54 protein-coding genes (2 of these 54 cut by a window edge) are annotated in these 55,832 nt (G+C 71.9%); 17 read left to right on the plus strand and 37 right to left on the minus strand.

The genetic code is table 11. From position 1 onward, the window contains the following. Positions 1–2,035: the 3' portion of a choice-of-anchor J domain-containing protein gene (locus tag ACIBKY_RS14915; RefSeq protein ID WP_397097201.1), read on the plus strand. It extends 125 nt beyond the left edge of the window; 2,035 of the gene's 2,160 nt are visible here — the last part of the coding sequence; its start codon lies beyond the left edge, outside the window; the stop codon is at positions 2,033–2,035. Positions 2,036–2,091: 56 nt separating this feature from the next. Here ACIBKY_RS14915 and ACIBKY_RS14920 read toward each other — a convergent pair whose 3' ends face one another. From ACIBKY_RS14920 to ACIBKY_RS14930, 3 genes are read right to left on the minus strand one after another with little or no spacing between them, the layout of a single operon-like run. Next, positions 2,092–2,817 (minus strand): SRPBCC family protein, encoded by a 726-nt coding sequence (locus ACIBKY_RS14920; RefSeq protein ID WP_397097202.1) that lies wholly within the window; start codon positions 2,815–2,817, stop codon positions 2,092–2,094. A gap of 39 nt (positions 2,818–2,856) precedes the next feature. Further along, positions 2,857–4,026 (minus strand): acetyl-CoA acetyltransferase, encoded by a 1,170-nt coding sequence (locus ACIBKY_RS14925; protein WP_397097203.1) that lies wholly within the window; start codon positions 4,024–4,026, stop codon positions 2,857–2,859. Further along, positions 4,023–5,594 carry a class I adenylate-forming enzyme family protein gene (locus ACIBKY_RS14930; protein ID WP_397097204.1) on the minus strand — a complete coding sequence of 524 codons (1,572 nt, stop codon included), beginning with the start codon at positions 5,592–5,594 and terminating at the stop codon, positions 4,023–4,025. Before ACIBKY_RS14930 ends, ACIBKY_RS14925 begins: the two co-directional genes overlap by 4 nt. Positions 5,595–5,699: 105 nt before the next feature. Here ACIBKY_RS14930 and ACIBKY_RS14935 point away from each other — a divergent pair, with 105 nt between their 5' ends. The 3 genes from ACIBKY_RS14935 (at position 5,700) to ACIBKY_RS14945 (ending at position 9,414) form a co-directional block, all read left to right on the plus strand. Then, complete coding sequence (locus tag ACIBKY_RS14935; protein ID WP_397097205.1) at positions 5,700–7,139, plus strand: carotenoid oxygenase family protein; 1,440 nt, start codon at positions 5,700–5,702, stop codon at positions 7,137–7,139. Continuing rightward, entirely contained in the window at positions 7,136–8,272 is a 1,137-nt protein-coding gene (locus tag ACIBKY_RS14940) for an acetyl-CoA C-acyltransferase (protein ID WP_397097206.1), read from the plus strand. Before ACIBKY_RS14935 ends, ACIBKY_RS14940 begins: the two co-directional genes overlap by 4 nt. A 182-nt stretch (positions 8,273–8,454) precedes the next feature. Next, positions 8,455–9,414, plus strand: a complete 960-nt coding sequence (locus ACIBKY_RS14945; RefSeq protein WP_397097207.1) for an LLM class F420-dependent oxidoreductase — start codon at positions 8,455–8,457, stop codon at positions 9,412–9,414. 98 nt (positions 9,415–9,512) lie between these two features. On the opposite strand, the gene ACIBKY_RS14950 is transcribed toward ACIBKY_RS14945, so the two are convergent. The 6 genes from ACIBKY_RS14950 to ACIBKY_RS14975 form a co-directional block, all read right to left on the minus strand. Then, positions 9,513–10,220: a copper resistance protein CopC gene (locus ACIBKY_RS14950; RefSeq protein WP_397097208.1), complete on the minus strand. Its 708-nt coding sequence runs from the start codon at positions 10,218–10,220 to the stop codon at positions 9,513–9,515. Between the two features lie 86 nt (positions 10,221–10,306). Next, entirely contained in the window at positions 10,307–10,858 is a 552-nt protein-coding gene (locus tag ACIBKY_RS14955) for an MFS transporter (RefSeq protein WP_397097209.1), read from the minus strand. A 13-nt stretch (positions 10,859–10,871) separates the two neighbouring features. Beyond that, a complete protein-coding gene (locus tag ACIBKY_RS14960; RefSeq protein WP_397097210.1) occupies positions 10,872–12,257 on the minus strand; it encodes a PepSY-associated TM helix domain-containing protein in 1,386 nt (461 codons plus the stop codon). Between the two features lie 174 nt (positions 12,258–12,431). Continuing rightward, positions 12,432–13,010 (minus strand): hypothetical protein, encoded by a 579-nt coding sequence (locus tag ACIBKY_RS14965; protein WP_397097211.1) that lies wholly within the window; start codon positions 13,008–13,010, stop codon positions 12,432–12,434. Between the two features lie 31 nt (positions 13,011–13,041). Further along, positions 13,042–13,980 (minus strand): winged helix-turn-helix transcriptional regulator, encoded by a 939-nt coding sequence (locus tag ACIBKY_RS14970; RefSeq protein WP_397097212.1) that lies wholly within the window; start codon positions 13,978–13,980, stop codon positions 13,042–13,044. Positions 13,981–14,365: 385 nt separating this feature from the next. Further along, positions 14,366–15,934, minus strand: a complete 1,569-nt coding sequence (locus tag ACIBKY_RS14975; protein ID WP_397097213.1) for an ABC-F family ATP-binding cassette domain-containing protein — start codon at positions 15,932–15,934, stop codon at positions 14,366–14,368. A 53-nt stretch (positions 15,935–15,987) separates the two neighbouring features. Here ACIBKY_RS14975 and ACIBKY_RS14980 point away from each other — a divergent pair, with 53 nt between their 5' ends. Beyond that, positions 15,988–16,644, plus strand: a complete 657-nt coding sequence (locus ACIBKY_RS14980) for a TetR/AcrR family transcriptional regulator (RefSeq protein ID WP_397097214.1) — start codon at positions 15,988–15,990, stop codon at positions 16,642–16,644. On the opposite strand, the gene ACIBKY_RS14985 is transcribed toward ACIBKY_RS14980, so the two are convergent. Genes ACIBKY_RS14985 through ACIBKY_RS15015 form a run of 7 tightly spaced genes read right to left on the minus strand, consistent with a single transcriptional unit; the run spans position 16,563 to position 23,355 of the window. Continuing rightward, positions 16,563–16,754, minus strand: a complete 192-nt coding sequence (locus tag ACIBKY_RS14985; protein WP_397097215.1) for a ferredoxin — start codon at positions 16,752–16,754, stop codon at positions 16,563–16,565. The genes ACIBKY_RS14980 and ACIBKY_RS14985 overlap by 82 nt on opposite strands. Next, on the minus strand, positions 16,748–17,899 hold the full coding sequence (locus ACIBKY_RS14990) for a cytochrome P450 (RefSeq protein ID WP_397097216.1): 1,152 nt from the start codon (positions 17,897–17,899) through the stop codon (positions 16,748–16,750). The genes ACIBKY_RS14985 and ACIBKY_RS14990 overlap by 7 nt, the downstream gene beginning before the upstream one ends. Before the next feature lie 3 nt (positions 17,900–17,902). Beyond that, a complete protein-coding gene (locus ACIBKY_RS14995) occupies positions 17,903–20,941 on the minus strand; it encodes a BTAD domain-containing putative transcriptional regulator (RefSeq protein WP_397097217.1) in 3,039 nt (1,012 codons plus the stop codon). Between the two features lie 37 nt (positions 20,942–20,978). Then, complete coding sequence (locus ACIBKY_RS15000; protein ID WP_397097218.1) at positions 20,979–21,710, minus strand: class I SAM-dependent methyltransferase; 732 nt, start codon at positions 21,708–21,710, stop codon at positions 20,979–20,981. Beyond that, positions 21,703–22,209, minus strand: coding sequence for a GNAT family N-acetyltransferase (locus ACIBKY_RS15005; RefSeq protein WP_397097219.1), 507 nt, complete (start codon positions 22,207–22,209; stop codon positions 21,703–21,705). The genes ACIBKY_RS15000 and ACIBKY_RS15005 overlap by 8 nt, the downstream gene beginning before the upstream one ends. Positions 22,210–22,219: 10 nt before the next feature. Further along, positions 22,220–23,179, minus strand: coding sequence for an alpha/beta fold hydrolase (locus ACIBKY_RS15010; protein WP_397097220.1), 960 nt, complete (start codon positions 23,177–23,179; stop codon positions 22,220–22,222). Between the two features lie 11 nt (positions 23,180–23,190). Next, positions 23,191–23,355: a hypothetical protein gene (locus ACIBKY_RS15015; protein WP_397097221.1), complete on the minus strand. Its 165-nt coding sequence runs from the start codon at positions 23,353–23,355 to the stop codon at positions 23,191–23,193. Between the two features lie 323 nt (positions 23,356–23,678). Between ACIBKY_RS15015 and ACIBKY_RS15020 the strand changes: the two genes are divergently transcribed. The 3 genes from ACIBKY_RS15020 to ACIBKY_RS15030 are packed head-to-tail and all read left to right on the plus strand — an operon-like array spanning position 23,679 to position 26,217. After that, entirely contained in the window at positions 23,679–25,133 is a 1,455-nt protein-coding gene (locus ACIBKY_RS15020; protein WP_397097222.1) for an ankyrin repeat domain-containing protein, read from the plus strand. A 30-nt stretch (positions 25,134–25,163) separates the two neighbouring features. Then, entirely contained in the window at positions 25,164–25,841 is a 678-nt protein-coding gene (locus tag ACIBKY_RS15025; RefSeq protein WP_397097223.1) for a hypothetical protein, read from the plus strand. Positions 25,842–25,878: 37 nt separating this feature from the next. After that, positions 25,879–26,217, plus strand: a complete 339-nt coding sequence (locus ACIBKY_RS15030; RefSeq protein ID WP_397097224.1) for a hypothetical protein — start codon at positions 25,879–25,881, stop codon at positions 26,215–26,217. A 252-nt stretch (positions 26,218–26,469) separates the two neighbouring features. On the opposite strand, the gene ACIBKY_RS15035 is transcribed toward ACIBKY_RS15030, so the two are convergent. Beyond that, positions 26,470–27,615, minus strand: a complete 1,146-nt coding sequence (locus ACIBKY_RS15035) for a hypothetical protein (RefSeq protein ID WP_397097225.1) — start codon at positions 27,613–27,615, stop codon at positions 26,470–26,472. Between the two features lie 613 nt (positions 27,616–28,228). Here ACIBKY_RS15035 and ACIBKY_RS15040 point away from each other — a divergent pair. Next, entirely contained in the window at positions 28,229–29,272 is a 1,044-nt protein-coding gene (locus ACIBKY_RS15040) for a sulfite oxidase (RefSeq protein ID WP_397097226.1), read from the plus strand. A gap of 134 nt (positions 29,273–29,406) precedes the next feature. Next, positions 29,407–30,882 carry a wax ester/triacylglycerol synthase family O-acyltransferase gene (locus ACIBKY_RS15045; RefSeq protein WP_397097227.1) on the plus strand — a complete coding sequence of 492 codons (1,476 nt, stop codon included), beginning with the start codon at positions 29,407–29,409 and terminating at the stop codon, positions 30,880–30,882. On the opposite strand, the gene ACIBKY_RS15050 is transcribed toward ACIBKY_RS15045, so the two are convergent. Further along, positions 30,820–31,365, minus strand: coding sequence for a TetR/AcrR family transcriptional regulator (locus tag ACIBKY_RS15050; RefSeq protein WP_397097228.1), 546 nt, complete (start codon positions 31,363–31,365; stop codon positions 30,820–30,822). The genes ACIBKY_RS15045 and ACIBKY_RS15050 overlap by 63 nt on opposite strands. A 126-nt stretch (positions 31,366–31,491) precedes the next feature. On the opposite strand from ACIBKY_RS15050, the gene ACIBKY_RS15055 reads away from it, so the two are divergent. Beyond that, entirely contained in the window at positions 31,492–32,052 is a 561-nt protein-coding gene (locus ACIBKY_RS15055; RefSeq protein WP_397097229.1) for a TetR/AcrR family transcriptional regulator, read from the plus strand. Further along, positions 32,049–33,554, plus strand: a complete 1,506-nt coding sequence (locus ACIBKY_RS15060; RefSeq protein ID WP_397097230.1) for an MFS transporter — start codon at positions 32,049–32,051, stop codon at positions 33,552–33,554. Before ACIBKY_RS15055 ends, ACIBKY_RS15060 begins: the two co-directional genes overlap by 4 nt. Here the strand turns inward: ACIBKY_RS15060 and ACIBKY_RS15065 are convergent. Next, complete coding sequence (locus ACIBKY_RS15065) at positions 33,548–34,498, minus strand: alpha/beta hydrolase (RefSeq protein ID WP_397097231.1); 951 nt, start codon at positions 34,496–34,498, stop codon at positions 33,548–33,550. The two genes, ACIBKY_RS15060 and ACIBKY_RS15065, sit on opposite strands and share 7 nt — an antisense overlap. A gap of 68 nt (positions 34,499–34,566) precedes the next feature. Here ACIBKY_RS15065 and ACIBKY_RS15070 point away from each other — a divergent pair, with 68 nt between their 5' ends. Beyond that, positions 34,567–35,496 carry an aldo/keto reductase gene (locus ACIBKY_RS15070; protein ID WP_397097232.1) on the plus strand — a complete coding sequence of 310 codons (930 nt, stop codon included), beginning with the start codon at positions 34,567–34,569 and terminating at the stop codon, positions 35,494–35,496. On the opposite strand, the gene ACIBKY_RS15075 is transcribed toward ACIBKY_RS15070, so the two are convergent. Next, the gene (locus tag ACIBKY_RS15075; protein ID WP_379633318.1) at positions 35,485–36,387 is read right to left on the minus strand and encodes an SMP-30/gluconolactonase/LRE family protein; all 903 of its coding nucleotides are present in this window, start codon (positions 36,385–36,387) and stop codon (positions 35,485–35,487) included. The genes ACIBKY_RS15070 and ACIBKY_RS15075 overlap by 12 nt on opposite strands. Positions 36,388–36,418: 31 nt before the next feature. On the opposite strand from ACIBKY_RS15075, the gene ACIBKY_RS15080 reads away from it, so the two are divergent. Then, the gene (locus ACIBKY_RS15080; RefSeq protein ID WP_397097233.1) at positions 36,419–37,684 is read left to right on the plus strand and encodes an MFS transporter; all 1,266 of its coding nucleotides are present in this window, start codon (positions 36,419–36,421) and stop codon (positions 37,682–37,684) included. Positions 37,685–37,998: 314 nt separating this feature from the next. Here the strand turns inward: ACIBKY_RS15080 and ACIBKY_RS15085 are convergent, their stop codons facing one another. The 7 genes from ACIBKY_RS15085 to ACIBKY_RS15115 form a co-directional block, all read right to left on the minus strand. Next, the gene (locus ACIBKY_RS15085) at positions 37,999–38,370 is read right to left on the minus strand and encodes a DUF1801 domain-containing protein (protein WP_397097234.1); all 372 of its coding nucleotides are present in this window, start codon (positions 38,368–38,370) and stop codon (positions 37,999–38,001) included. A gap of 66 nt (positions 38,371–38,436) precedes the next feature. Beyond that, positions 38,437–40,038 carry a cation acetate symporter gene (locus tag ACIBKY_RS15090; RefSeq protein ID WP_397097235.1) on the minus strand — a complete coding sequence of 534 codons (1,602 nt, stop codon included), beginning with the start codon at positions 40,036–40,038 and terminating at the stop codon, positions 38,437–38,439. Further along, entirely contained in the window at positions 40,035–40,367 is a 333-nt protein-coding gene (locus ACIBKY_RS15095; RefSeq protein ID WP_397097236.1) for a DUF485 domain-containing protein, read from the minus strand. Before ACIBKY_RS15095 ends, ACIBKY_RS15090 begins: the two co-directional genes overlap by 4 nt. Positions 40,368–40,664: 297 nt before the next feature. Continuing rightward, on the minus strand, positions 40,665–41,483 hold the full coding sequence (locus ACIBKY_RS15100) for a carbohydrate ABC transporter permease (protein WP_397097237.1): 819 nt from the start codon (positions 41,481–41,483) through the stop codon (positions 40,665–40,667). Next, on the minus strand, positions 41,464–42,363 hold the full coding sequence (locus tag ACIBKY_RS15105; protein WP_221340486.1) for a carbohydrate ABC transporter permease: 900 nt from the start codon (positions 42,361–42,363) through the stop codon (positions 41,464–41,466). Before ACIBKY_RS15105 ends, ACIBKY_RS15100 begins: the two co-directional genes overlap by 20 nt. After that, on the minus strand, positions 42,360–43,613 hold the full coding sequence (locus ACIBKY_RS15110) for an ABC transporter substrate-binding protein (protein WP_397097238.1): 1,254 nt from the start codon (positions 43,611–43,613) through the stop codon (positions 42,360–42,362). The genes ACIBKY_RS15105 and ACIBKY_RS15110 overlap by 4 nt, the downstream gene beginning before the upstream one ends. Positions 43,614–43,644: 31 nt before the next feature. After that, positions 43,645–44,808, minus strand: coding sequence for a trans-sulfuration enzyme family protein (locus ACIBKY_RS15115; RefSeq protein ID WP_397097239.1), 1,164 nt, complete (start codon positions 44,806–44,808; stop codon positions 43,645–43,647). Positions 44,809–44,819: 11 nt separating this feature from the next. Between ACIBKY_RS15115 and ACIBKY_RS15120 the strand changes: the two genes are divergently transcribed. Continuing rightward, positions 44,820–45,794, plus strand: a complete 975-nt coding sequence (locus tag ACIBKY_RS15120; RefSeq protein WP_397097240.1) for a LacI family DNA-binding transcriptional regulator — start codon at positions 44,820–44,822, stop codon at positions 45,792–45,794. On the opposite strand, the gene ACIBKY_RS15125 is transcribed toward ACIBKY_RS15120, so the two are convergent. The 10 genes from ACIBKY_RS15125 to ACIBKY_RS15170 all read right to left on the minus strand — a co-directional run bounded on the left by ACIBKY_RS15125 (position 45,791) and on the right by ACIBKY_RS15170 (position 52,456). Then, a complete protein-coding gene (locus ACIBKY_RS15125; RefSeq protein WP_397097241.1) occupies positions 45,791–47,275 on the minus strand; it encodes a cation acetate symporter in 1,485 nt (494 codons plus the stop codon). The two genes, ACIBKY_RS15120 and ACIBKY_RS15125, sit on opposite strands and share 4 nt — an antisense overlap. A 66-nt stretch (positions 47,276–47,341) precedes the next feature. Beyond that, entirely contained in the window at positions 47,342–47,707 is a 366-nt protein-coding gene (locus ACIBKY_RS15130) for a hypothetical protein (protein ID WP_397097242.1), read from the minus strand. Further along, complete coding sequence (locus ACIBKY_RS15135) at positions 47,704–48,441, minus strand: LytR/AlgR family response regulator transcription factor (RefSeq protein ID WP_397097243.1); 738 nt, start codon at positions 48,439–48,441, stop codon at positions 47,704–47,706. Before ACIBKY_RS15135 ends, ACIBKY_RS15130 begins: the two co-directional genes overlap by 4 nt. Before the next feature lie 78 nt (positions 48,442–48,519). Beyond that, positions 48,520–49,698, minus strand: coding sequence for a sensor histidine kinase (locus tag ACIBKY_RS15140; protein WP_379613306.1), 1,179 nt, complete (start codon positions 49,696–49,698; stop codon positions 48,520–48,522). Further along, the gene (locus ACIBKY_RS15145) at positions 49,677–50,096 is read right to left on the minus strand and encodes an HIT family protein (RefSeq protein WP_397097244.1); all 420 of its coding nucleotides are present in this window, start codon (positions 50,094–50,096) and stop codon (positions 49,677–49,679) included. The genes ACIBKY_RS15140 and ACIBKY_RS15145 overlap by 22 nt, the downstream gene beginning before the upstream one ends. Continuing rightward, positions 50,093–50,800 carry a DUF1838 family protein gene (locus ACIBKY_RS15150; protein WP_397097245.1) on the minus strand — a complete coding sequence of 236 codons (708 nt, stop codon included), beginning with the start codon at positions 50,798–50,800 and terminating at the stop codon, positions 50,093–50,095. The genes ACIBKY_RS15145 and ACIBKY_RS15150 overlap by 4 nt, the downstream gene beginning before the upstream one ends. A gap of 51 nt (positions 50,801–50,851) precedes the next feature. Next, positions 50,852–51,277: a protease inhibitor I42 family protein gene (locus ACIBKY_RS15155; RefSeq protein ID WP_397097246.1), complete on the minus strand. Its 426-nt coding sequence runs from the start codon at positions 51,275–51,277 to the stop codon at positions 50,852–50,854. Between the two features lie 44 nt (positions 51,278–51,321). Further along, the gene (locus ACIBKY_RS15160) at positions 51,322–51,771 is read right to left on the minus strand and encodes a hypothetical protein (protein ID WP_397097247.1); all 450 of its coding nucleotides are present in this window, start codon (positions 51,769–51,771) and stop codon (positions 51,322–51,324) included. Positions 51,772–51,874: 103 nt separating this feature from the next. After that, positions 51,875–52,213, minus strand: a complete 339-nt coding sequence (locus tag ACIBKY_RS15165; RefSeq protein ID WP_397097248.1) for a hypothetical protein — start codon at positions 52,211–52,213, stop codon at positions 51,875–51,877. 81 nt (positions 52,214–52,294) lie between these two features. After that, a complete protein-coding gene (locus ACIBKY_RS15170; RefSeq protein WP_397097249.1) occupies positions 52,295–52,456 on the minus strand; it encodes a hypothetical protein in 162 nt (53 codons plus the stop codon). A gap of 113 nt (positions 52,457–52,569) precedes the next feature. On the opposite strand from ACIBKY_RS15170, the gene ACIBKY_RS15175 reads away from it, so the two are divergent. Together ACIBKY_RS15175 and ACIBKY_RS15180 are read left to right on the plus strand one after the other, a co-directional pair. Continuing rightward, a complete protein-coding gene (locus ACIBKY_RS15175) occupies positions 52,570–55,641 on the plus strand; it encodes an SNF2-related protein (RefSeq protein WP_397097250.1) in 3,072 nt (1,023 codons plus the stop codon). A gap of 2 nt (positions 55,642–55,643) precedes the next feature. Continuing rightward, positions 55,644–55,832 carry the beginning of an SWIM zinc finger family protein gene (locus ACIBKY_RS15180; protein ID WP_397097251.1) on the plus strand. It continues 621 nt past the right edge of the window, so the window shows 189 of its 810 coding nt (coding positions 1–189); its start codon is at positions 55,644–55,646; the stop codon falls past the right edge of the window.

A 55,832-nucleotide genomic window follows, 5' to 3' on the forward strand; every position in this document is an offset into this window, starting at 1 on the left:
CGCCAAGACCAGCTCCCGGATGGTGGTCGGCGGCACCACCTACGAGATGCCGGCCACCTACACGCCGAAGGCTGCGGCGAAGGCGCGTTCCGCCGCCCCCACGCCGCCCGTCGGAACGGTCCGGCAGTGGTTCGCCAGCGACGACAACACCGGCTGGTACCTGAAGGACTTCACGCTGCGCGGGGTCGGCGACAAGATCGAGGTGTGGGTCGCCAACGACCTCGCCTTCCCCGCGGGCGACTGCCGCCCGGCCAGTTCCGTCGCGATCACCGACGCCAACGTGGCCCGGATGATCAGCGAGTTCGACACCAACATGTACCCGAAGGAGACGGCCGCCTTCAGCACCCCGCCGGACCGCGACGGCACCTCCTCCCAGGTGCCCAGGGACTTCACCGGCGACGGCGACAACACCGTCGCCCTGGTCGACAACGTGCGCGACGCGAACTTCTACGACTTCCCCGCGAACACCACCTACACGGCGGGATTCTTCTCCGGCGCGCTCAACGAGGCCACCGACCGCAACGTCATGACGATCGACGCCTTCGACTGGGCCCACCGCACCGGGGTCAACCCGCCGGACGAGCCCACGTCCGACCCCTGCACCAGCCGCCCGGCCCGCCCCAACTCCTACGAGGGCACGTTCGCGCACGAGTGGCAGCACCTGCAGATGTACTACACGGACTCCTTCGAAGGTAACTGGATCAACGAGGGCCTGTCGGACTACGCCATGTACCTGACCGGGTACTCCGACAGCCTCAAGACCGTGCACGAGAAGGGCTGGGACAGCCACCTGATCTGCCAGCAGGGCTGGGCCACCGTACAGACGCCCGCCAACCCCAACGTGCGCGACTGCGGCGGCCCGGAGAACTCGCTGACGCTGTGGGGCGAGGGCAACACCGGCGGCGACGTGCTGGCCGACTACGGCAACGCCTACGCCTTCATGCTCTACCTGGCCGACCGCTTCGGCGCCGACATCCTCACCAGGCTCCACAACGACGCCAAGCGCGGCCTTCAGAGCGTCACCGCGCAACTCGCCGCCGAGGGACAGAACGACCTCTACCGGGTGATCCACGACTACCAGTCGATGACGCTGCTCGACGGCATCGTGGGCGAGTCCCGTCACGGCGTCGTGATCGGCGTGCCCAAGAAGCGGGTCACCGCGGCGAACCTGCGCTCCAGCGTCAACTTCGCCAACCCCGACTCCCACGCCACCCCCGGCGCGGCGCCCAACGGCGCCGACTACCTCGCCCTGCGCGACGCCGCCGGCAAGGAGCTGCGCGGGCGGGACCTGCGTTCCCTCTCCTTCGAGGGGGTACGGTCGCTGCCGCCGGCGCCGCTGCAGTGGACCGTCGTCGGCGACGACGCCGACCGGCCCGGCAACCCGGTCCTCTGGTCGGGCAACCGCAACAACCTCGACGCCACGGCCGTCGCCAAGGTGACCGTCCCGGCCGCCGATCCCGTGCTGCGCTTCCTGGCCAAGTACGGGGCCGAGACCGGGTACGACTACGCGTACGTGATGGTGTCCACCGACGGCGGGGCCACCTACACCCCGATCGCCGGTGACAAGACCACGCAGGCGCCGCTCGGCCCCGGCCTGAACGGCACCACGACCGGCTTCGAGCCGCACACCTTCGACCTGGCCGCGTACGCCGGGCAGGAGATCCTCGTCAACTTCCGCTACGTCAGCGACGGCGGCGTCAACGAGGGCGGTCTCAAGCTCGACGACATCGCCGTGGGCGGCACCGCGGTGAGCGACGGCTCCAGCCTCGACCCGTTCGACTCGGTCACCGAGGTCAGGCCGATCGCGGTCGACAGCTGGAACGTCCGGCTGATCGGGTACGACGGCAAGCGGTCCGTGGCCCTGTACGCGGAGGTGGACGACAAGTTCGCCTTCGGCCTCAACCGGCTGCAGCTCGCGCTGCTGGCTCCGTTCCCGAAGGTGGCCGCGATCGTGGCGGTCGACGATCCGGGCGAGCAGGTCCAGCAGTACGCGCCCTACACCCTCAAGGTCAACGGCGTGACCCAGCCCGGCTAGAACACGCGAAGGCCCCCTTCCCGCACCGGGAAGGGGGCCGAAGGCGGATGGACGGGCTACAGGCCCGGTTCCGGCGAGCGCGGGTGGCCCGTGCCGGGCGGCCGGTCGCCGGGGTACGGAGTGCCCGGGGTGGCCGGGTTGCCGGGCACGTGCGGGGTTCCCGGAGTGGGCGGGATGCCCGGGTCGTGCGGGTTGCCCGGAGCGGGCGGGTAACCCGGGTCCCGCGGGCTGCCCGGAGCGGGCGGACTGCCCGGTGTCTGCTGACTTCCCGGCGCCTGCGGGCTGCCCGGTGTCTGCTGGCTGCCCGGTGTCTGAGCGTCGGTGCTGTGCGGATACGGCACGTCGCCGCGCCACGCGCCGGTCTCGCCGCCGCGCGCCTCGATGTAGTCCTTGAAGCGCCGCATGTCGCCCTGAACGCGCAGCCGTACGAGCTGCAGCCAGTCGCCGGCGGTCTCGACGAAGCCCTCCGGGTCGTACTCCATCTGCAGCGTGACCCTGGTCGTGGTGTCGTCGAGCCGGTGAAAGGTGACGACGCCGGCCTGGTGCGGCCGGTCGACGGAGCGCCAGGCGATGCGCTCGTCCGGGTGCTGCTCGGTGATCTCGGTCTCGAACTCCCGCTTGACCCCGGCGATCTCCGCCAGCCACGCGTTACGCGTGTCGGTGAGCTGCTTGACCGACTCCACTCCTTCCATGAACTCGGGGAACGTCTCGAACTGCGTCCACTGGTTATAGGCCACCCTGACGGGGACCATGACGTCTACGGAATACTCGATGCTGCTCATGGGTTCGCCACTGCCCTGGGCCGGCGGGCCTTAACGTCTTCAGGCCGTGACCGCGAACAGGGCGACCGTGGTGCAGCTGCCGCCGATGTTGAGGGTGAGCGCGGTGCGCGCGCCCTCCACCTGGCACTCCCCCGCCCCGCCCGACACCTGCCGGGCCGCGTCGTACAGCATGCGCACCCCGGTGGCGCCGACGGGATGGCCGAGCCCGATGAGCCCGCCCGACGGGTTGACCGGCAGCGATCCGCCGAACTCGATCGTCCCTGACTCGACGGCCCGCCACGACTCGCCGGGCGGCGTGAGCCCGAGGTGGTCGAGCGCCACGTACTCGGTGATCGTGAAGCAGTCGTGGGTCTCGATCACGTCCACGTCGGCCGGGCCGCGCAGCCCGGCCCGCCCGTAGGTGTCGAGCACGGCGCGCCGCAGATGGGGGAAGAGGTACGGCTCGCGCGCGGCCAGCTTGTCCTTGAGCGGCATCGGCGCCGTCCTGTGCCCCCAGCCGGAGATGGCGGGGCCCGGCCTGCCGTACCGGTCGGAGGCCAGGATGACGGCGGCGGCGCCGTCGGTGATGCGGCCGCAGTCGTACTTGCGCAGCCGTCCCTCGACCGGCGGGTTGAGCACGTCGTCGGCGCCGAAGCAGCCGTCGGGGAAGGTCCAGGAGCGCGTCTGGGCGAGCGGGTTGCGCAGGGCGTTGCCGTGGTTGATCTCGGCGATGCGGGCGAGGTGCTCGTGGGCGAGCCCGTGGCGGACGTCGACCTCGTCGGCGATCTCGGCGAACAGCGCGGGCCACGGGAAGTCCGCCCCCTGCGCCTCGCGGCCGGCCCACGCCGCGCAGCCGAGGTGCCGCGCGGCCTCCTTGGCGCCGACGTTGCGCATGAGCTCGACGCCGACGACCAGCGCCACGTCGTAGCGGCCCGCCTCCAGGTCGGCCATCGCGGCCAGCACCGCCATCGACCCGGACGCGCACGCGGCCTCGTGGCGGGAGGTGGGCAGCATGGACCAGGCCGGGTCGATGGCGGCGACCATGCCGCCGAGGTGGGCCTGGCCGGCGAACAGCTCTCCGGCCAGGTTGCCGACGTGCGCGACCTCCACCTCCCGTGCCGGAACGCCCGCCGACTCCAGCGCGCCGAGCGAGGCCTCGCGCATCATGTCGTACAGGCTCGCGCCGGAGCGGGCGAAGTCGGTCTGGTAGCCGCCGAGAACGCGGATCACAGCTTCAGCTCCCTCTTGAGTATCTTGCCGACCGGGCTTCTGGGCAGCGCCTCGACGATCTCCAGCCGCTCGGGCAGCTTGTAGGAGGCGATGCCCTTGTCACGCAGGAACGCCACGACCGACTCCAGCGAGATCTCGCCCTTGGCGACGACGACCGCGCAGACCTTCTCCCCGAGCACGTCGTCGGGGTAGCCGGCCACCGCGGCCTCCGCCACCGACGGGTGCCCGGCCAGCAGCCCCTCCAGCTCGGCCGGGGCGATGTTCATGCCGCCGCGGATGATGATGTCCTTGGCCCGGTCGACGTAGCGCAGGTACTGGCCGTGCTCGCCGGCGATCTCGAACAGGTCGCCGGTCCTGAGATAACCGTCCTCGTCGAACGGCTCCGCCACGGCCGTGCCCGGCAGGTAGCCGGCGAAGACGGTGGGGCCGCCGAGCCGCAGCTCCCCGGGCACCCCGGGTTCGGTAACCTCGTGACCGTCGGGGGTGACGAGCTTGGTGCTGACCCGGTCCAGCAGGGCGGGCGCCCCGGGCGCGCCGGGGCGGGGGAAGTAGCGGGCGCGGGTCTCGGGGTCGGGCATGTGGGCGGGGTCCGACAGCAGCGCGACGCCCTCGTTGGAGCCGAAGAAGTTGATGATCGCGATGCCGTGTTTCTCCTGCCAGCCGCGGACCATCGGCGGCGGCAGCGGCGCGGAGCCGGAGCCGATCCTGGTCAGCGAGGAGATGTCGGCCTTGGCCAGGATCGCCTCCTGGTGCAGCAGCAGGGTGAGCAGCGCGGGCGGGGCGAGGGTGTAGGTGACGCGTTCGGCGGCGATCTGGGCCAGGTAGGTGGGCAGGTCGAAGGGATGGTGCTGGACCAGCAGGGCGCCGGAGCGCAGCCAGGGGAGGAAGACGCCGCCGATGCCGGCCATGTTGACCATGGGGAACGGGTTGAGAATCACGTCATCGGCGGTGAGGGCGGGCGCGGCCGTACAGACGGACTCGACCGCGAGCCAGTCGTAGTGGCAGCGCGGCACGCCCTTGGGCGTCGCCTCGGTGCCGGAGGTCCAGCAGATCGTCACCCGCTCGGCCGGGTCGGCCGTGCGCGGCGGCGGCGCGGCGGCGCGCACGCCCTCCAGGTCCGCGGGCCACGACAGCGTGGGGGTGCCGGCGGGCGCGCGCGATTCCCGGCCGGTGACCAGCAGGGACGCGCCGGACAGCGGGAGGAGCTGGGCCAGTTCGTACGCGCGGTACTGGACCGGGAACGGCGTGACGCTCGCGCCGAGCCGGACGACGGCGAGGAAGGTCACCGCCAGCTCGACGCTGTTGGGCAGCTGGACGGCCACCACGTCGCCTGGGCCGATGCCGCGCTCGCGCAGGACGCCGGCGGTCCTGTCCACATCGGTATCGAGTTCCGCCCAGGTCAGGCGCTTGATCGGGCCGTCGAGATGGGCGGCCTTGTCGGGCGGGTCCACGATCGCGAGCACGCCGGGGCGGGCCGCCACGTGGGTGCGGAGGAGCTGGTCAATGGTCTCGTCTGTCCACCAGCCCGCGGCGACGTAGCGGGCGATCCGGTCGGCGGAATGCGTCATCGCGACTCCCCAGGGGTGTGATGGCCGCAACACTACGAAAGCAGAAGTCAGGTCGTCAACGGTCCGGATATTGACGGCTGACTTCGTCTATCGTAGCTTCCAATCATGGCCGAAACTGTCGTGATCATGGACGAGTCAGGCGAGCGGAACCCGTACCTGCTGGGCCTGTACGCGCCGGTCCAGGAAGAGCTCACCACCGGCGACCTGACGGTGATCGGGCGGATCCCCGCCGACCTCAACGGCGTCTACCTGCGCAACGGGCCCAACGCCCGCTTCCCGATGAAGGGCCGCTACCACTGGTTCGACGGGGACGGCATGGTGCACGCCGTACATTTCGAGAACGGCCGCGCCCGCTACCGCAACCGCTGGATCCGCACCCGTGCCTTCGAGGCGGAGTCCGCCGCCGGGCAGGCGCTCTGGACCGGCGTGATGGAGAACCCGAAGGGCAACCCGTTCGGGAACGCGCGCGGGCTGCCGTTCAAGGACACGGCCAACACCGATGTGATCTTCCACCGGGGGCGGGTGCTGGCCTCCTGGTATCTGTGCGGCTCGCCGTACGGTGTGGATCCGCTGTCGCTGGAGACGCTGGGGGCCGACACCTTCCTCGACACGCTCAACGGCGACTTCATGGCGCATCCCAAGGTGGACGAGCGGACCGGGGAGCTGTTCTGGTTCGACTACGGGCCGCGGCCGCCGTACCTGCGCTATGGGGTCGTGGGCGCGTCGGGGCGGGTCGAGCACTGCGTGGAGCTGGACCTGCCGGGCGCGCGGCTGCCGCACGACATGGCCATCACCCAGAACCACGCGATCCTGATGGATCTGCCGCTCTACCAGGACCTCGACGCCGCGCGGCAGGGCCGCTACAAGCTCACCTTCAACCGTGAGCTGCCCTCGCGCTTCGGGGTGATCCCGCGCCGGGGGCAGGCGCATGAGATCCGGTGGTTCGAGGCGAAGCCCTGCTACATCTACCACGTCGTCAACGCGTGGGAGGAAGGCGGGGAGATCGTCATGGACGTCTGCCGGGTCTCGCGGCCCGCGCCGTCCGGGAACGGCTCCGCGCTGTCGCGGATGATCGCCTACCTCAAGCTCGACGCGCGCATGTACCGCTACCGCTTCGACCTGCGCACCGGCGCCACCTCCGAGCACTACGTGGACGCCGACCACAACACCGAGTTCCCCTCGATCGACGCGCGCGCCACCGGCCTGCCGAGCCGCTACGCCTACAACGTCTCGGTCGCCGACGCCGCGACCAACCTGTTCGACGGCCTGGTCCGCTACGACAACGCCACCGGCGCCAAGGAGACCCACACCTACGGCCCCGGCGTCTACGGCAGCGAGGCCCCCTTCGCCCCGCGCGACGGCTCGACCGGCGAGGACGACGGCTACCTGGTCACCTTCGTCACCGACGAGCGCGAAGGCCGCTCCGAGGTGCAGATCCTGGCCGCCTCGCGGATCTCCGAGGGACCGCTCGCCCGCGTGCTGCTGCCGCGACGGGTTCCGCTCGGCTTCCACGCCACCTGGGTGCGGGCGGACCAGCTGCGATGACCGTCTACGTCTACGACTGCGTCAGGACCCCGCGCGGCAAGGCCCGCTCCGGCGGCGGACTGGCCGACGTCACGCCGCTGGCCATGCTCGAAGGGCTGCTGGGCGCGCTCGGCGGGCGTACCGGGATCACACGGGCCGACGACCTGATCGTCGGCTGCGCCACCCAGAACGCCGAGCAGGGCGGCAACCTCGCCCGCACCGCCGCCCTGACCACCGGTTTCGACACACCCGGCATGACGCTCAACCGGTACTGCACCTCCGGCATCGACGCCGTGCGCACCGCCGCCGCCCTCGTCTCCTCGGGAGGCGCCCGGGTCGTCGTCGCGGGCGGGGTGGAGTCCGTCTCGCGCGTGCCGATGTTCTCCGACCGCGGGCCGCTGTGGTCGCTGCCGGTCGGTTCCCTGCACATGGGCGTCGCGGCCGACGTGGTCGCCACCCTGGAGGGCTTCTCACGCGAGGAGCTCGACCGGTACGGCCTGCGCACCCAGACCCTGGCCGCGGAGGCGTGGGCAGGCGGCCGCTACGACCGGTTCCTGGTCCCGGTGAACGACCTCGGCCACGACGAGCACGTACGGCCCGGCCTCACCCAGGCCGCCCTGTCCGCGCTCGAACCCGCCTTCGCCGGCTCCCCCGACCAGGACGCCGTCGCCCTCGCCCACCTGCCCGGACTGGGCCGGGTCCGTCATCTCCACACCCGGGGCACCTCGCCCAGCCTGTGCGACGCCGCCGGGCTGGTGCTCCTCGGGACCGGCCTGGACCTGGAGCCGCTGGCCAGGGTGGCCGGGAGCGCCACCGCCGTCGGCGACCCCGTCACCATGCTCACGGCCGGGCAGGCGGCGGTCGAGAAGGTCCTGGCCCAGGCCGGGCTGAGCGCGGACGACGTGGAGGTCTTCGAGTTCGCCGAGGCGTTCGCCGCGTTGTGCCTGAAGTTCCAGCGCGACCTCAAGGTCGGCGACGACCGCTTCAACGTCAACGGCGGAACCATCGCCATGGGCCACGCCTTCGGCGCCACCGGGGCGCTGCTGGTGGCCGCCTGCGTCGCCGAACTGCACCGCAGGGGTGCGCGCTACGGGGTGGCCGCGGTGAGCGGAGCCGCCGGGTCGGGGTCGGCCGTGTTGCTGGAGCGCGTATGAGCCACAGCGAGCCCCGTGAACCCGGCGAGCCCCTTGGGCCCAGCGGGTCCCTTCGGCAGCCCAGCGGGTCCCTTGGGCAGCCCAGCGGGTCACTTGGGCAGCCCAGCGGGTCACTTGGGCAGCCCAGTGAGTCCCTTGGGCAGCCCAGCGGGTCCCTTGGGTGGCCCGGCGGCGCGCTCGGGTTGAGTCTCAGCGTCTCGCTCGGGTTGTGGCAGGACCGGCCTGCCGAGGAGGCGCTGGCGACCGCGCGGGCGGCCGACGCCCTCGGGTACCCGTCGCTCTGGGTCGGGGAGATGGCCACCTATGACGCGTTCGCGCTGGCCACGGCGATCGGGCTGGCCACCGGCCGGATCGGGCTGACGGTCGGGCCGCTGGCGGTGACCGTACGGGACCCGATGACGATCGCCATGGGCGCCGCCTCCGTGGCCGCGCTCACCGGCAGGCGGGTGGACGTCGCGCTGGGCACCTCGAGCCCGCTCGTCGTCGAGGGCTGGCACGGACGCTCCCGCGCACGCTCGGCCGCCGCGCTGCGGGAGTCGGTCGAGGCTCTGCGGCCGTTGCTGGACGGTGAACGGTCGGCGTTCACCGGCGAGTCGGTGACCAGCAACGGCTACCGGCTGAGGCTGCCGGCGCCGCGCTCACGGCTGACCGTCGCGGCCTTCGGGCCGTCGGCGGTACGCACGGCCGCCCGCGCCGACCGGATGGTGCTCAACCTGGTCACCCCCGCGTCGGCCGGACGGCTGGCCGCCCAGGTACGCGCACTCAACCCCGGGGTCTCGGTGGCCGCCTGGGTGAGCGCGGCCGTGGACCCCGACCGCGAGGCCGTGGACCGCGTCCGCCGCGCCGTCGTCGGCTACCTGCCCGCGCCCGGCTACGGCGAGATGTTCGCCGAGGCCGGGTTCGCGGACGTGGTCGCCTACGCGCGCACCGGCCCGCACCCGCGCGAACTGCTGGCCGCGGTGCCGGACGAGCTGGTCGCCTCGGTGACACTGCTCGGCGACGCGGACAGGGTGGCCGCCCGTCTGTCGGCCTACGCGCGGGCGGGGGTGGACGAGGTGGCGCTGGTGCCGGTCAGCACCGACCGCGACCCCGCCGGCACCGCCACCCTCAAAACCCTCGCCTCCCGCATACCGGCCCCCTGAGCCACCCACAGCCTGTCGTGAGCTCCGGGCATCCCGGCGTTGGTGACGCCCGGGTCACAGAAGCGTCCTGGTCTCTACGCGTCAGGATCGTGAAGGCGTCAGCTGGTCGGGCCACCCCGCTCCGGACCGTCCTCGGCCGGCTGGCCGGATGCCAGGCCGCCGTCGGTCGGCTTGCCGGGTGTGGGGCCGTCGGGGGCGGTGCGGCGGCGGGAGCCCGCGAACCACATGCCCGCACCCAGCACCACCAGCACGGCGGCCACCACCCAGATCCAGCCCGGCAGCCCCTGACCCTCCTGGGCCGCGGCCGCCGCCTGCCCCGGATCGGCGGGCCGTGCGGAAGCGCTCTCCACCGGCGGCGCCGGAGCGGTGGACGTGGCCTCAGCGGGGCCGGACGTCTCGGAGGAGGCGGTGTCGGAGGGAGTGGGGTCGGATGAGGGGGTGGGCGGGGCGGTTACGGTGAAGGGGATCTCCCCCTGGATCGGATGCCCGTCGGAGGAGACCACCCGCCAGCCGATCACGTAGCGCCCGGCGGCCAGCGCCTCGGGCACCTCGGTGGTGACGGTCTTCCCGTCGGCGACGGGCTTGCTCAAGGGAACGAGCTTGTCACCACTGTCCCGCAGCACCACTACGGGCATGCGGATCTTGGCGGTGAACTCCAGCTCGATCTCCTCAAGCGACTTCACCTTGGCGTTCTTGCCCGGCGAGCTCGACTTGAGCGCGTCGTGGGCAAGAGCGGCGGTGGGCAGAAAGATCAGTACAAGACCGCAGATCACCGCGGTCAGGATGGAACGCGGCAGCTTCGCCATCGTCTGAAACTCCATGGAAACGACCCGGCCCGCAGAACCTGCGAAGGCCGGGGACACCGGATGGACGCCTGTGGCGCCGGCGCACGTCAGCCGGCGCGCGACGGCCCCGGGGGTCCGCGCCGGTGCACCACCGCGGCGAGCTCACGCCGCCCGCGGGGTTCCGGTTCACCTTCCGGTACGGCCGGCCGTACCGTGGAAGGCAGCCGCACGGGAGCGGCGGCCAGCAGCCGCGGCAGGCGCGGCGGCGGCGCGGACCACAGGCGCAGCAGGGTCCACACGGAGCTCTCGCCGCGATACAGCCACCACCCGGTGAGCAGCGCGACCGTGAAGTGGGCCACGGCCATGCCGGGGCGCGGATGCCCGTGGTCGGGCACGACGACGTGCGCCGACGTCTGCGCGAACAGCAGGTGCAGCAGCATCTGCGTCCCGGCGGTGGCGGCCAGGACTCCTTCGCGGCTCCGTTCGCGCCCGCCGAGCACCAGGGCGAGCGCAAGGGAGGCGGCGCCGCCGAGGGCGAGCGCCCACGACGCGATGGCGCCGCCTCCGGCCAGCAGGTGTCCTCCCGCGGAGACCACGACGCACGCCATGCCGAACACGGCGGCGCGGATCAGGCGCAGGCTCGGATCCCGAGGGGACACATCCGCCATAGTGTCAGCCGCGCCTGCCCGCGAGAACCCGCCCGAGCACGATGTCGAGCAGCAGGAACGCGCACAGGGAGATACCCAGGAGCGGAAGGAAGTACCCCACACCCACTGCCACCAGCGCAAAGGGGACCAGAACCGCCCAGTGCACGCCGCGCCAGCCGCCGCGCGGATAGCCGCCGAGTTTCGGGCGGCGCGTCCACCACATCCGGTAGCCGAGCACGATCATGGTGATGACGCCCGCCGCGAGCAGCATCAGGACGATCTGGTTGGCCAGGCCGAACAGCAGGCCCTGATGCCCGTCGATGCCCCAGCGGGTGAGCTTGGCGGCGAGGGGGAAGCCGGCGAAGCGCAGTTCGGCGCGCACCTGGCCGGTGGCGGGGTCGACGGCCACCTGGTCCAGGCGTTGCGGCCAGGTCTTGTCGGACTCCTTGACCAGGTACGGCTCGCCGGGCTTGGCCGGCCAGACGATCTCCAGCGGCCCGGACAGCCCCCGGCCCGCCGCGGCCGCCGTGACCCGGTCGGGACCGACGTCGCCGCCGCCATGCTGGTGCCCGCCACCGGCGGAGGGGGCGTGGGCGCCGTGCTCGCCGCCGGTGGCGATGGACGGCGTGGTCCAGCCGAGCGTGGTGCGGAGGCGGTCGACGTTGTCACCGGCGTACTTCGACCAGGTCAGACCCGTGGCCGACAGGAACACCAGGCCCACCACCACCCACAGGCCGATCGAGCCGTGCCAGGACAGGACGCGCCGCCGGCCGGCGACGCCGCGTTCCGGCGTGGTCAGGCGGCGCAGGCGGGTGCCCTTGCGCCGCTTGCGGCCGACCCACAGAAGCAGGCCGCCGAGCGCGACCACCCAGAGCCAGCTGGCCGCGAGCTCGCTGTAGAGGCGGCCGGGCTCGCCCAGGTGCAGGTTGCGGTGGAGATGGGAGATCCAGGCGCGCACCGGCAGCGCGCCGGAACTGCCGTAGCTCTCCAGCGAGCCGCGTACCTGGGCGGTGGACGGGTCCACGAAGACCGCGAGCTGGGTACTGGCCGGCAGGCCGGGCACGTCCAGCAGGACGCGGGTGGTCTCGCCGGGTTCGGCGGCGGGCCGTACCGCGGTGATCGGGGCCCGCGGGTGTGCGGCGCGGGCGGCGGCGATCTGGCGTTCCAGGGGCAGGCTCGGGCCGCCGGGCGGCGCGGTCAGCTCATGCGAGTAGACGATCTTCTCGATCTGGTACGACGCCGCGTACAGCAAGCCGGTGGTGGCCGCGACCAGGAGGAACGGGGCGATGAGGAGCCCGGCGTAGAAGTGCAGGCGCAGCACGAGCGGGCGTAGCGCCGGCCAGCTCGCCGATCGCGCGGGGGGTGGATCGACGCTCTCGGTCCGCTCGATGACGTCGGTGGAGGAGCTCATGGTGGTTTCTCCGTTCGGCCGGTGGCGCGCACAGCGAGGTACGCGCGATCCGGTCAGGGGGTTCGGACGCGGCCCTGATCGAGGAGGACACCCGTGGAGGCCGCGGCTGCCGGAGCACACGGCCTTACGCCCGGGCGCAGACGCCCGGGAGCTCCCGGGCGGGGTTGCCCGGGATCAGTGAACGGAGAGAACGAGCGGCGGTCCGCGCCGGGAGACGATCGTGACGAAGGGCGCACGCGGGGCGAGCGTGCCCTCGTCCTCGACCGGTGCCAGCCCGGTGGAACCGGTCTCCGGCGTGGCGGTCAGCAGGACGAACAGCCGGGCCCACAGACCGCCGACGGAGGCGACGGCCAGATGCGCCAGCAGGGCCAGCGCGCACTCGCCGCGCTCAAGCCACCAGGCGGAGATCACGGCGACGACGGTGTGCATGAGGAACATGCCCAGGCCGTTGCCGAGCCCGTCGCCGTGCCCATGGGCGGCCACCGGGGCGGCCACGGGCACGGCACCGGCGGTGAACAGGTGGTGCATGCCGTACTGGGCGGCGAAGCTCGCGGCGAGCAGAAGTTCCCCGCCACGCTGGCGGCGGCCGAGAAGGTAGGCCCCGGCCCAGGTCAGCGCGAGCGCGAGGCCGAGGGTGACGGGCCGTACCTGTGCGCCTCCGGCCAGCATGTGCAGTGTGAGCGAGGCCAGCACGCAGGCCACCGCGAACACGGTGGCGCGCAAAGCGCGCAGAACGGGCCGGCCGACATGCACCCGCACATGATGCCACAGCCCGCCGCGAGCCTCAGGCGGTCCCGGCCAGCGGCAACCGCCGCTCGGGGATCACGAAGTGCACCTCGGTACGGCTCAGCGCCACCCCGCACGACCCGCACCTCAGATACGGCAGAAACGGCCGCCCGCAGGCCCGATGGGTGAACCGCAGATCGGTGTCCGCCGGCCCCTCGTACCACTTTTTCGCCCACTCGACCAGAAACGCGAAGATCCCGAAGAAGCCGAGCCCTTTGCCGGTCAGCCGGTAGCGGGGCCGCGCCCCCGGCTCCTCCACGTCCAGCACGCCCAGTTCAGTGAAGCGCCGCAGCCTGCTGGACAGCACCGACGGCGCCACCCCCAGCTCGGCCTGGAAGTCCGCGAACCGCCGTACCCCCAGAAAGGCGGCGGCCAGAACCACCGTGCTCCACCGATCCCCGAGCAGCTCGAACGTCTCCGGCAAATACGACAGCGGGTCATCGTCCCCGGCGCGCACGATCCTGCGATGATGGCGCGGCACGGTCACCTGGGCGAACGTGGCCGCCCCACGCGACGTCTCGGTGTCGCGCGCGCCGACGGGCGCCGCCCCGCACCCCAGACACCCCAGCTCGACGTCGGTACGGCTCCCGCACACGTCATGCGCCAGCTCCGGCAGCCCATGCCGCCTGGGCACCCAGCGCCGCTCCCACGACCAGATCTCCACCAGCACCGGCCACAGCTCGATGGCCCGCTCGGTCAGCAGATACTCGGTCCGCGTGCGTCCCTGCTCCCGGTAGGGCACCGGCCTGAGCAGGTCGCCCGCCACCATCTCCTTGAGCCGGTTGGACAGCACCGACTCCGACATGCCGAGCTCGTCGCGCCAGTCGGCGAAGCGCCGCAGGCGCAGCAGGAAGGCGCGCTGCAGGATGAGCATCGTCCACTGGTCGCTGACCGCCAGCAGCGCCTGCCCGATCGCGCTGGGCCGCTCCGCTTCCATCCACCCACTCCGCTACACGTTGTCCGCCGCGTCAAACTACCGCTCGACGCTACCGGTGTTACACGCCATCCCCAGCATGCCAGCCCACCCTCCGCCCCTCGCCCGGCCTCCACCCGCCCCTCGCGCCCCTCACGCCCCCCGGCGCCCGAAGCGCCTCGGCACCCGCGTCCCGTTGCCTCCGGTACCCAGGTCACGCCCTCCCGTGATGTGGCCGCGCGGGTGTTCACCCCCTGGAGCGCGGGTGCCGGCCCCCGCGCAGGTCGCCCTGGCGCTCCCGGACCTCCTGAGGCACCCGGAGGTCGCGGGCAGCGCGGGTGTCGGGGTGTCGTGATGTCGGAGGTGCCGTGGTGCCGGGCTTGTCGGGGTGTCGGGGTGTCGGGAGCTGCTAGGAGGTCAGGTCGGGGTTGGGGGAGTCGTGGACGTGGCCGGTGGCGGTGAAGGTGAGGTAGCGGTCGAAGTCGGCGGCGAACCAGCGGTCGTGGGTGACGGCCAGCACGGTGCCCTCGTAGGCCGACAGCCCCCGTTGCAACGCCTCCGCGCTGGCCAGGTCGAGGTTGTCCGTGGGCTCGTCCAGCAGCAGCAACGTCGCCCCCGACAACTCGAGCAGCAGGATCTGCAGCCGCGCCTGCTGCCCGCCCGAGAGCGTCTCGAAGTGCTGGCCGCCCGCCGGAGCCAGCTCGTAGCGGGCCAGCGCGGACATCGCGTCGTTGCGCTCCACGCCGTACGTCGCCATGATCAGCTCGGCGATCGGGCGGCCGTGCAGGTCGGGGCGCAGGTGGGTCTGCGCGAACCATCCTGGCCGCACCCGGGCGCCCAGGGTGAACGCCCCGGTGTGGACGATCGGCTCCCCGGCCAGCAGCCGCAGGAAGTGTGACTTGCCGGTCCCGTTGAGGCCGAGGACGCCGATCCGCTCGCCGTACCAGATCTCGGTGCTGAAGGCGCGCACGAGGCCGGGCAGGGCGAGGTCGCGCACGGTGAGCGCGCGTTTGCCGGTGCGGCCGCCGCGCAGGCGCATGCGGATGTTCTGCTCCTTCGGCGGGCGCTCCGGCGGGCCGGCCTCCTCGTAGCGGGCGAGCCGGGTCACGGCGGACTGGTAGGCCCCGGACAGCGCGTCGTTGCGGGTGGCGCGCTGGCGCAGCGTGTGGACGGCGCCGCGTAGCCTCGCGCGTTCCTCCTCCCAGCGGCGGCGGCGCTCGTCGAGGCGGGCGGCGCGGTCGCGGCGGGCCTGGGGGTAGCCGGTGTAGCCGCCGCCGTGCACCCACACGCCGCGCGCCTCGACGGTGACGATCCGGTCGGCGACCTCGGCCAGCAGCCTGCGGTCGTGCGAGACGAGCAGCACGGTCTTGGCCGAGGCGCGCAGCTCGCCCTCCAGCCATTCCTTGCCGGGTACGTCGAGGTAGTTGTCCGGTTCGTCCAGGAGCAGCACGCCGTCGGGGCCGCGCAGCAGCGCGTGCAGCATCAGGCGTTTCTGCTCGCCGCCCGACAGCGTGCGCACGTCCCGCTCCCGCGCCGACGGGTACGGCAGGCCGAACGCCGCCGTCGTGCACACGTCCCAGACGACCTCCAGCTCGTAGCCTCCGGCGTCGGCGTAGTCGCTGAGCGCCTGGGCATAGGCGAGCTGGCTCGCCTCGTCGTCGCCCAGGGCCGCCTCGGTCCTGCCCACCGACGCGGCGGCGGCGCGGACGGCCGCGGGCGCGACCGACAGCAGCAGATCCCCGACGCTGCCCGCATCGAGGAACTGGCGCATCACCCCGATCCCGCCTCCGGCGCGCACCCGCCCGGAGGTGGGCCGCAGCTCACCGGCGATCAGGCGCAGCAGCGTGGTCTTCCCGCCGCCGTTGGGGCCGGCCAGGGCGGCCTTGGCGCCCTCGCCGACCTTGAACGACACCTCGTTGAGCAGCAGGCGGCCGTCGGGCAGCACGTAGGTCAGGTCGTCGACCTCGATATGGCTCACTGTTCTATTACTAGACCATGGGTCCGGTCGGCGTACAGCGTATTATCGGCCGGGTGAGCGACGAGAACGTGTGGCTGCGGCCCCGCAAACCCGCCCGCCAGGTGCTGACCATCGAGCGGATCGTGGCCGAGGCGCTCGCCCTGCTCGACGAGGAGGGCATCGACCGGCTGACCATGCGGCGGCTGGCCGAACGGCTCGGCACCGGTTCCACCACGCTGTACTGGCACGTGAAGACCAAGGACGACGTCCTCGACCTGGCACTCGACGCGGTGTTCGGCGAGGCCGAGCTGCCCTCCGGCGGCGACTGGCGGGCACGGGCCGAGCGGCTGTGCTCGGCTTGGCGGGCGGCGATGCTGCGCCATCCGTGGTCGATCACGCTGCTCGACCGGCCCATGATGGGGCCGAACGCGCTCGGCCGTACCGACTTCCTCTACCGCACGCTGGAGGAGGCCGGGCTGCCCGACGTGCGGGCGGCCGCGCACAGCCTGTCCACGTTCGTGATCGGCTCGGTCACCCTCCAGGCCCACGACGGCGCCGCCGACCTCACCGAGCACCTGCGCCCCTATCCCACGCTGGCCGCGCACGGCCTGGCCCACGACTGGGCGGCCACCTTCGCCCGCGGCCTCGGCTACCTGCTCGACGGCATGAGCGTGATCGCCCCCGTGGGGCAGCCGGAGACCGCGCGCCGCACCTGCGGGCCGTCGGCCTGAGTGAGCAGGACGATCCGGCCGTCCTCGGGATCCTGGTCGAAGACCTCGGGCGCCCACATCGCGCACTGCCCGGAGGCGGCGCACCGCTCCCGGTCCACGACGATCACCACGTCACCTCCAGCCGGTCCACGCCGTACACGAGCATCCCCACGCGCTTCGGCACCTCCTCCGGCGGTACGGCCAGCCGCAACCCGGGCAGGCGGCGCAGCAACGCGGGGAAGGCGATCTCCAGCTCCATCCTGGCGAGGTTCTGCCCGAGGCACTGGTGCGGGCCGAACCCGAAGGCCAGGTGGTGGGTACGCGGCCGGGTGAGGTCCAGCACGTCGGGGTTCTCGCACAGGGACGGATCCCGGTTGGCCGCGGCCAGCGAGACGGTGAGGAAGTCGCCCTCCGGGATCGTCGTCCCGTCCAGTTCGAGGTCCTGCGAGGCCCGCCGGAACAGGAGCGTGTCGACGACCGACAGGTAACGCAGCAACTCGTCCACCGCGGTCTTGGCGACCTCGGGCTCGTCGCGCAGCAGCGCGAGCTGGTCGGGCCGCTGGAGCAGCAGCAGCGTGCCGACGCCCAGCACGCTGGCGTTGGTCTCGTGCCCGGCGATCAGCAGCAGCACGGCGATCCCGGCCACCTCCTCGTCGGTCAGGTCGGTGCCGGCGAGCAGGTCGTCCAGCAGCCCCTCCCCCGGCCGGGCGCGCTTGGCCGCGACGAGCTCGGTGAGGAAGACCCCGAAGTCCTCCAGCGCCGCCGTGGCCGTCTCGATGTCGAGGTTCGTGTCGAGCAGCCTGACGCTGGCAATCTGGAAGGTCCGGCGGTCGGCGTACGGCACGCCGAGCAGCTCGCAGATCACCAGCGTCGGCACCGGCAGCGCGAAGTGCTCGACCAGGTCAACCGGCCGCGGCTGCCTCTCCACGAGGTCGAGCTGGTCGGCGATGATCTGCTCGATCCTGGGCCGCAGCCGGTTCATGCGCTGGAGGGTGAAGCGGCCGGTGAGCATGCGGCGTATCCGGGTGTGCCCGGGAGGGTCCATCTGGACGAACATCCCCGGCGGCGGCGCGGCCTTGTACAGCGGTACGCCCTGCTGGCCGCCCTCCACCTCGGAGCTGAAGCGGGTGTCGCCGAACAGCCGTCGGACCAGGTCGTGGCTGGTGGCGTACCAGATCTCGTCGCCGGTGTTGAGCCGCACCTTGCCGAACGCCTCGTCGGTGGCCCCGTCCGGCGGGCTGAACGGGCAGGAGCGCGTCATCGGAAGCTGTCTCATGCCTCAACGGTGGGTGGCGGGGCTGACGGCGCCCGCACGCGGCGCTGACATGAGCACGACGATCTCCTCGCGGTCCATCCCGGCGCCCCGCCGGTGGGCCAGCGAGAACGCGGCGTCGCCGAGCACGCGCCTGGTCTCCGCCTCGACGCCGGCGGCGTCGGTACCCGGCAGCCCGCGCAGCGTACCGGCCGCCCCGAGCAGCGTCGCGGCCCGCTCGGCGGCGCCTGCGGCCAGCGCCAGCCCGGCCATGCCCTCGACCGCGCCGGCGGCGGCCGGCACGTCGAGCGTGCGCAGGAGGATGTCGAACGCCTCGCGGAAGAGCCCTTCGTCGCCGGCGACCTGTCCCAGCCCGATGAGGACGCGGGCGCGCAGTTCCTCCTCCCCCACCCAGAGCGTGTGCCCGCAGCCGGTCAGCGCCTCGCGGTAGAGCTCGGCGGCCCGTCCGCCGTCGCCTTCGAGCCTGGCCACCTCGGCCCGCACGTACGTGGCCGCGGCCATCACCTCCGGCCCCTTCCTCGACCTGGCCAGCACGTCGGCCCGCTCCAGGTCGGCCTTGGCGCCGTCGAGGTCGCCCGCCCTGGCCTTGACCGAGCCCCGCAGGGCCAGCACGAACACGGTGTCCTCCGCGTCGCCGAAGACCGAGGTCAGCGCCATGGCCTCCTCGGTCAGGGCCAGCTCGCGCGCGTGTTCGCCCCGCCAGCCGGCGATCTCGGCCATCTGCAGCAGGGCCTGCGCCGCGCCCCAGCCGTCGCCGGCCAGCCGGAAGGCGGTCAGCGCGCTGCTCAGGTGCCCGGAGGCCTGGTTCACCTGGTTGCCGCCGCCCAGCCGTACCTGCGCCAGGAGCAGGTGGGCGAAGCCGCGAGACCACGGCTGCGAGCTCGTGGTGGCCGTCAGGAGCGAGGGCACGATCGCGCCGTAGTCGCTCTCGGCGACGGCGAGATAGGGGCGCACCATCTGGATCAGCGGGTACTCGGGCACCGGCCCCAGCCGCTCGGCCAGCCGCTCGGCCCGCTCCAGCAGCGGGCGGAGCTGGGCGCGCGGACCGGCCGCCGACGCCACCTGCAGCACGGACATCACGTAGTGGGCGCCGCACTCCTCCGCCCGGGGCAGCGCGAGCGCGGCGGAGGTGAGCTGGGCGGCCTCCTGCCCGAGCCCTCGCTGCCACCAGTAGAGCCACAGCCCCGCGGTGATCCGCAGCGCCGTCGCGGGCCGCCCGGCCGCGATCGCCCAGCGCAGCGCCGCGTGCAGGTTGTCGTGCTCGGCCGCGAGCCCGGCCATCGTGCCCGCCTGCCGATGATTGCGCAGGTACGGCTCCGCCCGCACGGCCATGTCGGCGAAGAACTCGGCATGGGCCAGGCGTACGGCGTGGGCGTCGTCTTCCCCCAGATGCTCGGCGCAGAAGGCGCGCACGGTCTCCAGCATCCGGTAGCGCCCTTGATCGGCCTGGACGAGCGACTTGTCCACCAGTGCCGCGAGCAGGCCGGGCGTGGCGCCGCAGACCTGCTCCGCCGCCTTGAGCGAGGCCCCCGACGGGAAGGCCGACAGCCGCGCGGCCAGCCGCTGCTCGTCGGCCGACAGCAGCTCCCAGCTCCACGCCACGACCGCCCGCAGCGTGCGGTGGCGGGCCTGGCCGCCGCGGAGCCCGGCGCCGAACAGGTCGAGCCGGTCGCCGAGCCGCTCCTCCAGCCGCTCGGCCAGGTCCTCGGCCGACAGCGCGCGCAGCCGGGCGGCGGCCAGCTCGATCGCCAGCGGCAGGCCGTCGAGGGCGCGGCAGATCCGCACGACCGCGTCGGTGGCGGCGAAGTGCGGGTCCGCGGCCCGCGCGCGGTCCATGAGCAGGCTCACCGCGGGGCTGTCCAGCGCCTCGGCCAGGTCGGCGCCCTCGGCGGGCAGCGCGAGCGGGCGAAGCGGCAGGCTGACCTCGCCGTCGAGCCCGAGCGGCTCACGGCTGGTGGCCAGCACGCGTACGCCGGGCGCCCCGGCCAGCACCCGGTCGGCCAGGGCGGCGGCCTCGTCGACCAGGTGCTCGCAGTTGTCCAGCACGAGCAGGAGCAGCTCTCCCGACAGGATGGCGACCGGGTCGCCGCCGGGCGTGAACGCGCCGCCCAGGGCGCCGAGTACGGCCTGCCCTACCCCTGCCGCCGGGGCGAGTTCGACGAAGCAGACGCGCTCGGCGAGCGGCCCGCTCACCGCCTCCGCGGCCAGCCGGGTCTTGCCCGAGCCGCCGGGGCCGACGAGCGTCACCAGCCGGTGTTCGCGCAGCAGGTCGCGCAGGTCGGCGAGCTCGCGTTCACGGCCGACGAAGCTGCTCACCTGGCGGCGCGGCCCCGGCATGGCCATCAGCGGGCGCTGGGCGTGCTCGCCGCGCAGCACCGCGACATGCAAGGTTCTGAGCTCCGGCGACGGGCTGGTGCCGAGTTGCCCGGCCAGCAGGCGGCGGTAGTCCTCGTAGCACTCCAGCGCCTCGACCTGCCTGCCGGTCGCGGCCAGGGTGCGGATCAGCAGCTCGCGCGGGCGCTCGCGCAGCGGGTCGGCGGCTACCAGGGTGCGCAGCTCCCCGATCAGGCGGGCGGGCTCGGCCTTCAGCGCGAGCTCGGCCTCGATCCGGTTCTCCAGCGCCTCCGCGCGCAGGCTCGCCAGCCGCTCGCGGTGGCCGTCCAGGCCCGGCAGCCCCGCCAGCGCCTCGCCGCGCCACAGCGCGAGCGCCTCGCCCAGCAGCCGCACCGCCTCCGGTGTACGGCCGGCCCGCCGCCCCTCGGTGACCAGGCGGGCGAAGCGGTGGGCGTCCACGTCGTCGGGGTCCACGCTGACCCGGTAGCCGGGCCCGACCCGCTCGACCGGGACGAACTTCCGCAGGCGGGAGATCTGCGACTGCAGGGCGTTGGGCGCGGCCCCCTCTCCGCCGTAGACGACCTCGCGCAGGCGGTCCGCGGAGACCGGCCGCCCGGGTTCCAGCAGCAGCGCCGCGAGCAGCGCCCGCAGGCCGTCCCCGTTGACCTGCTCGCCGGCCACCTCGGTCGTGCCCAGGATGCGGTAGCGCATACCCCGATTCTGTCCGCCGGCGCGCTCCGGCGCGGGGCTACCCGGCGGCGTCCCGGCGGGCGAACGTGATGATCTCCGGGGCGGTGCCGGTCAGGGGCTCGCGGTTCCAGTCGCCGTACTGGGCCTCGATCTCCAGCCCGGCCTCCGTCAGGAACGCGGCGAGCCCGGCCACGCCGAGGAAGCGCAGGGTGCTCCAGCTGACCTCGGGGCGCTCCCATCCCGGGCTCGTGTAGGTCTGGGTGAAGGTGACGCGCTCCGCCGTCACCTGCCGCACCTCCACGTCCACGCGCACCGGTGTGCCGGAGGCGTCGGTGATCTCGGCGCCCGTCCAGCGTTCCCAGTCACGGGCGAGCGGGTTGCGGGTCTCGAAGACGAAGCGGCCGCCGTCGGCCAGGGCCGCGCGTACGGCGGCCAGGGCGGCGCGCAGCTCGTCATCCTCGACCAGGACCTGGAAGGCGTGGCCGGTCATGACGATCAGGTCGAACGCGCCTCGCCGGCCGAACGTGGACAGGTCGCCGCGCACCCATTCCACGCCCTCACGCCGCCTGGCGACGCCGAGCATGGCCTCGGCGGGGTCGAGGCCGGTCAGGCGGCCGGCGTGGCCGGCGTCCTTGGCGGCGATGAGCAGTTCGCCCGTGCCGCAGCCGACGTCCAGCACCGATCCGGCCTCCATCACCAGCGGGAGGTAGAAGGCGAAGTCGGGGCGTCCCGCGCAGAGCGTGTCGTAGAGCTCGGCCAGGCGGGGTTCCGTGAAAAGGCGGTCAGCCATGCGCGGTCCTCCGGTAGCGGATCATCGGCCCCAGCAGGCCGGGAACCGTCTCGAACGGCGTCATCCCCAGGCGTTCCACCACGGCGATGGAGGCGGTGTTGCCCTCGTCCACCTCGGCCAGGACCTCCGGCAGGCCGGCCGGGCCCAGGGCGTGCTCGACCACCGCGCGGGCCGCCTCCGTGGCGTAGCCGTACCCCCAGAAGGGTGGCGACAGGCTGTAGGTGATCTCCAGGCCGAGATCCTCCAGCGGCCGCAGCCCCGCGGTGCCGGCGAGGGCGCCGGTCGCGCGCTCGCGGATCAGCCACAGACCGCAGGCGGAGGCGGCGAAGTCGCGCTCACTGGCCGCGATGGCCTCGGCCACCTGCCCGGCGGTGAGGACCTCGCCGTCGAACAGGAAGCGCCGCACGCCGGGGTCGGTCCAGTGGGCGAGCAGATCGGCGAGGTCGGCGGCGCCGGCGGGCCGGAGTTCGAGCCGGTCGGTGGTCAGAACGTGCTGCATCCGGCAAAGACTACGAGCCGGACCCCGCCCAGCGCGCGACGGTTTCCGCGTACGCGCCGGGTACCTCCAGCGGGAACACGTGCCCGGTGTCCGGGAGGGTGTGCTGTGTCCAGTCGGGGCGGCGGACGTTCAGGTCCTCGCGGGCGCCGTCGATGACGATGTTGTCCGTCTCGCCCCACAGGACCAGGGTGGGGGCGCTCACCCGGGAGAGGGCCGCGCGGACGGGCTCGGGGTCGACGAAGATCGCCCGCATGATCGAGGTCATCGCGGTGACGGTGTCGCCCAGCCTGGCCGGGTCCGCCGTGCGCAGTTCCTCGCCGATCAGCGCGGTCATCTCCGGCGACAGGCGGGTCAGGTCTCCGCCGACCAGCTTCTCGCCGCCGGTCAGCGTGTCACGGTCCGCGTACGTCCTGATCTTCATCTCCAGGAGGGGACGCGCGCCGGCGCGCAGGACCGTGCGGGCCAGCGGCTGCGCGGCCGACAGGCACGCGCGGCCGATCGTGCGCCACCACCGCGCCTCCTTCTCCGGCAGCCGGGCGGGCAGGGCAGGGGTGGCGAGCACCAGGCGGCCGACCCGATCCGGCGCGAGGCCGGCGAACATCGCCGCCACCAGCCCGCCCATCGACCAGCCGTGGACGGTCACCTTCTCCAGCCCGAGCGTGCCGGTGAAGGCGCGCAGGAAACGGACGTTCGGCGCCAGCCTGGCCGCGCGCGGATGTGGCAGCTCGGTGTGGCCGAACAGGGTTCCGGGCAGGTCCGGCACGTAGACGGGGCCGGAGGCGGCCAGGTGGGGAATGAGGTCCATCCACAGCGTCGCGCTGCCGCCCAGCGGATGGACCAGCAGGTGCGCGGGGCCGTCGCGCTCGGATCCGGCCCGGAGATAGTGGACGGCGGCGCCGTGCACGTCGACCGTCTCGCTGCGAATGCCCGCCCAGCGGGCGCTGACCGTACCCCAGTCGGAGTGGCGCATATTTCCCAGTATTAAGTGATGCGCTCGGCTCTGGGCGCGGCGACGAGAACATAGTCCTTCGTGCACAACGCCATCGAGCGATCCAGCCGCGCGGCGTTGAAGTAGATCTCCGGTACGGCCGGCAGCGCCGGATCCACGACCAGCTCGGTGCGCCCTTCCGGGGCGTGGTCGATCAAGCGGTACCCGGCCCCGGCGGCGTCGAGATCGGCGATCAGGCGGCCATACGCGGAGGACCCTACTCCCAGGTCCGGAGCGGCACCTCCCTGATCGGGTGGAGGTCGGCGCCGGTCCTGGCGTGGGAGTTCCGCTGGGCCACACGGGCGCCGGAGCCGGCGCGCGACGGCCACAGGACTGTCCGGATGTATGCTGGACGGGCGCGTCAGGGCGCATCCGGTCCGCGGGAAGGGCGAAGCCCACCTGGTCACGGTGTGTTGTTAGGCCTGACCTCTTTTCCGGTCTGATCATGCGGACGTCAGACGCATACGGAAGGGAGGCCATCGTGCCCATCTCTCGTCTTCCCGACCATCCCAGCGCCGAGGCGCTGCGCAAACAGGCCAAGACGCTGCTGCGCTACGTACGCGCCGGCGTGCCGGAGGCGCTGGCCATGGTCGAGGAGTTCCATCCCCGGCGACCCGGCGCGCCCAAGCTGGCCGACGCCCAGCTCGTGACTGCCCGCCGCCACGGTTTCCCCAGCTGGGGACGGCTGATGAAGCACCTGGAGACCGTCGGACGCTACACCCGCTCGCCGCACGAGGTACCCGCCGGCGCCGATCCGGCCGACGAGTTTCTGCGCCTGGCCTGCCTCACCTACGGCGACGACTACCCCGGCCGCCTGCGCGAGGCCGACGAGCTGCTCGCCGCCGACCCCGCCCTGGCCACGGCGAACGTCTTCACGATGGCCGCCACCGGCTCCGCGTCCGCGTTGCGCGCCGCGCTGGCCGCCGCGCCGTCGCTCGCCACCGCGGAGGGCGGCCCGTTCGGGTGGGAGCCGCTGCTCTACCTGGCCTACGCGCGGCTCAAGCGGCCCGGCCGGTACGCCGAGGCCGCCCGCGTCCTGCTCGATCACGGCGCCGACCCGGACGCCGGGTTCCTGTGGGACGGGCTGCCGTCGCCGTTCACCGCCCTGACCGGCGCGTTCGGCGGTGGAGAGGGCGACCAGCCGCCGCACCCGAGCGGGCTGGGGCTGGCCCGCGTTCTGCTGGCGGCCGGTGCCGACGCCAACGACGCCCAGACCGTCTACAACCTCGGACTCGGCGGCTCCTGGTCCGACGACACCGCGCATCTGGAGCTGCTGCTGGAGTACGGGCTCGGCCGCGGCGACGGCGGGCCGTGGCGCGAGCGGCTCGGGCACGAGCTGGCCTCGCCGGCCGAACTGCTCGCCGAGGAACTGGCGACGGCCGCGCTGCGTGGCGGTCCGCGCCGGGTCAAGCTTCTGCTGGAGTACGGCGTGCCGGTCGACGGGCCGGGTGCGCATCCGGTGTTCGGCGGGCGGACGCCGTACGAGCTGGCGCTCGTCCACGGCCACCGCGAGGTGGCCGGGCTGCTGGCGGCGGCGGGGGCGCGGCGGCCGGAGCTCGACGAGCTGGAGACGTTCGCGGCGGCGTGCATGAGCGGCGACGCCGGCGCGGTCGCCGCCCTCGGGCCCGAGGTGCTCGCGCGGGCGCTCACCGAGACGCCCGGCCTGATGAACCGGGCGGCCGAGCACGGGCGGCCGGACGTGGTGCGGCTGCTGGCGGGGCTCGGCTTCGACGTCGGGCACCGGGAGCGGAGCACTCCCCTGCACCTGGCGGCCTGGAACGACGACGTGGACACCGTCACGGCGCTGCTCGAACTCGGGGCCGACCCATCGGCGAAGGACGACGAGCACGACTCGACGCCGCTGGGCTGGGCGGAGTACGGGGGCAAGCGGCAGGTGGCCGCATACCTGGGGATGACATACCCCGGGCTGATGTAATCGCGCCCACCACCCGGCAGGCTTGCCTCCATGAGAATCACCATCATCGCGGTGGTCACCGTGCTGGTGCTGGCCGTCGGCGGGGTGGCCTGGGCCTACCCGTCGGTGGCCGCCACCGCCTGTCCTGGCTGCTATGGGCTGAGCTCCGCCGGTGACGACGTCCACGTGGAGGAAGGCGTGCCTGCCGGGCCGGTCCTGGCGACCGTGGCCGCCGCCCGGCGGCTGGTCGGCGACTTCTACGGCGGTCGGGTGAGCACGCCGAGAGTCCTCGCGTGCGGCACCGCCTCCTGCTACGCGGGCATAGGCGGCGGCAAGGAGAAGGGCGTGGCGGTCCTGAACCGCGCGGTGATGCTGTCGCCGGGCGGCCTCGATCCGGTGATCGCCTCCCACGAGATGGCACACGTGGAGCTGCACGCGCGGCTGTCCGGGGAGGTGCCGCAGTGGTTCGACGAGGGCTTGGCGGTGGTGGTCTCCGGCGACCCGCGCTACCTCGGCCCCACCGGCGACCGCTGCCTGGTGGAGCCGTCAGGGGCGCTGCCGGTGACGCTGGCGGAGTGGCTGCGGGCGGCCTCGGCCGATCGGCAGACGTACGCGAAGGCGGCCTGCCGGGTCAGCCGCTGGCTTGCCGCCCATGGCGGCCGGGACGGAGTCCTGCGCCTGATCGGCAGGCTCAACGCCGGCGAGCCGTTCACCACGGCGGCCCGCTGACCCCCCACGACAACCCCCACCAGAAGAAAGGCACGCGATGACCCAGTCCTTCGGCGCCCAGCCCGCATTCCGGCGAACCCCGTTCACCGCGGAGGAAATGGCCAGAAGTGAGGCCAACTTCTCCCCCTTCGTCGCCCAGCAGCTCATCTCCCACGGTCACTTCCGGGTGGCGGCCGACAACCCGGAACTGGTGGAGCTGTTCCAGAACGTGGCCCGCCGGGTGAGCGACATGCTCGGCCAACGCGTGGTCAGCTACTCCAACGGCCGATACCTCATCATCACCTTCGCCGACCAGCCCCCTCCGGCCACACCCGAAGCCCCGCCCCAGCCCCCTCCGGCCACACCCGATGCCCCGCCCCGGGACCCCCGGCCCTGACCCGCTCACCCGCCCCGTCCGTGACTTCACCCGCGCGGGCCGGGTTGGTGACCGACGAACTCCACGGGCCAGCGAGCACGGCTGTCCGGATCGCCCGCGACCTCGCCGACCGGGCGATCCGCGCGGATCCCGCGGTAGACGCGCATCCTGGCGCCTCCGTGACGCTCTTGCCCCTCTCGGTCCTCCACGCCCGGAGGCGGGCCAGGTCGCGTGGGGGCCGGGCAGCAGGCGGGAGACGACGGGCGGCGGAGGTCAGGCGCCTTTGGACAGGAGGGTGGTGATGGCGGTGCGCAGAGCTGGGGCGGTGGCGTCGCCGAAGGGGCCCTCGGGATAGTCGACGACCCAGACGTGGAGCATTTCGGGGGTGGCGGGGAGCTTCGTGGTGCCCTTGGGGCAGGTGCCGTCCGGGTTCAGGACGGCCACGCCGCCGCCGGGCAGGCCGCAGAGGTCGTCGTGGGCGTGCCAGTGTGTGAGGGAGCCGCCGATTCTGGGGCCCTGGGCACCCGGAGGCATGATGTACATCGCGCCCAGCAGGATGCTGCCGCCGCCCGGCTTGCGGTAGTACACCAGCGCTTCGGGGCGGGTCGGGTCGAGCACCCGGTCGTCCATGATCCACGCCATCTTGGTGAGGTGAACGACGCCACCGGTGTCGATCGACTCGGCGAACCCGGCTTTCGTGGCCGCCGCCAACGTGGGCCACCGCTTGGGCAGTTCCTGCTTGGCCGCCGCCACGGCCAGGTCCGCGGCCGCCCGTTCCCCCTCACTCGGCGGCACCACCGGCCCCTGGTCGCCATGCTGGTGCCCACCCTGCTGATCGGCGCTCGGGTCCGTGCCGGGCCGCGTATCCGTGCTCGAGCCGGTGCCGGGCCCCGTGCCCGTGCTCTGGTCGGTGCCGTGCTGGTGGCCTCCCGCCGCCGTGGTGTCCGCCTGGTCCGCGGGTACGGCGTGGCCGTGGGTGCCGAAGACGGGCAGGAAGACCGTACCGACCGCGACCACCACCAGCCCGGCCACCAGCCCCGCCCCGATCCGCCCCGACCGGCTGGGAACGGCCGGGCGCGCGGTCCGGTCCAGCAGGGCGAGAGCGCAGCAGACCAGGACGATCTCCAGGGCGGTGGCGAGCACGTCCGGGGCGCCCACGGGTTCCGGCCGGCCCGCACCGGGGCCGAAGGGAACGCCGAGGGTGCGGCTGACTCCCCACAGGGCCACGATGGCGGCGTTGCCCACGATCCCGGCCAGCAGCACGGGCCGCGCGGGGCGACGCAGGACCACCGCCGCCCAGAGCACCTGCGCCCACCCGGCCACCGCGAAGAACGCCCCATGCCGCCAGTCCATGGCGAAGTGCTCCCCCATGGCCGCGAAATGCACGGCCCCCGCCCCGGCCGACAACACCGCGAGCACCACCAGACTCCCCGGCACCCCCGCGCCCACAGGATCCCCACTCTCCGGAGTTGCCCGCGAAGCCCGCCCACCTCCGGACGGCTCCGGCCGCCCACCCGCAGAGGACGCGGCGCCACCGGATGACTCCGGCCCTCGACCCTGGGGAGCCGCCGCGTCGCCGGGCGTCTGGGGAGCCGCGTCGCCGGGCGTCTGGGGAGCCGCGTCGCCGGGTGTCTCCGGCTGTGTGCCTGCGGCAGGCTCCACACCCTCCGGTGGCGCCGGGTCCGTGGATGACGTCGCGTGCCGCTGCTCCGGTAACGGCGAGTCCGTGGATGACGTCGCGTGCCGCTGCTCCGGTAACGGCGGGTCCGTGGCAGGTGGGGGGTTCGAGGGCTGGGCGGGGGTGCTGGGGTCTGGGGTGGGGGGCATGGCGGCCTCGCTCCGCTGACGGCTGACAAGCGCTTGCGCCGATTATGCACGCCCAACCCCACCCCCCACAGACCCAGTTACGAGCCAGGCACACGTTTTCGGGAGAGACACACGGGGGCACGTATCCAAAGGTGAGAGTCGACGATCACGCAGGTCACACCATAGGATGGGATTGGCTAGTTAACTGGTAGGGAATAGGGGAGTTATGTACGCCACCGCGACCATCGTCAAGCCGCTCCCCCCAGAGCTCTTCAGGACGCACGGCGCGAGCGCGGAGATGCGCTGGGACGCCATGGCGGGCCAAGGTTTCCATACCCCCACCGACCGCTTCTTCGTCCGCAACCACACCTTCACCCCGTCCATCGACCCCGCCACCTGGCAACTGGCCATCCACGGCGACGGTGTGCGATGTCCGGGCGCGTACACCTACGACCAGTTGCGCGCCATGCCCGCCCGCACGCTGGACGCGGCGATCGAATGCGCGGGCAACGGCCGCCGCTTCTACGGCACCCAGCAGGGTGAGCCCGCCCCCGGCACGCAGTGGGCTCTCGGCGCGATCGGGGTGGCGCGCTGGCGCGGTGTGCCCCTGCGGTACCTGCTGGAGCGCTCGGACATCACCGCCAGAGCCGTGGACGTGCTGCCGACCGGCCTCGACGCCCCCTTTGAACACCACGGCCACGTACGCCGCCCCCTGCCCGCCGGCAAGGCCATGGACGACGTCCTGGTCGCCTACGAGATGAACGGCCACCCCCTCCCGCCCGACCACGGATTCCCGGTACGCCTGGTGGTGCCGGGATGGGTGGGAATAGCGTCCATCAAATGGCTCGGAGACATCGAAGTGGCCACGCGTGAATTGTTCACCCCGTGGAACACGGAGTTCTACCGCGACGTCACGGTGAACCCGGTGAAAAGCGCGCTGGAACTCGGCTGGAACGCGCAGGTACCCTTCGGCCGCCCGCAACTGCTGCGCGGCCGTTCGTGGTCGGGCCGTGGCCGGGTGGTCAGGGTCGAGGTGAGCTTCGACGACGGGCGGACCTGGCGCCGGGCGGAACACCGCGGCCCGCACCTGGTCAGCGCCTGGTTGCCGTGGCACATCACGTGGGTGCCGAGGCGCCTGGGCGAGCGGTCGATCCTCGTCAGGGCCACCGACGCGAGCGGCGCGACGCAGCAACGGAAAAGGCCGCGGCACGAGTTCGGGTATCACTTCGACGCCGCGGTAAGACACCCCATTACCGTTATCCATGGATAGACAATTGTCACCGAGTCGCTGAGCTGCGGGTCCGCGCGGAGCATCCGAATTCATCTGTAAGACTCTCGCGGAAACGTCCCGGAAACCCCGCGATGTGAAGCTGACCTCGAATCGAACACCCGGGAGAAGAGCCGATGCGCCAGCTGACCGCACTCGACGCGCAGTTCCTCAACGCCGAGTCCGCGACGACCTCCGCCCACGTGGCGGGGCTGGCCATCCTCGACCCGCTCGGCGGCGTCCTCGACCGCGAGACGCTCGCCGCGCTGCTGCGCGAGCGCATGCACCTGTCGCCCGCGCTGGGCCTGCGGCTGAGCGAGGTGCCGTTCGGCCTCGACCATCCCTACTGGGAACCGGACCCGGCGTTCGACCTGGCCAATCACCTGTTCGAGACGGAAGTGGCCGCGCCCGGAGGCGAGTATCAGCTGGCGGACGCGGTCGCCCGCATCCACGCCGGGCAGCTCGACCGCACCCGCCCGCTCTGGGAGATGCACCTGCTGCGCGGCCTGACCGGAGGCAGGGTCGCGGTCTACACGAAGGTCCACCACGCCGCCATCGACGGCGTCTCGGGCGCGGAGACGCTCGCCGCCCTGCTCGACCTCTCGCCGGAGCCACGGGTGATCGACGTCACGCCGCCACCGGCCGAGCGGGGCCCGGGTCTGGCGGGCATGCTGTACGGCGCCGCCGTACGCACGGCCGCACACCCCGTGCGCGCCCTCGGCTCGCTCGCCAGGGCGGCAGGCGAGCTCGACGCGATCCCGCTGGCGGCGGGGCTGCCCGGCGCGCGGCAGATCGCGCAGGCGGCCAGGCTCGTCGCCGGCGACCGGCGACCGCGGCCGGAACTGCCCGGCCTGATGGCGCCGCGCACGCCGTTCAACGGGCCGATCAGCGCCGAGCGGCGGCTGTCGTTCTGCTCGGTGCCGCTCAAGGACGTCAAGGACGTCGCCAAGAGGCACGGCATGAGCGTGAACGACGTGGTCATGGCGCTGTGCGCGGGCGCGCTGCGGACCTGGCTGCGGGATCGGGACGCGCTGCCGGAGGAACCGCTGATCGCGGCGGTGCCCGTGGCGGTGCGTACGGCGGGCGCCCGGCAACTGGTCGGCAACCACATCTCGGCCATGGTCACGCCGCTGGCGACGAACGTGGCCGACCGGCACGCGCGGCTGCACGCGACCCGTTCCATGATGCGCGCGGCCAAGCGGCGCTTCGCCGCGGCCTCGTCGAGCTGGCTGCACGAGCTGTGCTCGCTGCTGCCGCCACCGGTGACCCGGCTGGCCTCCCCGGCGATCTTCCGGCTGGCGGCGGTGGCCTGCCCGCCGATCAACCTGATCATCAGCAATGTGCCGGGCCCGCGGTTCCCGCTGTATCTGTGCGGGGCGAGGGTGCTGTCCTACTACCCGATCTCGGTGCTGACCGACCTGAGCGGCGGGGTCAACATCACCTGCTTCTCCTATGACGGCATGCTCGACTTCGGCGTCGTGGCCTGCCCGGAGCGGCTGGACGACGTCTGGTCGCTGCCGCGCCACCTGCGCGCCGCGCTGGACGAGCTGCTAGATGAGCGAGTGGGCGATGAGCTCGGCGACGGCGTCGGGGTCGATCTGGTGTCCGGTTAGCTGGCAGAGGTTCTCCTGGTAGAGCAGGACGGCGGCGAACGTGGCCGCCGCCACCTCCAGTCGCGCGCTCTCGCCGCGCCGGCCGGGCAGGGCGAGTTCGAGCGCGAACCTGGAACGCCTGATCAGCTCGCCGTTGAGCCGCCCGAGGCGGTCCTTGACCGAGCGGTGGGTGTCGGCCTCGCGGAACAGGATGCGCCGCATCGCCGGTGAGGCGCGCAGCGGCAGCCTGCGGGCCAGCTTGGACAGCGTGCCCGCCGGATCGCCCGGCACGGCGTCGACTTCCTTCGTCTCCTCCACGAGGGTGCGCTCGTCGATCAGCGCCACCAGCACGTCGATCTTGCGCGGGAAGTAGTGGAAGACCAGTCCCTTGGGCACCCGCGCCAGCTTGGCGATGACCGCGGTAGGGGTGGCCTCGTAGCCACCGCCCGCGAACAACTCCTCGGCCGCGTCCAGGATGCGCGTGCGCGCGTCACCGATCACCACAGCCGAACGATATCGCCACGGCTGACACGCCTGCCATGCCGTCCAGGGAAGATCACCGTACACACCCCATCGTACATTGATGTAGTATTTGCGACATCGATGTCGCAAACAAGACGAGGATGTGTGATGGCTGCCAGTCGTGACGAGATCGTCGCCGTGGCGATCCACCACCTCAACCACGCGCCGAACGCGTCGATGGCGGAGATCGCGCAAGCCGCCGGGATCAGTCGCGCCACACTGCACCGGCACTTCAGCACCCGCGCCGAGCTGCAGTACGAGCTCAGCTCCCGGGCCATGGACGCCTGGGCGAAGACGCACGCGGCCGTGGGCCTCGACGAGGCCCTGAGCGCCGGCCTCGACGCCGCCGGGCTCAAACGGGTGCTCGACGAGCTGCTGACCGTCACGCTCGCCCACTCGGACGAGCACGGCTTCGCGCTCACCGACCACACCGCGGACCGCCACGAGGACCTGGTGCGCCGCGCGCACGAGCTGGAGGAGAGGGAGATCGCCCTGTTCACCGCCGCGCAGCGGGCCGGCGTGCTGCGCGCGGACCTGCCGCCGCGCTGGGTAAGCAATCTCGTGTACGGCCTGCTCGTGGCCGTGAGGGAGAGCATGCGGCGGGGGGACGTCGCGCGCAGGGACCTGCCCAGGATCTTCCTTGAAACGTTCTATCGGGGGACCACATGACGCTCACCACCGCGCCCGTCGCGCACAAGCGCAGATGGGCCGGACTCGCCGTCCTGTCGGCCAGCCTCTTGCTGGTCGTCATGGACATGACCATCCTGAACGTGGCCCTGCCGGCGATCTCGGCCAGCCTGCGCCCCGACGCCATCCAGCTGCTGTGGATGGTCGACGTCTACTCGCTGGTCCTGGCCGGCCTGCTGGTCACGGTGAGCGCCCTCGGCGACCGGTGGGGGCGCAAGAGGATGCTGCTGACCGGGTTCGGGGTGTTCGGGCTCGCCTCCGTCCTGGTGATGTGGGCCGAGAGCCCCGGCGCCGTGATCGCGGTGCGCGCCCTGCTCGGCGTGGGCGGCGCCATGATCATGCCGTCCACGCTGTCGATGATCCGCGCGCTGTTCACCGACTCGCGCGAGCGCGCCACCGCGCTGGGCGTCTGGGCGGCCATGGCGGCGGTCGGCGGCGCGCTCGGCCCGATCCTCGGCGGCTTCCTGGTGGAGAACTTCAGCTGGCACGCGGCGTTCCTCGTGAACGTGCCGGTCATGGCCGTCGCCGTGCTCGCCGGACTGTTCCTGCTGCCCGAGTCGCGCAACCCGCGCCCCGGCCGCTGGGACGCGCTCGGCACCGTGCTGTCGATCGTCGGCATGGCCGGGCTCGTCTACTCCATCAAGCACTTCGCCAAGGACGGCCTGACCGACCCGACCGCGCTGGTGTCGCTGGCGGCCGGCGCGCTCGCGCTGACCTGGTTCGTCCTGCGCAGCCTGCGCCGCCCCGACCCGCTGCTGGAGGTCAGGCTGTTCCGCAGCGGCCCGTTCACCTCCGGAGTGCTGGCCGCGCTCACCACCTCGATCGCCATGGCCGCGATGATGCTGCTCATGGCCCAGTGGATGCAGCTCGTCCAGGGCTACACGCCGCTGGAGACGGGTGTACGCCTCCTGCCGACGGCCATCACCGCGCTGATCCTGTCACCGCTGGCGCCCGCGATGGCGGAGCGGATCGGGGCGCGTACCGTGCTGGCCGGTGGGCTGGTCGTGGCGGGGCTCGGGTTCCTGGTGCTGTTCGCGGCTCCGCTGGTCTACGGCTGGGTCGCGCTCGCGCTGCTGCTCATCGGCGCGGGCATGGGCTCGCTGGCCATCGCCTCGGCCGTGATCATGTCGGGCGCGCCGCTGGAGAAGGCGGGCAGCGCCGCGGCCATCGAGGAGACCAGCTACGAGGTGGGCGGAGTGCTCGGGGTGGCCGTCCTGGGCAGCGTCGCGGCGGCGGTCTACCGTTCGGCGCTGCCGTACACCGGAGCCCAGGCGGAGGTCGTGCGCGAGTCGATCGGCGGCGCGCTCGACGTGGCCGCCACGCTCGGTGAGCGGGGCGCGCGGCTGGCCGAGCAGGCCAAGGTGGCCTTCGGCGACTCGATCGCGGTGACGGGAGCGGTGGGCGCGGCGCTGATGCTGCTGGCGGCGGTGGTCGTGTGGAAGCTGACGCCGCGCACGCTCGACATCGGCGCGGCCCATCACTGAAGCGCGCGCTTCAGCATCGGGTACGCCCGGCGCAGCTCCCGCTGCCAGAAGGCATGGTTGTGCCCGCCTCGGTAGAAGTGGGTGGTGACCGGGATGTCCAGCTCGCGCAGGCGGCCGGCGAAGGCTCTGGCGGCCCGGCCGGCCAGGTCCTCGACCAGGTCGCCGGAGCCCGCGGCCACGTACAGGCGCAGTCCCCTGAGCTTTTCCGCCTGGTCGTAGGGGTTGTGCGCCTGCCAGTTGGCGCGCTGGCGGCCCGGGTCGCCCCAGATGCGCTTCCAGTCGGTGCCGAGGCAGCCGAGTGTGGTTCCGGCCATCACCGCCTGGGGGACGCCGTCGCTGAGGATGTGCACGGCGCCGCTGAAGGAGGCGGCGGCCTTGAAGCCGCCCTTGGCGGCGTACAGCATGGCGCCCTGGCCGCCCATGGAGTAGCCCGCGATCGCCCTGGCCGGGCCGGCGCGGTAGCGGGACTCCAGGAGCGGCAGGAGTTCCTTCAGGTGGTAGGTCTGCCATTTCGGGGGGCCGCCTTCGCCTCCGTTCCACCAGTCGGAGTAGCTGCCGCACCGGCCGCCGTCGGGCATGACGACCATGAGGCCGTCGTCGCGGGTGAGGTCGTCGACGTCGGTCCTGGCGGTCCAGGACGTGTGGTCGTCCAGGCCGCCGTGCAGGAGCCACAGCGCGGGCCAGCGTGCGCGTTCGCCCCAGCCCTTCGGGAGCAGGAGGCGGACCTTGGTGGTGGCGTCGAGGGCGGGCGAGCGGAGGGTGAGTTCGAGGCGGCGCTCGTCCAGCCGCTTCTCCTCCAGCACCTCGATCGCGGGCTCCGGTGATTTTTCCGGATTTTTCACTACTTGGGGCTGCCAATTGGCCCTTAGGGCGATCACGACCAGCACGAACAGCGCACCCGCGAGGATCGCCCCGATCAGGCAGCCACGCATCCGGGCTCGCATCGGCCCTCCTCACGCGGCACCCGGGCCCTGACGGCGGAACCGCTGTTGGATGCGCGGATAATAGCGAGGTGAGATCGATCGGCACCACGGCCCTGTCCGTGTTTCCTCTTTGCCTCGGCACCAACGTCTTCGGCTGGACCGCCGACCGCGAGGCGTCCTACGCCGTCCTGGACGCCTACGTCGAGGACGGCGGCAACTTCCTCGACACCGCCGACGTCTACCCCGCGTGGGCGACCGGGGAGTCCACCGCCGAGCGGATCATCGGTGACTGGATGATCGAGCGCGGCAACCGCGACTCCATCGTCCTGGCCACGAAGGTCGGCATGCTGTCCGGATGGGCGGGCCTGGCGCCCAGGACCATCAGGACCGCGGTGGAGAACAGCCTGCGCCGCCTGCGTACCGACCGGATCGACCTCTACTGGGCGCACGTGGACGACGAGGGCACCCCGCTGGCCGACACGCTGGCCGCGTTCGACGCGCTGGTGCGGGAGGGCAAGGTCCGCTACATCGGCGCCTCCAACCACACCGCCCCACGCCTGGCGCAGGCGCTGAAGGTCTCCGACGACGAGGGCCTGGCCAGGTATGTGGCGCTGCAGCCGGCGTACAATCTGATGGAGCGCGGTTTCGAGGGCCCGCTGCGCGACGTCGTGGAGCGCGAGGGGCTGTCCACCACGCCGTACCACGCGCTCGCCCGCGGCTTCCTGACCGGCAAGTACGCCCCCGGCGTCACCGTGGACAGCCCCAGGGCGGGCAGGGCGGCCGAGTACCTCAAGACCGAGCGCGGCCTGCGCGTCCTGGACGCCCTCGCCAAGATCGCCGCCGTCCGCGACGTGGAACCGGCCGCGGTCGCCGTCGCCTGGCTCGCCGCCCAGCCCACGATCACCGCCCCGATCGCCAGCGCCCGCACCCCGGAGCAGCTCAGGCCGCTGATGGCCGGAGCGCGCCTGGCGCTGGGCGCCGAGGAGCTCGCCGCTCTGGCCGGGGCCTCAGCCGCCTGAGCCGGGACGCCGGGCGCCGGCGACCGTCAGGCGGATGGAGTACAGGTCGCCGGCCGAGTTGGTGACGAACAGGTTGTTGCGCTTGGGCCCGCCGAAGACGAGGTTCGAGGCGGACTCGGGCAACAGCAGCCTGCCGATCAGCGTGCCGTCGGTGGCGTAGCAGCGAACGCCGTCGAGGGCGGCGGCCCACACCCGGTCGTGGCAGTCCACGCGGATGCCGTCGAACCAGCTCTCCGCGAACACCTTCCCGCCCGACAGGGCGCCGTCGCCTGCCACGTCGAAGACGCGGAGGTGGCGCTCGCGGGTGTCCACGACGTACAGGAGGGACTCGTCGGCCGAGAAGGCCAGCCCGTTGGGCCGGACGAAGCCGGCGGCGGCGATCCGCAGTTCGCCCGTCGCGGGGTCGAGGCGGTAGACGTGGTCGCCGCCGATCTCGCTCTCGGCGGGGCTGCCCTCGTAGTAGCCGGTGATGCCGTAGCGCGGGTCGGTGAACCAGATCGTGCCGTCCGAGCGCACCACGACGTCGTTCGGGCTGTTCAGGCGCTTGCCCTCGAAGTTGTCGGCGAGCACGGTGATCGTCCCGTCGTGCTCGGTCCTGGTCACCCGGCGGGCACCCTGCTCGCAGGTGACCAGCCTGCCTTCGAGATCGACCGTGTTGCCGTTGGCGTTGCCCGAGCCGTGCCGGAAGACGCCGACGGCGCCGGTCGTCTCGTCCCAGCGCAGCAGCCGGTCGTTGGGGATGTCGCTCCACACCAGGTACCGCCCGGCGGCGAAGTAGGCGGGACCCTCGGTCTTGCGGCTGCCGCGGTGCAGCACCTCGACGTACTCGTCGCCGCCGTCGAAGGCGAACCGCTCGTCGAGTACCTCGAAAACCGCCTTGAATCTGTCCATCGTCACAACTCCCCCTTCTACCATCGAGCCCGTGTGGCAACTCCTGCGGGGTAACGTCCCCTTCCGATGGTTGTGGGTCTCGCGCTCCGTCTCGTTCGCCGGTGACTCGCTCAGCCTGGTCGCCCTCATGGTCTACGTCGCCTCCTCCACCGGCGAGGCGCTGGCGGTGTCGCTGCTCCTTCTCGCCGGCGACTTCGCCCCCGCCCTGTTCGCCCCGCTGACCGGCGCGATCAGCGACCGCTACGGACACCGCCGCGTCATGATCACCTGCGAGTTCGCGCAGGGGGCGCTGGTCGTGCTGATCGCCCTCTGGCTGCCGCCGCTCCCGGTCCTGCTGGCGTTGGTGGGCCTGCGCGCGGTGATCGGCCAGCTGTTCCAGGCCGCCTCGCGCTCCGTGGTGCCGTCGCTGGTGCCCGACCGCGACCTGGAGCGCGCGAACACCGCGGTCGGCCTCGGCACCAACGGCGGCGAAGCCCTCGGCCCGCTGGCCGCGTGGGCGCTGCTGTCGGTGATCGACATCCGCGCCGTCCTGCTGATCGACGCCGCCACTTTCCTGGTCTCCGGTCTCGTCCTCACCAAGGCCATCCGGTACGGCGGGGCGCCCGGCGAACCGCACACCCGGGGCTCCCTGCTGTCCGACACCCGCGAAGGCCTGCGCTACATCCTGAGCCACCGCCTGATCAGAGCCGTCGGCCTGGGCTTCTTCGCCGTCGTGGCCTTCAACGGCATCGACGACGTGGCCCTGGTCTTCCTGGCCACCGACCTGGGCGACCCGGCGTCCGCCGGTTTGCTGCTGGCCGGCCCCGGAATCGGCCTGCTGGCCGGCTACGTCCTGCTGGCCCGCCGCGTCCCGCCGCAGATGGGCGCGTTGCTGGTGGCCGGGTTCGCGGTGAGCAGCGCGGGCAACCTGCTGACCGGGTTCGCGTGGGCGGTGGGGGCGGCGCTGGCGATCCAGACGATCCGCGGCCTGGGGATCGCGGCCATGGACGTGGCCTCCACCACCCTGATCCAGCGCAACGTGGCGCCGGACGTGATGGGCCGCACCTTCGCCACCCTGTACGGCGCCATAGGCGTGGCCGCCGCCCTCTCCTACGTGGCAGGAGGCCTCCTCCTGGACGCCACCTCGGCGGCGACGGCCTTCATCATCGCCGGCGCAGGCGGCCTCCTGGCCACACTGGCCACCGCCATAGCCCTCCGTCCCACCCGCCACTCTCCGCCTGCAGCCAGCACCCACAGTCCCCCAAGCCCGGAAGAGCAGCCAGACCCAGAAGACCCGAAAGGACACGACAACCCCTGACCAGAGCCCCACCAGCCCCAAGGGCCCAGGCTTCCGGAGACCCCAGGAGGCCGAGAGGCGAGGGGCCGAGAGGCGAGGGGCCGACAGGCGGGTTTTGCGCGCCGAGGCGGCGGGAAGGTGGGCGGTGGGCTTCGGCGCGTTGGTGCGGCGGCCGGCGGAAGGCACGGCGGCTGGGCAAACGTGCGTTGTGACGGTGAGGACCACGTCCGACTGCCGGGCACCCCGCACGGACGCGCCGCCCACGGCGGCGGGAGGCGTCGGCTGGGCTTGCCGTAACCCCAAAAAAGACGCAAAGCCCCGAAAAAGGCGCGCGCTCAGCGGGAGGACATCAGGGCGGCTGCGGAGACGAGGGTGGCGAGGTCGGGGTCGGAGAGGCGGGACTCGGTGGCGATCTTGACGTGGCGGGCCTTCTTGCCGGTTCCCTCCAGCAGCGCGGTCGGGTCCTGGGTGAGCAGGTCGGCACCGCGGGCGAACATCAGGTTGATGTGCGCCTGATGCAGGGCGATCGCCACGATCAGCCCCTTGTACGTTCCGGGCTGGTACGTGTAGGCGATCAGGCGGGCCGGTTCGTCGACCTCCTCCTGCGCGTCCGGCAGCAGCCGGTGCAGGAAGTTTCGGGCGGCTCCGGCCAGGGTGCGGATCTCCGGTGAACAGGTGGCGAGCAGCGCGGCGGCCTGGTCTTCCATGACAAGACTCTATCTCCCGGGCTCGGCCGGGAGGGTGGGGCGCCCGGGTCCGGGCGCCCCACGCGGTCAGTGCTCGGTGGCCTTCTCCGCGCCCACGCCGGTGAGCGAGCGGACCTCGATCTCGGCGTACTTGGCGGCGTTGTACTCCTTGCTGAGCACGGTGCCGAGCCAGCCGAAGAAGAAGCCGAGCGGGATCGAGATGATGCCGGGGTTGGACAGGTTCCAGAGGTGGAAGTCGGCGCCCTTGATCAGCGCGGTCTTCGAGCCGGAGACCACCGGCGAGAAGACCACGAGGATCAGGCAGGAGATCAGGCCGCCGTAGATGGCGGCGACGGCGCCGGCGGTGTTGAACCGCTTCCAGAACAGGCTGTACAGGATCGCCGGCAGGTTGCCGGACGCGGCGACCGCGAAGGCCAGCGCGACGAGGAACGCCACGTTCTGGCCCTGGGCGAGGATGCCGAGTCCGATGGCCGCGGCGCCGATGACCAGGGCGGAGACCCGGGCCACGACGACCTCTTCGCGCTCGGTGGCGTTGCCCTTCTTGAACACGTGGGCGTACAGGTCGTGGGCGAAGCTGGACGAGGAGGCCAGCGTGAGCCCGGCGACCACGGCCAGGATCGTGGCGAAGGCGACGGCGCCGATGAGCGCCAGCAGGACGGTGCCGCCGACGGTGCCGAAGAAGTTCTCGCCGATGGCCGCCGCGAGCTGGGGCGCCGCGGTGTTGCCCGCGGTGTCCGAGGCGGGGATCTTGACCAGTGCCGCGGCGCCGAAGCCGAGCACCAGCGTCAGCAGGTAGAACGTGCCGATGATGCCGATGCCCCACAGGACGGACTTGCGGGCGTCCTTGGCGGTGGGCACGGTGTAGAAGCGGATGAGGATGTGCGGCAGGCCGGCGGTGCCGAGGACAAGCGCGAGTCCGAGGCTGATCAGGTCGATCTTGCCCATGATGCCCTGGGCTTCGGTGCCGTACTTGAGGCCGGGTTCGAGGAACGCCGCGCCCTTGCCGCTGGCCTCGGTGGCGGCGCCGAGCAGCGTCGAGAGGTTGAAGTTGTACTTGGCCAGCACCAGCACGGTGATCAGCGCCGCGCCGCCCATGAGCAGGACGGCCTTGACGATCTGGACCCAGGTGGTGCCCTTCATGCCGCCGAACACCACGTAGACGATCATCAGCGCGCCGACGGCGACGATCGTCCAGTTCTTGGCCTCGGCGCTGGTGATGCCGAGCAGCAGCCCGACCAGCGCGCCCGCGCCGACCATCTGGGCCAGCAGGTAGAAGATGCTGACGACGATGGTGGAGACGCCGGCGGCGGTGCGGACCGGGCGCGGGCTCATCCGGAAGGCCAGCACGTCGGCCATCGTGAACTTGCCCGAGTTACGCATGAGCTCGGCGACCAGCAGCAACGCCACCAGCCACGCCACGAGGAAACCGATGGAGTACAGGAAGCCGTCGTAACCGGACAGCGCGATCATGCCGGCGATGCCGAGGAACGACGCGGCCGACATGTAGTCGCCACCGATGGCCAGGCCGTTCTGAACGCCGGTGAAGGAACGCCCGCCCGCGTAATAGTCGGCGGCCGTCTTGGTGTTGCGGCTGGCCCAGAAGGTGATGCCGAGCGTGGCGGCCACGAACGTCAGGAACAGGATCGTGGAAAGCGTGGACGAACTCACTTGGTCTGCTCCTCAACCTCGTGCCGGAGCTTGTCGGCCAGCGGGTCCAGCTTCTTCTCCGCGTGCCTGGAGTAGGCCCAGGCGATCAAGAAGGTGGAGACGAACTGCAGCAGGCCCAGAATCAATCCGACGTTGATGTTGCCGAGCACCTGAATGCCCATGAAGTCCCGCGCCCACCCGGACAGCACGACATACAGGAGGTACCAGACGAGGAACGCGACCGTCATCGGGAAGGTCCAAGCGCGGAACCGGCGCTTCAACTCCTGGAATTCCTTGCTCTGCTGAACCCGCTCATAGACCGACGCGTCGTGTTCTTGTGTTGTCACCATGCCTCCCGCTTAGTGTGATGGGGATCACGCACAAGGTAAGAGCGCAAACTACCCTCCGTGGAGGTCCACAGTCCCGTCGTTCGGCGAGCCGCCGCCGCGTGGCGTTTAGTTGGGCATGGCCTGCGGTGAAAGGTCCGTTTGACGCGATAAGCGGTAACCGTCGCCGTTTCACGGGATAAGTCCGGGCATTCGAGATAAATGGCCGCTTGACTTGTATACACTCAACTACCCTGTGTAATCAAGCAAGCTCGCCGGCGGCCGGGCACCGCACGCGGAAGGGCCTGACCGGCGGCAGCGTCAGCCCTTGACGGCCCCGGCGGTCAGGCCCTCGACGATGTAGCGGCGGATCGCGGCGAACAGGATGAGGGTGGGCACGACCGAGACCACGGTGGCGGCGGCCATCGAGCCCCAGTCGATGTCGTACTGGGTGATGAAGGAGTTCATGGCGACCGGCACCGTCTTGGCGTCCTCGCTGTCGATGAAGGTGATGGCCAGGAACAGTTCGTTCCAGCACTGCACGAACGCGAAGATGAACGTCGCCGCGATCCCCGGCAGCATCACCGGGATGACCACGCGGACCAGCGCCGACAGCCGCGAGGCCCCGTCCACCTGGGCGGCCTCCTCCAGCGCGACCGGCACCCGTTCGTAGAAGCCGCGCATGATGATCGTGGAGAACGGCACCAGCATGGCGACGTAGACCACCATGAGGCCGGCCAGCCGGTTGAGCAGGTCGAGGTCGGACATCAGCAGGTAGAGCGGGCCCAGGGCGATGAACAGCGGGATCATCTGGGTTACCAGGAAGGCCAGCATCAGCGCGCCCCTGCCGGGGAAGGTGAAGCGGGCCAGGGTGTAGCCGCCGAGGACGCCGATCACGGTGACCGCGGCCGCGGCGACCAGCGAGACCATCAGGCTGTTGGCGAGGTAGCGGCCGAAGTCGGCGAACTCGAACAGCTCCGCGTAGTGCTCGAAGGTGAGGTTGGCCGGCCAGTACTTCAGCGGCATCGAGAAGATCTCGGCCTTGGGTTTGAGCGAGGTGACGACGATCCAGTAGAGCGGGAAGACGGTGATGAGCAGCCAGGCGCCCAGCACCGTCCCCTTAGCGAGCCTTTTCACCATCGGCGGACCTCGTCACGTTCAGGTAGAAGATGCTGAAGGCCAGCAGCAACGCCAGGACCAGCAGCCCGACGGCGCCGGCCCGGCCGTAGTCGCCGCCCATGACCTGCTGGATGAGGAAGGTGGTGACGATGTCGGTGCTGCCGGCGGGCCCGCCGCCGGTCATGGAGTAGATCAGGTCGGGGAAGTTGAGGATCCAGATGATCCGCAGCAGCACGATCAGCGCCAGGGTGGGCCGGATGTGCGGCAGGGTGACGTGCCAGAACTGGCGCAGCCGGGAGGCGCCGTCCACGCCCGCCGCCTCGTAGAGCTCCTTGGGGACCGACTGCAGCGCGGCCATGATCATGATGGCGAAGAACGTCGTGCCGTACCAGACGTTGGCCACGATGACCGAGGTCATCGCCCAGCCGGGCGTGGACAGGAAGCCGATGCGCTGGTCGATGATCCCGGTCTTGAGCAGCAGGTCGTTGATCACGCCGAACTGCCCGTTGAACATCCACCGCCACAGCAGCCCGATCAGGAACCCGGACATGGCCCACGGGAAGAACACCCACGCCTGGTAGAGTCCCCGGCCCCTGAAGTGCCTCCTGAGCAGCAACGCCAGCCCGAAACCCAGCACGAACTGGAAGAACAGCGAGACCACGACCCACGTGCCGGTGTTGCGCAGCGAGGTCCAGAACCGCTCCTCGGCCAGCACCGCGGCGAAGTTCTCCAGGCCGACGAAGGGCGTCTGCGTCAGGTCGAACAGGTTGTAGCGCTGGAAGGCCATGACGCTGCCGCGCACCATCGGCCAGTAGGTGAACAGGACGACGAACACGATCCCGGGCAGCAGGCACAGCGTGATGAACGCCGCCCTGCGCCCGGTGAACGCCCTCTTGGTCACGAGACCTTCTTCGCCTGGTCGGCCCAGAAGGCGTCCCAGGCCTTGAGCACGTCGGCCGTGCTCTTCTTGCCGGTCAGCAGGGCCTGCACGTCACGGTCGGAGTCGACGAGGAACTGACTCCATCCCGGGTAGTCCACGGGCCGGATCGTGATCACCTGCTTGGGGTCCTGCTGCGCCTCCAGGTAGGCCTTCCAGGCGCCCTGGGAGAACTGCGGGTCGCTCTGCGCCTGCTTGGAGATCGGGATGAGCGAGTTGCCCTTGGCGAAGCGGATGCTCTGCTGCGACTCCGACAGGAACTGCACCAGCTTGACCGCCTGGTCCCGGTGCTTGGTGAAGGAGGTGACGCCCCATCCGGCGTAGCCGACGGGCTGGTAGGCGTAGCCGCTCGGGCCCTTCGGGATCGGCGCCGTGGACCACGCCTTGACCCCGCTCTCCTCGACCGTCTTGATCACCTCGGGGTCCTGGATGAGCATGCCGGTGACGCCCGAGGTGAAGCCCTGCACCATCTCCGGGTAGGCCCACGAGACCGAGTCCGGCGGCGAGGCCTCCTTGAAGATCTTGACGAACAGGTCGAGCGCCTGCGCGGCCTCGGGAGTGGCGAAGATCGTGCGCTTGTCCTTCAGGTAGAAGGACTTGTCCGGGTTGAGTGCCTCGCCGTTGTAGGCGCTGATCATCATGACGGCGTAGTCGGCGCCGCCCTTGCCGCCGCGGAAGGAGTAGCCGAACCGCTCGCCGCCGGTCATCTTCTTGCCCGCCTCGTACAGCTCCTGCCAGGTCTTCGGCGGCGCGGCCATGCCCCAGTCGGTGCGGTAGAAGAGCGTGCGCTGGTAGAAGCCATACGGGATGAGGTACGGCTTGCCGCCCACCTCGACCGCCTTCTTCTGCGTCAGGTCGGTCAGGCCGGCCCAGCCGCTCCATCCGGTCGTGGGCAGTTCGCCGAGCCAGCCGTTGTTGGAGAAGGACTTGGCCGTGTGGTCGCGGACCTCCAGCACGTCCAGGTCCTTCTTCGTCTGCAGGATCTGGGTGATCTTCTGGTCGGCGCTGTCCAGCGGCGGCGAGATGAGCTCCACCTTGACGCCCGGGTTGGCCTTCTCGAAGTCGGCGAGCAGTGACTTGAGCAGCTTGGTGCGCTCCGGGCTGGTCAGGCTCTCGACCATGCGCAGCCGTACCTCGCCGGGGCCGGAGCCGGAGGACGACCCGCAGCCCGCGAGCAGCACGGTGAGGGCGGCAAGGGCAAGGAAGGATTTCACGACGCCTCCATAGATGTGACAGCGCTGTCAGTCACGCTAGGCGACCGACACCCTCCAGCGCTAGACCGAGGTCCTTGATCAATGTGTCCGCGGCCTCAAGGCCGACCGACAGCCGCACCAGGCCCACGGGGATGCCCATGGTCGCCCGCACGCTCTCCTCGACCGACAGCGCCGGCACGTTGACCAGCGACTCGAAGCCGCCCCACGAGACGCCGATGCGGAAGTGCCGCAGCCGGTCCAGGAACTCGGCCGCCTCCTCACGCGACTCGGTGTCCAGCTCGATGCTGAACAGGCTGGAGAAGCCGGACATCTGGGCCTTCGCCCGTATATGGCCGGGGTGGGAGGGCAGGCCGGGGTGGTTGACCACCCGGACGGCCGGGTGCTCGTCCAGGAAGGCGGCGACGGCCAGGCCGCGCTCCTGGTGCGCGGCCATCCGCACCGGCAGCGTACGCAGCCCCTTGATCACCTTGGCGGCGTCGTGGGGTGACATGGCGGCGCCGTACAGCTGATACTCGGTCAGCGCGAGAGGCCTGATCAGCCGCGACGGGCCGGCCACCACGCCGCCGACCAGGTCGCTGTGCCCGCCCACGTACTTCGACAGCGAGTGCAGCACCAGGTCCACCCCGAGCGTGAGCGGCTTCTGGAAGATGGGCGTGGACCAGGTGTTGTCCATGGCCGTGACGAGGCCGCGCTCCCTGGCCCAGCCCGTGACGGCCGCGATGTCGAAGACCTCGTAGCGCATGTAGGACGGCGACTCGAAGTAGAGTAGGCGCGTGCTCGACCTGATAGCGCTGTCACACCCCGCGAGATCGCTGACGTGCGTATGCGTGACGCCGAATTTCTCCAGATAGCGCAGAAACTGGGTCGTCGGCCCGTAGACGGCGCCCAGCACCAGCACGTGGTCGCCCGCCGACACCAGCGACGAGATCGTGGCCGAGATCGCGCCCATGCCGGAGGCGAAGCACTTGGCCCGCTCCCCCCGCTCCAGCGCGGCGAGCTTGCGCTGGGCCAGGTCGACGGTCGGGTTGGTGCCGCGCCAGTAGACGTAGCGCTCGTCCTCGTCCTTGATCGCCTCGCCCAGCTCACCGGCCGTGCGGAAGGTGAACAGGGAGTTCTCGAACACCGGCGGGTTGACCGCGCCGAGCAGCCAGGGCTCGTCCTCGCCGAGGCGTCCGCAGATCCATTCATCATCCATGGGGGCAGAGTATGACAGCGCGCAAGCCGACCATGGCCGACGTGGCCAGGTACGCGGGCGTCAGCCTGAAAACGGTCTCCCGGGTGGTCAACCGGGAGCCGCACGTCAGCGCCGAGGTCCAGCTCAAGGTGGGCGCCGCGATCAGCGCGCTCGGCTTCCGCCGCAACGAGGCGGCGGCCCGGCTGGCCAGGGGCGCCACGATGCTGACCATCGGGCTGGTCATGGAGAACATCTCCAACGAGTTCTACTCGCGCCTGGCCAAGGCGGTCGAGGCGGCGGCCGCCGAGCACGAGGCGCTGGTCGTGTTCGGTTCCTACGAGGAGCGGCCCGAGCGCGAGCGCATGCTGGTCGAGTCGATGTACGCCCGCGGCGTCGACTCCCTGATCGTCGTACCGTCGTCGGGCGACCACGCGTGGCTGGCCAGGCACACCGGCCTGACCACGGTCTTCGTGGACCGGCTGCCGCCCGGCCAGGACAGCGACGTGGTCCTGCTCGACGACCTGAGGGGCGGCCGCCTGGCCACCGGGCACCTGCTCGCGCACGGCCATCGCCGGATCGCGCTGGTCTCCGACGACGTACGGCTGAGCTCGGTGCGCGACCGGGCCACCGGCTACCGCGAGGCGCTCGGCGCCCCGGACGAGCGCCTCGTCGTGCACGGCGTGTTCGACCCGTGGCGGGTCTCGCAGGAGGTCGCCCGGCTGCTCGACCTGGCCGACCCGCCCACCGCGTTCTTCGCCACCAACAACCGGGCCGCGATCGGCATCCTGCAGGCTCTGCGCGAGCGCCCGGAACGCCCCGCCTACGTGGGTTTCGATGACTTCGCGCTGGCCGAGGTGTTCAACCCCGGCGTGAGCGTGGTCCGCTACGACATCGACCGCATCGCCCGCAGCGCGGTCGGCCTCCTGCTCGATCCGTCCGGACGGCCGCGCCGGGTTACCGTACCGGTGGAGCTGGTCGTACGCGGATCCGGCGAGCGCGGCCCCTAACCCTTGGGACGCCAGTCGCCGCGGTCCAGGTCGAGGTCCTCGGGCGTGTGCAGGCGGACCATCGTCCTGGCCACGCCCGGCGGCACCCGGTGCGGGGTCAGGAACGACACCGCCACCATCACGGTGAACGCGATCGGCACCGTCCACGCCGCCGGCTGCGCCAGCAGCGCGTTGATGACCCCGTCGTACGGCCCGCCGATGATCGTGGCCAGCACCGCGCAGCAGGCCAGCCCGCCCCCGGCGAACAGCCCGGCCAGCGCGCCCGTCGTGGTCAGGCGCCGCCACCAGATGCCCAGCACCAGCAGCGGGCAGAACGAGGAGGCCGCCACCGCGAAGGCCAGGCCCACCACGTCGGCCACGGGCAGCGAGCGCGCCCACAACGCCAGCGCCAGCGGCACCGCCACGGCCATCAGCGTGGCGATCCTGAACGAGCGCACGCCGCCGCCCAGCAGATCCTGCGCGATCACCCCGGCCACCGACACGGTCAGCCCGGACGAGGTGGACAGGAACGCCGCGAACGCCCCCGCCGTCACCAGCGCGGTCAGCAGGTCCCCGAGCGTGCCGCCGACCATCGTGCCGGGCAGCGTGAGCACGACCGCGTCGGTGCGGGCCAGGTCGGGGGTGTACAGCCGGCCCAGCCAGCCGTAGGCGGCGGGCAGCAGGTAGAAGGCGCCGAGCAGCGTCAGCACCACGAGCGTCGTACGGCGCGCCGCCCGCCCGTCCGGATTGGTGTAGAAGCGCACCAGCACGTGCGGCAGCCCCATCGTGCCCAGGAACGTCGCCAGGATCAGGGAGTACGTGGAGTACAGCCCGTACTCCTTGCCGCTGCCCAGCGGCATCTGCCAGGTGGCCGCGTCGGCCGCGCTCAGGCCCGGGGCGCCGTCGCGCTTCCAGGCCAGCAGCAGGAACACCAGCGGCACCGCCAGCGCGGTCAGCTTCAGCCAGTACTGGAAGGCCTGCACGAACGTGATCGAGCGCATCCCGCCCGACAGCACGTTGACCGCCACCACGACCGCCACCAGCAGCCCGCCGACCCAGACGGGCGCCCCGGTGATCGTGCGCAGCACCAGCCCGGCGCTCTGGAACTGCGGCATCAGGTAGAGCCAGCCGATCAGCACCACGAGCACGCTGGCCGTACGGCGCACCGCCATCGACTCCAGCCTGGCCTCGGCGAAGTCGGGCAGCGTGTACGCGCCGGAGCGCCGCAGCGGGGCCGAGACGAGCACGAGCAGCACCAGGTAGCCGCCGGTCCAGCCGACCGGCAGCCACAGCATGTCGATGCCGTAGGTGAGGATCAGGCCGGCGATGCCGAGAAAGGAGGCGGCCGACAGGTACTCGCCGCCGATGGCCGAGGCGTTCCAGAGCGGGCTGACGGTGCGGGAGGCGACGTAGAAGTCGGAGGTGGTACGGGAGAACCGGATGCCGAACGCGCCGATGAGCACCGCGGCCACCACGACGACCACGACCGCGGTCAAGCTCATCGGATCGGCTCCGCCGGCCCGATGAGGTTGACGAGACCGTGCTGACCGCTCACTCGCTTCGCTCGCTCATCTGCGCTCGACCAGGTCGGCGAAGTGGCGCTCGTTGCGTTCGGCCTGCCGTACGTAGAGCCAGGCTCCCACCACGAAGGCGGGATAGATGAGGCAGGCGAGGACCGCCCAGGGCAGCGGCACGCCGAGCAGGTGCAGGCCGCGCACGTCCGGCAGGAGCAGGAACAGCAGCGGCAGCCCGCCGATCACGCAGGCCAGCACGGTGCAGACGAACAGCGCCAGGCGGAACTGGGTGCGCAGCAGGGAGCGCATGTAGACCTCGCCGACCACGGTCTGCTCGTCGATCTCGCGCGTGGCCGGGTAGCGGCGGCGGCGCGCGGCGGCGGTGCGGGGGCTGGTGACGGCGACGCGGCGGTTGCTCATCGTTTGGCTCTTCTGACGAGGAGGTCGCGCAGCTCACGGGTGTGGCGGCGGCTGACCGGGATCTCGGTGCTGCCCACGGTCACCGTGCACCTGCCCGAGTCGATGTGCAGCTCCTCGATGTGCTTGACCGCGACCAGGTGGCTGCGGTGGACCCGGACGAACCCGGCCGTGGCCCAGCGCTCCTCCAGCGTGTTGAGGGGGATGCGGACCAGGTGGGTGCCCGTCTGGGTGTGCAGGCGAGCGTAGTCGCCCTGCGCCTCCACGTACACGACATCGGCGGAGGAGACGAAGCGCGTCACCCCGCCCAGCTCGACCGGGATGGTGTCGGCGTCCTCGCCGTCGGGCGCCACGTCGGAGGACAGGGCGACCCTGCGGATCGCCTCGGCCAGGCGTTCCGGGCGTACCGGCTTGAGCAGGTAGTCCTCGGCCTTGATCTCGAACGCGTCGACCGCGTGCTCCTCGTAGGCGGTCACGAACACCACCCGGGGCGGGTTGGCGAACTGGGCCAGCAGGCGGCCCAGCACCACGCCGTCGAGCCCGCGCATCCTGATGTCGAGGAAGACCGCGTCGACGGGGCGGCCCTCGGCGATGCCGCGGTCGAGCTGCCGCAGCGCCGCGGCGCCGTCGCGGGCGGTCAGCACCTCGTCGATCCGCGGGTCGGCGCGCAGCAGGAAGGAGAGGTCCTCCAGAGCCGGAAGTTCATCGTCGACCGCCAGGACGCGCAAGCCAGCCACGCAACACTCCTTCCGATCCCTTGACAGTGATAAAAGCGACAAGAGGCGTCAAGCCCGTCACGCGCAGGTCACAGGTCACTAGCGGGCCGAGACCCCCGGGTGGTACTTCGGCACGCGCACGTTGACCTTGGTCCCGGCGCCCTTGCCGGTCTCCACGACCAGGCCGTACTCATCACCGTAGACCTGGCGCAGCCGCTCGTCGACGTTGGCCAGGCCCACGCCGCCCGCGCTGACCACCTCCCCGGCCAGGATGAGCCGGAGCCGGTCGGGGTCCATGCCGAGACCGTCGTCCTCGACGCTGATGCGGCACTCGGCTCCGGCGTCCTCGGCGACGATGGTGATCCGGCCGACGCCGTTCTTGCTCTCCAGGCCGTGCCGTACCGCGTTCTCCACGAGCGGCTGCAGGCACAGGAACGGCACGGCGACCGGCAGCACCTCCGGCGCGATTCTGAGCGTGACCTGGAGCTGGTCGCCGAAGCGGGCCCGCTCCAGGATCAGGTAGCGGTCGATGGAGCGCAGTTCCTCCGCCAGCGTGGTGAAGTCGCCGTGCCGGCGGAAGGAGTAGCGGGTGAAGTCGGCGAACTCCAGCAGCAGCTCACGGGCGCGTTCCGGGTCGGTGCGGACGAACGAGGCGATCGTGGTCAGCGAGTTGTAGATGAAGTGGGGGGAGATCTGCGCGCGCAGCGCCCGTACCTCGGCCTCCATCAGGCGGGTGCGGGAGCGGTCGAGCTCGGCCAGTTCAAGCTGGGAGTCGACCCAGCCGGCCGTCTCCTGCGCCGCGCGCACCAGCCCGGCGGAGGCGTGCGGGCCATAGGCGGCCAGCGAGCCGACGATGCGGTCGTCGGTGGTCAGCGGCACCACGACCGCGTGCCTGATCGGGCATTCGAGCAGCTCGCACGGGATCGACAGCACCTGGGTACGGCCGTCGCGCAGGGTCGCCGCCGCGTGGTCCAGGGCGTCGGCGGCGTGGTGGTCACCGATGCCGTCGTACACCAGCAGCCGCTCGCCATCCGTGATCGCCAGCGCCGGCGAGCCGAGCAGCTCGCGCAGGTGGCGCGAGGCCTTCTGCGCGCCCTCGGCCGTCAGCCCGGCGCGCAGCGGCGGCGCGGCCAGCGAGGCGGTGTGCAGCGTCTCGAACGTGGCCCGCTCGGCCGGACCGGTCCCCAGCTCGCGGCGGCCGCGCAGGACCCGCCACAGCACCACGGCCGGGACACCGACCAGCACCACCGCCAGGATCAGGCCGACGGCGAGTTCCATGACTTCCTGATCAGCTCGGCGTAGGACTCGGCCTCGGCGTCGTCGGCGTACTTGGTGCGCGGCCAGAAGAAGCCGCGCAGCCCGTCCTTCTTGTGCCGCGGCACGATGTGCACGTGCAGGTGGGCGACGCTCTGGCTGATTCGGTTGTTCATCGCGACGAACGTGCCCGCCGCCTGCAGGCCCTCCTCCACCGCGCGGGAGCCGGCCTGGACGCGTTCGAAGAACGGGCCGACGTCGGTGAGGTCGGCCAGCGTCTCCACGTGGCGGCGCGGCACCACCAGGACGTGGCCCTTGAAGACCGGCCTCGTGTCGAGGAAGCCGACGGCCACCTCGTCGGAGAAGACCGTGAAGGCGGGCCGTTCCCCCGCGATGATCTCGCAGAACAGGTCGGTGCTCACCTGCCGACTTTAGCCGCGAACGCCGACCAGCTGCTCACGTTGGGGCCGCCCCACTCCCGGGGCGCGTGCAGGAAGTGCTCGCCGACGTGCGCGGCCAGCCGCTCGGGGGCCTCGGCGACCTTGCCGCCCCTGACGTGGTAGACGAGGCCGCCGGGGCGCCCGCCCATCGCCATCCAGGGCAGCCAGGGCGAGACGCGGCTCCAGGAGAAGAAACTGGGCACGTTCGCGGCGCCGGAGTCGACGTCTTCGGCCTTGGCGAAGAACTGGAACAGCTCCAGGGCGCGATAGGTGTCGTTTGCCGAATTTTCCGGAAATTCCGCGACTTTGAGGGGTGAGGGGTAGGCGAGACGGATGTCCACATTGAAGATGACCTGGTCGCCGATCCGCGTCTGCGGGACCGGGTAGGCGCCCAGACGCTGATTGACCGGGTCGTTGAAGACGTGCTGGACCTCGACCTCCCGGCCGGTGAACGGGTTGTCCCAGGTCCCCAGGATCTCGCGGGACTTCGGGTCGAGGTAGGCGGCGGCCTCGCGGGTCAGGAGCTGCCAGGCGCCGTCGGCCTCGACCACGCGCGCCACGTTGAGGCCTTCGAACCCGAACAGGTGGTGCGGGCCGTCGTCGTCCTGCCAGCCGTACACGTCGCCGGTCCACCACGAGATCGTCTCGGCGCCGTCGGTCGAGGCGCGCACCCGAAGGAAATCCATGGGGTGAAGCCTCTACGACCACGCGTCAGGTTTCAAGACACTCTGTCGTGATCACTTGACGGTGATGGTGAAGATCGCGGTTCCGGACTCCCTGACGCTGTCCGGGGCCGACGGCGTCTTCTCCGCCCCGCAGCGCCAGCAGTTGTACAGCTTGACCTCCGTCGTGCCCGGCCGCTTGGCGTTGAAGACGAAGTAGCCGCTGCCGCCGCTGCCCGGGGCGTCGCCTTCGCTCTCGTGCTCCTCGCTGATGAACGAGGCCACCGTCGCGTCCGGCACCTCGACCAGCGACCAGTTGTCGCCGACCGACGGGTTGTCGGCGACGACCAGCGAGAAACGATCGCCCTGGCTCACGTCGACCTGGGTCGTCCGGCCCTTCGCCCCCTTGACGACGGTGCCGTAGTCGCTGACCGCCGAACCCGCGCCACAGCCCGCCGCCGCGACGGCCAGCAGGGCCGCCGCGGCCCATGTCCTCTTCACCTGCCGCAGCGTACCGTTCCCTCCTCGGGGGTACGGCGGCGCGTTCAGCGCTTGCGCTTGAGCAGGCGGCGTACGACGAGGGCGACGATGGTGCCGACCGCGGCCATCACCAGGATGGGGCGCTTCTTCGCCTCCGTGGCGGCGGCGTCGGCCACCTCCCCGGCCTTGTCCGTCGCGGCCGCGGCCGTGTCCTTGGCGGCCACCGCCATCTCGCCCGCCTTGTCCTTCGCCGTCGCGGCAAGCTCGCCCGCCTTGTCCTTGGCCGCCGCCGCCGTGTCCTTGGCCGTGGCGGCGACCTCGCCCGCCTTGTCCTTGGCCGTGTCGGCCATGTCGCCTGCTTTATCCCTAGCCGTCGCCATCGCGTCGCCTGCCTTGTCTCTCGTTCCGGTCGTCTCATCGGACTCCGCGCCGGCCGGGGTACCCACCGTGGCCCGGTGCGCGCCCACGTCTCCCGCGCTGCGGTCCCGGTCCATCCCGGGATCTGCCTCGGTCATCGCCGGGCCCCTCCTTCACCATGTCGGCACGGATGGAGGCGCCCGCGGTGCGCTGCCGCCTCCTCCGACGAGAAAGGCGCCTACCCAGCCGGGAGGCGCTCTATCACGGCTGTCCCCCGCGCAGGTCCTCGCGCATGGCGTCGCGGGCGGCGAGGAGCGGGTCCTTGTCCTCGGCGTGCTCACGGATCGCGGCGCGCTCTTCCTCCGCGCGCACGTCCGTGACGTCCCCGTGCGTGTTGTCGGCCGCGACGAACACGCCGCGCGCCTCGCGCGCCGCTTCGGCGGCCTCGGCGTTCTCCGCCGCACCCGCCCGGGTCTGCGGCACGTTGATCGAGGTCGAGTCCACGGGCGTGCCCACGACGGCCTCGTGCGCGCCGACGTATCCCGCGGTCACTCCCTCGACGTACTCCTCGTGCTCCTCGTGCTCCTCGTGCTCCTCCATCGGCCCTGCCTTCCCGTGCTCTCACCCGTGGTTCTAACCGCACGGGTCGAGATCAACGGCAAAGCCCAGGCCACGATGTGGTCAGCGCCGGGCGAGCCTCAGCAGGAACCCGACCACCGCCGCGGCGTCGGACGACTTGGGCACCTCGCACCAGCCACCCGGCTTGTCCGGCGCGGCGAACGGGGAGGGCAGCTCGCACGGCGGCGCCGGCGGTTTGGGGCGTTCGCACCAGGATCCGGTCATACCTTCAGCGTACGTCGGCCCCCACCGCCGCCGCGAGCCTCCGGCGAGGATCCATCCGGTAAGCGTCACTCCACCGGCGGCGTGCTGTCGGTGGTCGGCGGTAACCTGCCGGGGTGCTGGTGGTGCATGGGGTGTGGGCGGGTGGCGGGCTCGCCTTCTGGGCGGAGGACACCGAGGCGGTCGGAGCCGCGTCGCGTGGTACCTGGCCACGGCCTCATCCGTTCGCCGCCGGGCATGAGGAGCTGGCCGCGCATCTCGGGCTCGCCGAACCGGCCGGCTTCCGGCACAGGGTGCTGGAGATGCTGCTGCCGGGTTCGGCCGCCGCCCCCGTGCCGTCGCCGGAGACCGGGCTTCTGGGCGACGGGATACGACCGCGGGTGCGCGCCTGGCGGGTACCGGTCGTGGTGCCGGAGGCCGGACACTGCCTCCGGCTGCTCGACTCCGGCGGGGCGACGGTGCGGTTCTGGGGCGTCGTGGCGGACTTCGCCCGCGATCTCGTACGGCGCGGCCGTGTCCTGCCCCAGCTCGTGCCGTCCGGCGAGCACGCGGAACCCCCGGCCGCGGCGGACGTGGACGACGGGTCGGCCATGTGGGCCATCCCGCAGGACACGGCGCAGGCCCGGTGGCGGGTGGTGCTGACCGGGCAGGACGCCGTGCGGTTCCGTGAGCTGGCCTTGGCGATGCCGCCCGCCTGCCGTACCGGAGCCGTGGAGCGGGCCTCGGCGGGGGTGCTGCGCGCGGCGCTCGACCACTTCGCGGACGCCCACGTCAGGACCAAGGTCCGGGAGCCACTGGTGGCGCGGCCGCGCACGCTCAGGGACCGCTGGCTGGCCGCGCTCACCGGGCCCGGCGCCTCCTGCCCGGACGTGCCGGAGCTGCGGGAGGCGCTGACCGCGTGGTACGACGCGGTGGCGTCGGCCGACAGTTCGGCGCGCGTCAGCTTCCGCCTGGTCGAGCCCTCCACGGACGCCGGTTACGGCGCCGGGGACGAGGCCACGGGAACCTGGGGCCAAGCGGGGGGTTCCGGAAACGAGGCCGGGGACGCGCGGTCCGGGAGCGATGACCGATGGCGGGTGGAGCTGGCGTTGCAGGCCGTGGACGATCCGAGCCTGTACGTCCCGGCCGACCAGATCTGGCGGGGTGAGCCACTGCCGGGCTTGCCTGCGCGGCCCGAGCGGGAGTTCCTGACCGGGCTGGGCCGGGCGGTACGCCTCTATCCCGACCTAGACCCCGCTCTCAGGGTGGCAGAACCCCGGGAGCTGGTCCTCGACACCGCGGGCGCGTTCACCTTCCTGCGACAGGCGGCGCCGCTGCTGCAGGCGGCCGGGTTCGGGGTGCAGCTGCCCCGCTGGGCCGGGCGGGCCAGGCTGGGGCTCAAGCTGACCACCCGCACCAAGAGCCAGCAGGCGGCCACCGGTCAGGGGTTCGGGTTGCGGGAGCTGGTCGACTTCCGCGTCGATCTGGCGGTCGGTGACGAGAGCATCAGTGAGGCCGAGCTGGCGGAGCTGGCCCGGCTCAAGGTGCCGCTGGTGCGCGTGCGCGGGCAGTGGGTGGAGCTGGACGAGCGCCAGCTCAAGGCGGCCCTGCGGGCGGTCGAGGGGCGAAGGGACGGCGAGCTGAGCGCGGCCGAGATCCTGCGGAACGTCGTTCAGGGCGAGGACGACGAGCTGCCCCTGCTGGAGATCGACGCCGATGGTGTCCTCGGCGATCTGCTGTCGGGGCAGGCCGAGCGGCGGCTGACCCCGCTGGCCACCCCGGCCGGGATCGACGCCACCCTGCGGCCCTACCAGGAGCGGGGGCTGGCCTGGCTGAGCTTCCTGTCGGAGCTGGGGCTGGGCGGCGTGCTGGCCGACGACATGGGCCTGGGCAAGACGATCACCACGCTGGCGCTGCTGGCCCACGAGAGGGCTCAGGCCGTACAGACGTCGCCGACGTTGCTGGTGTGCCCGATGTCGCTGGTCGGTAACTGGCAGCGGGAGGCGGCCAGGTTCGCGCCCGGGCTGAAGGTCTATGTCCACCACGGCGGCGGACGTGACGCCACCCTGGCCGAGGGCGCCGATCTGGTGATCACCACGTACGGCACCGCCCAGCGCGACCTGGAGACCCTGAAAGGCTTCACCTGGCAACGCGTCGTCTGCGACGAAGCCCAGGCGATCAAGAACAGCGGCACCCTGCAGGCCCGCGCCGTACGGGCGATTCCGACCCGCACCCGCCTCGCCCTGACCGGCACCCCGGTGGAGAACCACCTGGCCGAGCTCTGGTCGATCATGGAGTTCTGCAATCCCGGGATGCTGGGCTCGCGCTCCGCGTTCAGGTCCCGCTACCAGGAGCCGATCGAGGCCCGCCAGGACGAGCAGGCCACGCTCGCGCTCAGACGCGCCACCGGACCGTTCGTTCTGCGCCGTCTCAAGACCGACCGGTCCATCATCACCGACCTGCCGGAGAAGCTGGAGGTCAAGGAGTGGTGCTCGCTCACCCCCGAGCAGGCCTCCCTGTACCAGGCGGTGGTCGACGACATGATGGGCAAGATCGACGGCAGTGAGGGCATCGAGCGGCGCGGACTGGTGCTGGCCGCGATGGCCAAGCTCAAACAGGTCTGCAACCACCCGGCCCACCTGCTGAAGGACGGTTCGCGGCTGCCGGGCCGCTCGGGCAAGCTGGCCCGGCTGGAGGAGCTGACCGAGGAGATCGTGGCGGAGGGCGAGAAGGCGCTGGTCTTCACGCAGTACGCGGAGTTCGGCACGATGCTGCAGCCGCACCTGGCCGCCCGGCTGGACCGCCCGGTGCTCTGGCTGCACGGCGGCCTGGCGAAGAAGGCGCGTGACCGGCTCGTCGACCGGTTCCAGAACGACCCGGAGCCGATGGTGTTCCTGCTCTCGCTGAAGGCCGCCGGCGTGGGCCTCAACCTGACCGCCGCCAACCACGTCATCCACGTGGACCGCTGGTGGAACCCGGCCGTCGAGAACCAGGCCACCGACCGTGCGTTCCGCATCGGCCAGCGCAAGAACGTCCAGGTGCGCAAGCTGATCTGCGCGGGCACCCTCGAAGAGCGCGTGGACGAGATGATCGAGCGCAAGAAGGCGCTGGCGGAGCGCGTGGTCGGCACCGGCGAGGACTGGCTCACCGACCTGTCCTCCCAGGAGTTGCGCGAGGTCTTCCGCCTGGGCGCCGAGGCGGTGGGCTGAGCATGCCGGTCGGCAGGGACGGATGGTACGACGGCGGCCGGCCGATCGCGGTCGAGGGCGGGCTCAAGGCGCGCACCCAGCGCGGCACGATCGGCGCCTCGTGGTGGTCGCGCAGGTTCATCGACATCCTGGAGCGGGTGTGCGACAAGGGGCGGCTGGCGCGCGGGCGCACGTACGCGCGCAAGGGCCAG

Origin of the sequence: Nonomuraea sp. NPDC050394 (assembly GCF_044459065.1) — a bacterium.
Taxonomy (GTDB): domain Bacteria; phylum Actinomycetota; class Actinomycetes; order Streptosporangiales; family Streptosporangiaceae; genus Nonomuraea.

What these genes read in the sequence shown, in the direction of transcription:
- ACIBKY_RS14920 (WP_397097202.1), bottom strand. Translation starts at nt 2,817, where the DNA reads ATGAGCAGCATCGAGTATTCCGTAGACGTCATGGTCCCCGTCAGGGTG.
- ACIBKY_RS14930 (WP_397097204.1), bottom strand. Translation starts at nt 5,594, where the DNA reads ATGACGCATTCCGCCGACCGGATCGCCCGCTACGTCGCCGCGGGCTGG.
- ACIBKY_RS14935 (WP_397097205.1), top strand. Translation starts at nt 5,700, where the DNA reads ATGGCCGAAACTGTCGTGATCATGGACGAGTCAGGCGAGCGGAACCCG.
- ACIBKY_RS14940 (WP_397097206.1), top strand. Translation starts at nt 7,136, where the DNA reads ATGACCGTCTACGTCTACGACTGCGTCAGGACCCCGCGCGGCAAGGCC.
- ACIBKY_RS14950 (WP_397097208.1), bottom strand. Translation starts at nt 10,220, where the DNA reads ATGGCGAAGCTGCCGCGTTCCATCCTGACCGCGGTGATCTGCGGTCTT.
- ACIBKY_RS14960 (WP_397097210.1), bottom strand. Translation starts at nt 12,257, where the DNA reads ATGAGCTCCTCCACCGACGTCATCGAGCGGACCGAGAGCGTCGATCCA.
- ACIBKY_RS14970 (WP_397097212.1), bottom strand. Translation starts at nt 13,980, where the DNA reads ATGGAAGCGGAGCGGCCCAGCGCGATCGGGCAGGCGCTGCTGGCGGTC.
- ACIBKY_RS14990 (WP_397097216.1), bottom strand. Translation starts at nt 17,899, where the DNA reads ATGAGACAGCTTCCGATGACGCGCTCCTGCCCGTTCAGCCCGCCGGAC.
- ACIBKY_RS14995 (WP_397097217.1), bottom strand. Translation starts at nt 20,941, where the DNA reads ATGCGCTACCGCATCCTGGGCACGACCGAGGTGGCCGGCGAGCAGGTC.
- ACIBKY_RS15000 (WP_397097218.1), bottom strand. Translation starts at nt 21,710, where the DNA reads ATGGCTGACCGCCTTTTCACGGAACCCCGCCTGGCCGAGCTCTACGAC.
- ACIBKY_RS15005 (WP_397097219.1), bottom strand. Translation starts at nt 22,209, where the DNA reads ATGCAGCACGTTCTGACCACCGACCGGCTCGAACTCCGGCCCGCCGGC.
- ACIBKY_RS15010 (WP_397097220.1), bottom strand. Translation starts at nt 23,179, where the DNA reads ATGCGCCACTCCGACTGGGGTACGGTCAGCGCCCGCTGGGCGGGCATT.
- ACIBKY_RS15025 (WP_397097223.1), top strand. Translation starts at nt 25,164, where the DNA reads ATGAGAATCACCATCATCGCGGTGGTCACCGTGCTGGTGCTGGCCGTC.
- ACIBKY_RS15030 (WP_397097224.1), top strand. Translation starts at nt 25,879, where the DNA reads ATGACCCAGTCCTTCGGCGCCCAGCCCGCATTCCGGCGAACCCCGTTC.
- ACIBKY_RS15040 (WP_397097226.1), top strand. Translation starts at nt 28,229, where the DNA reads ATGTACGCCACCGCGACCATCGTCAAGCCGCTCCCCCCAGAGCTCTTC.
- ACIBKY_RS15045 (WP_397097227.1), top strand. Translation starts at nt 29,407, where the DNA reads ATGCGCCAGCTGACCGCACTCGACGCGCAGTTCCTCAACGCCGAGTCC.
- ACIBKY_RS15055 (WP_397097229.1), top strand. Translation starts at nt 31,492, where the DNA reads ATGGCTGCCAGTCGTGACGAGATCGTCGCCGTGGCGATCCACCACCTC.
- ACIBKY_RS15060 (WP_397097230.1), top strand. Translation starts at nt 32,049, where the DNA reads ATGACGCTCACCACCGCGCCCGTCGCGCACAAGCGCAGATGGGCCGGA.
- ACIBKY_RS15065 (WP_397097231.1), bottom strand. Translation starts at nt 34,498, where the DNA reads ATGCGAGCCCGGATGCGTGGCTGCCTGATCGGGGCGATCCTCGCGGGT.
- ACIBKY_RS15075 (WP_379633318.1), bottom strand. Translation starts at nt 36,387, where the DNA reads ATGGACAGATTCAAGGCGGTTTTCGAGGTACTCGACGAGCGGTTCGCC.
- ACIBKY_RS15085 (WP_397097234.1), bottom strand. Translation starts at nt 38,370, where the DNA reads ATGGAAGACCAGGCCGCCGCGCTGCTCGCCACCTGTTCACCGGAGATC.
- ACIBKY_RS15095 (WP_397097236.1), bottom strand. Translation starts at nt 40,367, where the DNA reads ATGGTGACAACACAAGAACACGACGCGTCGGTCTATGAGCGGGTTCAG.
- ACIBKY_RS15100 (WP_397097237.1), bottom strand. Translation starts at nt 41,483, where the DNA reads ATGGTGAAAAGGCTCGCTAAGGGGACGGTGCTGGGCGCCTGGCTGCTC.
- ACIBKY_RS15115 (WP_397097239.1), bottom strand. Translation starts at nt 44,808, where the DNA reads ATGGATGATGAATGGATCTGCGGACGCCTCGGCGAGGACGAGCCCTGG.
- ACIBKY_RS15120 (WP_397097240.1), top strand. Translation starts at nt 44,820, where the DNA reads ATGACAGCGCGCAAGCCGACCATGGCCGACGTGGCCAGGTACGCGGGC.
- ACIBKY_RS15125 (WP_397097241.1), bottom strand. Translation starts at nt 47,275, where the DNA reads ATGAGCTTGACCGCGGTCGTGGTCGTCGTGGTGGCCGCGGTGCTCATC.
- ACIBKY_RS15130 (WP_397097242.1), bottom strand. Translation starts at nt 47,707, where the DNA reads ATGAGCAACCGCCGCGTCGCCGTCACCAGCCCCCGCACCGCCGCCGCG.
- ACIBKY_RS15140 (WP_379613306.1), bottom strand. Translation starts at nt 49,698, where the DNA reads ATGGAACTCGCCGTCGGCCTGATCCTGGCGGTGGTGCTGGTCGGTGTC.
- ACIBKY_RS15150 (WP_397097245.1), bottom strand. Translation starts at nt 50,800, where the DNA reads ATGGATTTCCTTCGGGTGCGCGCCTCGACCGACGGCGCCGAGACGATC.
- ACIBKY_RS15160 (WP_397097247.1), bottom strand. Translation starts at nt 51,771, where the DNA reads ATGACCGAGGCAGATCCCGGGATGGACCGGGACCGCAGCGCGGGAGAC.
- ACIBKY_RS15165 (WP_397097248.1), bottom strand. Translation starts at nt 52,213, where the DNA reads ATGGAGGAGCACGAGGAGCACGAGGAGCACGAGGAGTACGTCGAGGGA.
- ACIBKY_RS15170 (WP_397097249.1), bottom strand. Translation starts at nt 52,456, where the DNA reads ATGACCGGATCCTGGTGCGAACGCCCCAAACCGCCGGCGCCGCCGTGC.